At 36.0% G+C, this 57,671-nt stretch carries 60 protein-coding genes (2 of these 60 running past the window's edge); 18 read left to right on the plus strand and 42 right to left on the minus strand.

The features are described 5' to 3' along the window. The 6 genes from M1D73_RS24610 to M1D73_RS24635 form a co-directional block, all read right to left on the minus strand. Positions 1–454, minus strand: partial view of a sensor histidine kinase gene (locus M1D73_RS24610; protein WP_098212820.1) — the start only. 1,400 nt of this gene lie to the left of the window's left edge; the window shows 454 of its 1,854 coding nt (coding positions 1–454); its start codon is at positions 452–454; the stop codon falls past the left edge of the window. After that, positions 451–1,140: a response regulator transcription factor gene (locus tag M1D73_RS24615; RefSeq protein ID WP_000041848.1), complete on the minus strand. Its 690-nt coding sequence runs from the start codon at positions 1,138–1,140 to the stop codon at positions 451–453. The genes M1D73_RS24610 and M1D73_RS24615 overlap by 4 nt, the downstream gene beginning before the upstream one ends. Positions 1,141–1,179: 39 nt before the next feature. Then, positions 1,180–1,800 (minus strand): class D sortase, encoded by a 621-nt coding sequence (locus M1D73_RS24620; protein WP_000771595.1) that lies wholly within the window; start codon positions 1,798–1,800, stop codon positions 1,180–1,182. 89 nt (positions 1,801–1,889) lie between these two features. Further along, the gene (locus M1D73_RS24625; protein WP_000746708.1) at positions 1,890–2,378 is read right to left on the minus strand and encodes an LPXTG cell wall anchor domain-containing protein; all 489 of its coding nucleotides are present in this window, start codon (positions 2,376–2,378) and stop codon (positions 1,890–1,892) included. A gap of 179 nt (positions 2,379–2,557) precedes the next feature. Next, positions 2,558–2,890, minus strand: coding sequence for a hypothetical protein (locus M1D73_RS24630; protein WP_000415613.1), 333 nt, complete (start codon positions 2,888–2,890; stop codon positions 2,558–2,560). 183 nt (positions 2,891–3,073) lie between these two features. Then, the gene (locus M1D73_RS24635; protein ID WP_002001286.1) at positions 3,074–3,289 is read right to left on the minus strand and encodes a hypothetical protein; all 216 of its coding nucleotides are present in this window, start codon (positions 3,287–3,289) and stop codon (positions 3,074–3,076) included. A 161-nt stretch (positions 3,290–3,450) separates the two neighbouring features. On the opposite strand from M1D73_RS24635, the gene hpt reads away from it, so the two are divergent. Beyond that, on the plus strand, positions 3,451–3,978 hold the full coding sequence (gene hpt, locus M1D73_RS24640; RefSeq protein WP_001019295.1) for a hypoxanthine phosphoribosyltransferase: 528 nt from the start codon (positions 3,451–3,453) through the stop codon (positions 3,976–3,978). A gap of 83 nt (positions 3,979–4,061) precedes the next feature. Further along, positions 4,062–4,964, plus strand: a complete 903-nt coding sequence (locus tag M1D73_RS24645; protein ID WP_000167902.1) for a diacylglycerol/lipid kinase family protein — start codon at positions 4,062–4,064, stop codon at positions 4,962–4,964. Between the two features lie 41 nt (positions 4,965–5,005). On the opposite strand, the gene M1D73_RS24650 is transcribed toward M1D73_RS24645, so the two are convergent. Then, the gene (locus M1D73_RS24650; RefSeq protein WP_000830215.1) at positions 5,006–5,515 is read right to left on the minus strand and encodes a DUF2199 domain-containing protein; all 510 of its coding nucleotides are present in this window, start codon (positions 5,513–5,515) and stop codon (positions 5,006–5,008) included. 24 nt (positions 5,516–5,539) lie between these two features. Continuing rightward, positions 5,540–6,211, minus strand: coding sequence for a DUF7003 family protein (locus M1D73_RS24655; RefSeq protein WP_001168101.1), 672 nt, complete (start codon positions 6,209–6,211; stop codon positions 5,540–5,542). Between the two features lie 190 nt (positions 6,212–6,401). Here M1D73_RS24655 and M1D73_RS24660 point away from each other — a divergent pair, with 190 nt between their 5' ends. Further along, on the plus strand, positions 6,402–7,397 hold the full coding sequence (locus M1D73_RS24660; RefSeq protein ID WP_208755757.1) for an Rpn family recombination-promoting nuclease/putative transposase: 996 nt from the start codon (positions 6,402–6,404) through the stop codon (positions 7,395–7,397). 459 nt (positions 7,398–7,856) lie between these two features. On the opposite strand, the gene M1D73_RS24665 is transcribed toward M1D73_RS24660, so the two are convergent. The 8 genes from M1D73_RS24665 to M1D73_RS24700 form a co-directional block, all read right to left on the minus strand. Further along, complete coding sequence (locus tag M1D73_RS24665) at positions 7,857–9,761, minus strand: ABC transporter permease (protein WP_000059440.1); 1,905 nt, start codon at positions 9,759–9,761, stop codon at positions 7,857–7,859. After that, positions 9,748–10,518 (minus strand): ABC transporter ATP-binding protein, encoded by a 771-nt coding sequence (locus M1D73_RS24670; protein ID WP_000855633.1) that lies wholly within the window; start codon positions 10,516–10,518, stop codon positions 9,748–9,750. Before M1D73_RS24670 ends, M1D73_RS24665 begins: the two co-directional genes overlap by 14 nt. A 154-nt stretch (positions 10,519–10,672) precedes the next feature. Then, positions 10,673–10,852 carry a hypothetical protein gene (locus tag M1D73_RS24675; protein ID WP_000924676.1) on the minus strand — a complete coding sequence of 60 codons (180 nt, stop codon included), beginning with the start codon at positions 10,850–10,852 and terminating at the stop codon, positions 10,673–10,675. Positions 10,853–10,928: 76 nt separating this feature from the next. After that, positions 10,929–11,276, minus strand: coding sequence for a YxeA family protein (locus tag M1D73_RS24680; protein ID WP_000819386.1), 348 nt, complete (start codon positions 11,274–11,276; stop codon positions 10,929–10,931). A 170-nt stretch (positions 11,277–11,446) separates the two neighbouring features. After that, positions 11,447–12,046: a DedA family protein gene (locus M1D73_RS24685; protein WP_000418943.1), complete on the minus strand. Its 600-nt coding sequence runs from the start codon at positions 12,044–12,046 to the stop codon at positions 11,447–11,449. After that, positions 12,046–12,624: a class I SAM-dependent methyltransferase gene (locus tag M1D73_RS24690; protein WP_001176066.1), complete on the minus strand. Its 579-nt coding sequence runs from the start codon at positions 12,622–12,624 to the stop codon at positions 12,046–12,048. The genes M1D73_RS24685 and M1D73_RS24690 overlap by 1 nt, the downstream gene beginning before the upstream one ends. A gap of 143 nt (positions 12,625–12,767) precedes the next feature. Beyond that, positions 12,768–14,717: an ABC transporter permease gene (locus M1D73_RS24695; protein WP_000176152.1), complete on the minus strand. Its 1,950-nt coding sequence runs from the start codon at positions 14,715–14,717 to the stop codon at positions 12,768–12,770. Beyond that, positions 14,704–15,474 (minus strand): ABC transporter ATP-binding protein, encoded by a 771-nt coding sequence (locus tag M1D73_RS24700; RefSeq protein ID WP_000859655.1) that lies wholly within the window; start codon positions 15,472–15,474, stop codon positions 14,704–14,706. Before M1D73_RS24700 ends, M1D73_RS24695 begins: the two co-directional genes overlap by 14 nt. Positions 15,475–15,780: 306 nt before the next feature. Here M1D73_RS24700 and M1D73_RS24705 point away from each other — a divergent pair, with 306 nt between their 5' ends. Beyond that, positions 15,781–16,653 carry an AraC family transcriptional regulator gene (locus M1D73_RS24705; protein WP_098212819.1) on the plus strand — a complete coding sequence of 291 codons (873 nt, stop codon included), beginning with the start codon at positions 15,781–15,783 and terminating at the stop codon, positions 16,651–16,653. 46 nt (positions 16,654–16,699) lie between these two features. Here the strand turns inward: M1D73_RS24705 and M1D73_RS24710 are convergent, their stop codons facing one another. From M1D73_RS24710 to M1D73_RS24720, 3 genes are read right to left on the minus strand one after another with little or no spacing between them, the layout of a single operon-like run. Then, the gene (locus tag M1D73_RS24710) at positions 16,700–17,329 is read right to left on the minus strand and encodes an SdpI family protein (protein ID WP_000820685.1); all 630 of its coding nucleotides are present in this window, start codon (positions 17,327–17,329) and stop codon (positions 16,700–16,702) included. A 23-nt stretch (positions 17,330–17,352) separates the two neighbouring features. Then, entirely contained in the window at positions 17,353–17,988 is a 636-nt protein-coding gene (locus M1D73_RS24715; protein ID WP_121868474.1) for an SdpI family protein, read from the minus strand. Continuing rightward, complete coding sequence (locus M1D73_RS24720; RefSeq protein ID WP_001070523.1) at positions 17,985–18,257, minus strand: autorepressor SdpR family transcription factor; 273 nt, start codon at positions 18,255–18,257, stop codon at positions 17,985–17,987. Before M1D73_RS24720 ends, M1D73_RS24715 begins: the two co-directional genes overlap by 4 nt. A gap of 209 nt (positions 18,258–18,466) precedes the next feature. On the opposite strand from M1D73_RS24720, the gene M1D73_RS24725 reads away from it, so the two are divergent. The 6 genes from M1D73_RS24725 (at position 18,467) to M1D73_RS24750 (ending at position 27,033) form a co-directional block, all read left to right on the plus strand. Beyond that, positions 18,467–19,162, plus strand: coding sequence for a response regulator transcription factor (locus M1D73_RS24725; RefSeq protein ID WP_000276738.1), 696 nt, complete (start codon positions 18,467–18,469; stop codon positions 19,160–19,162). Positions 19,163–19,164: 2 nt separating this feature from the next. Beyond that, positions 19,165–20,187, plus strand: a complete 1,023-nt coding sequence (locus M1D73_RS24730) for a sensor histidine kinase (protein ID WP_121868473.1) — start codon at positions 19,165–19,167, stop codon at positions 20,185–20,187. A 94-nt stretch (positions 20,188–20,281) separates the two neighbouring features. Then, positions 20,282–22,252, plus strand: coding sequence for an FtsX-like permease family protein (locus tag M1D73_RS24735; RefSeq protein WP_000145047.1), 1,971 nt, complete (start codon positions 20,282–20,284; stop codon positions 22,250–22,252). Positions 22,253–22,331: 79 nt separating this feature from the next. Further along, complete coding sequence (locus M1D73_RS24740; protein WP_000145009.1) at positions 22,332–24,287, plus strand: ABC transporter permease; 1,956 nt, start codon at positions 22,332–22,334, stop codon at positions 24,285–24,287. A 20-nt stretch (positions 24,288–24,307) separates the two neighbouring features. Further along, positions 24,308–25,060, plus strand: a complete 753-nt coding sequence (locus tag M1D73_RS24745) for an ABC transporter ATP-binding protein (RefSeq protein WP_000393250.1) — start codon at positions 24,308–24,310, stop codon at positions 25,058–25,060. Then, on the plus strand, positions 25,057–27,033 hold the full coding sequence (locus tag M1D73_RS24750) for an FtsX-like permease family protein (protein WP_000144951.1): 1,977 nt from the start codon (positions 25,057–25,059) through the stop codon (positions 27,031–27,033). Before M1D73_RS24745 ends, M1D73_RS24750 begins: the two co-directional genes overlap by 4 nt. A 53-nt stretch (positions 27,034–27,086) precedes the next feature. Here the strand turns inward: M1D73_RS24750 and M1D73_RS24755 are convergent, their stop codons facing one another. Continuing rightward, the gene (locus M1D73_RS24755; protein ID WP_001290392.1) at positions 27,087–27,278 is read right to left on the minus strand and encodes a YjcZ family sporulation protein; all 192 of its coding nucleotides are present in this window, start codon (positions 27,276–27,278) and stop codon (positions 27,087–27,089) included. A 277-nt stretch (positions 27,279–27,555) separates the two neighbouring features. On the opposite strand from M1D73_RS24755, the gene M1D73_RS24760 reads away from it, so the two are divergent. After that, positions 27,556–28,149 carry a TetR/AcrR family transcriptional regulator gene (locus M1D73_RS24760; protein WP_098212817.1) on the plus strand — a complete coding sequence of 198 codons (594 nt, stop codon included), beginning with the start codon at positions 27,556–27,558 and terminating at the stop codon, positions 28,147–28,149. Between the two features lie 45 nt (positions 28,150–28,194). Continuing rightward, a complete protein-coding gene (locus M1D73_RS24765) occupies positions 28,195–28,866 on the plus strand; it encodes a YqeB family protein (RefSeq protein ID WP_121868472.1) in 672 nt (223 codons plus the stop codon). Between the two features lie 84 nt (positions 28,867–28,950). Here M1D73_RS24765 and gntP read toward each other — a convergent pair whose 3' ends face one another. From gntP to M1D73_RS24850, 17 genes are all read right to left on the minus strand, one after another. After that, positions 28,951–30,276 carry a gluconate permease GntP gene (gene gntP / locus M1D73_RS24770; RefSeq protein WP_000356166.1) on the minus strand — a complete coding sequence of 442 codons (1,326 nt, stop codon included), beginning with the start codon at positions 30,274–30,276 and terminating at the stop codon, positions 28,951–28,953. Between the two features lie 48 nt (positions 30,277–30,324). Beyond that, positions 30,325–31,050 (minus strand): GntR family transcriptional regulator, encoded by a 726-nt coding sequence (locus M1D73_RS24775; RefSeq protein WP_000539278.1) that lies wholly within the window; start codon positions 31,048–31,050, stop codon positions 30,325–30,327. Further along, positions 31,050–32,066: a sugar kinase gene (locus M1D73_RS24780; protein WP_121868471.1), complete on the minus strand. Its 1,017-nt coding sequence runs from the start codon at positions 32,064–32,066 to the stop codon at positions 31,050–31,052. Before M1D73_RS24780 ends, M1D73_RS24775 begins: the two co-directional genes overlap by 1 nt. After that, positions 32,059–32,814 carry a 2-dehydro-3-deoxy-phosphogluconate aldolase gene (dagF, locus tag M1D73_RS24785; protein ID WP_121868470.1) on the minus strand — a complete coding sequence of 252 codons (756 nt, stop codon included), beginning with the start codon at positions 32,812–32,814 and terminating at the stop codon, positions 32,059–32,061. The genes M1D73_RS24780 and dagF overlap by 8 nt, the downstream gene beginning before the upstream one ends. Position 32,815: 1 nt before the next feature. Then, positions 32,816–33,919: a DgaE family pyridoxal phosphate-dependent ammonia lyase gene (locus tag M1D73_RS24790; protein ID WP_023523247.1), complete on the minus strand. Its 1,104-nt coding sequence runs from the start codon at positions 33,917–33,919 to the stop codon at positions 32,816–32,818. Beyond that, positions 33,897–34,997, minus strand: a complete 1,101-nt coding sequence (locus M1D73_RS24795) for an amidohydrolase/deacetylase family metallohydrolase (RefSeq protein WP_000139930.1) — start codon at positions 34,995–34,997, stop codon at positions 33,897–33,899. The genes M1D73_RS24790 and M1D73_RS24795 overlap by 23 nt, the downstream gene beginning before the upstream one ends. A gap of 334 nt (positions 34,998–35,331) precedes the next feature. Continuing rightward, the gene (locus M1D73_RS24800; RefSeq protein ID WP_121868469.1) at positions 35,332–35,622 is read right to left on the minus strand and encodes a DUF3986 family protein; all 291 of its coding nucleotides are present in this window, start codon (positions 35,620–35,622) and stop codon (positions 35,332–35,334) included. 20 nt (positions 35,623–35,642) lie between these two features. Then, positions 35,643–36,245, minus strand: a complete 603-nt coding sequence (locus tag M1D73_RS24805; RefSeq protein ID WP_000726217.1) for a hypothetical protein — start codon at positions 36,243–36,245, stop codon at positions 35,643–35,645. Positions 36,246–36,778: 533 nt separating this feature from the next. After that, positions 36,779–37,639 (minus strand): D-Ala-D-Ala carboxypeptidase VanY, encoded by an 861-nt coding sequence (locus M1D73_RS24810; RefSeq protein WP_000759406.1) that lies wholly within the window; start codon positions 37,637–37,639, stop codon positions 36,779–36,781. 82 nt (positions 37,640–37,721) lie between these two features. Beyond that, positions 37,722–38,828 carry a sensor histidine kinase gene (locus M1D73_RS24815; protein WP_000002598.1) on the minus strand — a complete coding sequence of 369 codons (1,107 nt, stop codon included), beginning with the start codon at positions 38,826–38,828 and terminating at the stop codon, positions 37,722–37,724. Then, positions 38,821–39,519: a response regulator transcription factor gene (locus M1D73_RS24820; RefSeq protein WP_000822489.1), complete on the minus strand. Its 699-nt coding sequence runs from the start codon at positions 39,517–39,519 to the stop codon at positions 38,821–38,823. The genes M1D73_RS24815 and M1D73_RS24820 overlap by 8 nt, the downstream gene beginning before the upstream one ends. A 240-nt stretch (positions 39,520–39,759) precedes the next feature. After that, positions 39,760–40,866 carry an o-succinylbenzoate synthase gene (menC, locus tag M1D73_RS24825; RefSeq protein WP_000403308.1) on the minus strand — a complete coding sequence of 369 codons (1,107 nt, stop codon included), beginning with the start codon at positions 40,864–40,866 and terminating at the stop codon, positions 39,760–39,762. Next, on the minus strand, positions 40,867–42,312 hold the full coding sequence (locus M1D73_RS24830) for an o-succinylbenzoate--CoA ligase (RefSeq protein WP_121868468.1): 1,446 nt from the start codon (positions 42,310–42,312) through the stop codon (positions 40,867–40,869). Between the two features lie 324 nt (positions 42,313–42,636). Further along, positions 42,637–43,455: a 1,4-dihydroxy-2-naphthoyl-CoA synthase gene (gene menB, locus M1D73_RS24835; RefSeq protein WP_000963881.1), complete on the minus strand. Its 819-nt coding sequence runs from the start codon at positions 43,453–43,455 to the stop codon at positions 42,637–42,639. 69 nt (positions 43,456–43,524) lie between these two features. Next, positions 43,525–44,337: a 2-succinyl-6-hydroxy-2,4-cyclohexadiene-1-carboxylate synthase gene (gene menH / locus M1D73_RS24840; protein ID WP_001103345.1), complete on the minus strand. Its 813-nt coding sequence runs from the start codon at positions 44,335–44,337 to the stop codon at positions 43,525–43,527. Next, on the minus strand, positions 44,334–46,088 hold the full coding sequence (menD, locus tag M1D73_RS24845; RefSeq protein WP_001059195.1) for a 2-succinyl-5-enolpyruvyl-6-hydroxy-3-cyclohexene-1-carboxylic-acid synthase: 1,755 nt from the start codon (positions 46,086–46,088) through the stop codon (positions 44,334–44,336). The genes menH and menD overlap by 4 nt, the downstream gene beginning before the upstream one ends. Then, entirely contained in the window at positions 46,085–47,479 is a 1,395-nt protein-coding gene (locus M1D73_RS24850; protein ID WP_000616739.1) for an isochorismate synthase, read from the minus strand. The genes menD and M1D73_RS24850 overlap by 4 nt, the downstream gene beginning before the upstream one ends. A 194-nt stretch (positions 47,480–47,673) precedes the next feature. Here M1D73_RS24850 and M1D73_RS24855 point away from each other — a divergent pair, with 194 nt between their 5' ends. Together M1D73_RS24855 and M1D73_RS24860 are read left to right on the plus strand one after the other, a co-directional pair. Continuing rightward, entirely contained in the window at positions 47,674–48,627 is a 954-nt protein-coding gene (locus M1D73_RS24855) for a 1,4-dihydroxy-2-naphthoate polyprenyltransferase (protein ID WP_000425770.1), read from the plus strand. A 109-nt stretch (positions 48,628–48,736) separates the two neighbouring features. After that, positions 48,737–49,468 carry a yteA family sporulation protein gene (locus M1D73_RS24860; protein ID WP_071740500.1) on the plus strand — a complete coding sequence of 244 codons (732 nt, stop codon included), beginning with the start codon at positions 48,737–48,739 and terminating at the stop codon, positions 49,466–49,468. A 44-nt stretch (positions 49,469–49,512) separates the two neighbouring features. Here the strand turns inward: M1D73_RS24860 and cspD are convergent, their stop codons facing one another. Beyond that, on the minus strand, positions 49,513–49,713 hold the full coding sequence (gene cspD, locus M1D73_RS24865) for a cold-shock protein CspD (protein WP_001193054.1): 201 nt from the start codon (positions 49,711–49,713) through the stop codon (positions 49,513–49,515). A gap of 391 nt (positions 49,714–50,104) precedes the next feature. Here cspD and M1D73_RS24870 point away from each other — a divergent pair, with 391 nt between their 5' ends. The 4 genes from M1D73_RS24870 to M1D73_RS24885 all read left to right on the plus strand — a co-directional run bounded on the left by M1D73_RS24870 (position 50,105) and on the right by M1D73_RS24885 (position 52,522). Then, positions 50,105–50,887, plus strand: a complete 783-nt coding sequence (locus M1D73_RS24870; protein WP_001201257.1) for a TIGR00266 family protein — start codon at positions 50,105–50,107, stop codon at positions 50,885–50,887. Between the two features lie 214 nt (positions 50,888–51,101). After that, complete coding sequence (locus M1D73_RS24875) at positions 51,102–51,251, plus strand: hypothetical protein (RefSeq protein WP_000521639.1); 150 nt, start codon at positions 51,102–51,104, stop codon at positions 51,249–51,251. A gap of 337 nt (positions 51,252–51,588) precedes the next feature. Then, positions 51,589–52,311 (plus strand): lipase family protein, encoded by a 723-nt coding sequence (locus M1D73_RS24880; RefSeq protein ID WP_001260111.1) that lies wholly within the window; start codon positions 51,589–51,591, stop codon positions 52,309–52,311. 76 nt (positions 52,312–52,387) lie between these two features. Then, a complete protein-coding gene (locus tag M1D73_RS24885; protein ID WP_000911075.1) occupies positions 52,388–52,522 on the plus strand; it encodes a hypothetical protein in 135 nt (44 codons plus the stop codon). Positions 52,523–52,625: 103 nt separating this feature from the next. Here the strand turns inward: M1D73_RS24885 and glgP are convergent, their stop codons facing one another. The 4 genes from glgP to glgC all read right to left on the minus strand — a co-directional run. Continuing rightward, on the minus strand, positions 52,626–55,034 hold the full coding sequence (gene glgP / locus M1D73_RS24890; RefSeq protein ID WP_000494106.1) for a glycogen phosphorylase: 2,409 nt from the start codon (positions 55,032–55,034) through the stop codon (positions 52,626–52,628). 18 nt (positions 55,035–55,052) lie between these two features. After that, positions 55,053–56,483, minus strand: coding sequence for a glycogen synthase GlgA (gene glgA / locus M1D73_RS24895; RefSeq protein WP_023901191.1), 1,431 nt, complete (start codon positions 56,481–56,483; stop codon positions 55,053–55,055). A gap of 113 nt (positions 56,484–56,596) precedes the next feature. Then, positions 56,597–57,631 (minus strand): glucose-1-phosphate adenylyltransferase subunit GlgD, encoded by a 1,035-nt coding sequence (gene glgD / locus M1D73_RS24900; RefSeq protein ID WP_000504171.1) that lies wholly within the window; start codon positions 57,629–57,631, stop codon positions 56,597–56,599. Between the two features lie 18 nt (positions 57,632–57,649). Then, positions 57,650–57,671 carry the final stretch of a glucose-1-phosphate adenylyltransferase gene (gene glgC / locus M1D73_RS24905; RefSeq protein ID WP_000057619.1) on the minus strand. 1,109 nt of this gene lie beyond the right edge of the window, so the window shows 22 of its 1,131 coding nt (coding positions 1,110–1,131); its start codon lies off the right edge, out of view; the stop codon is at positions 57,650–57,652.

A 57,671-nucleotide genomic window follows, 5' to 3' on the forward strand; every position in this document is an offset into this window, starting at 1 on the left:
TAAAACTATCTTCTTTTCTCACTCCAGAAAAATAAATTTCTTGCCCTAAAAAATGCTCCGATAATTTATTATCAATCTCCTCTATATTGACGAGATTGCCTAAAGGAATTTTAAATATTTGTTGTCCAAAGCTCTTTTGTTGCCTACGATCTATCGTTACCTCAAAATAAAAATCATCTGCATGTTTTAAATTCCCGTTCTTATCTAATGTCGTAATCCACGTATTATTTTCTCTTAAAAAGTCTTGCTCTAGTTTCTGAATTTCTTCTGTATTTCCTGCATGATTTAAATAGTTCTTCTCAAAGGAATTTAAATTCACTTTAATATCTTCCACTTTTCGATTCGCATAATATTGTTTAAAAAATATCGTTTGTCCAATAAATATCGTCGCTAAAATTAACATGCATAATGCTGTTGTAAGAGTAAATAATTTTAGTACAATTCCATTCCTCATACATTGCCCTCAAATTTATAACCTGTGCGTACTACAGTTGTAATATACTTTGCTTTCTCTCCTAATTTATTTCTTAAATTACGAATATGGCTATTCACCGTTCGATCATCGCCAGCAAATTCATATCCCCAAATTCTTGAAATGAGTTGCTCTCGCGTTAAAACGATTCCTTGATTTTTCATGAAATACACCAATATTTCAAACTCCGTATGCGTTAAACTAACATCTGCCTCATCAACAGTAACAGTACGCGACGGAAAATGGACATGGATGCCATGAATCGATAACGTATCATCTTCGTTCTCTAAAGGTTTCTTCGATGCTTTTCTACTTTCTAATAATCGTTTCGCTCTTGCTAATAAAATTGGCGGACTATACGGCTTCGTCACATAGTCATCTGCCCCAAGTTCAAAACCGAGTAACGTATCGTCTTCATCTACGCGCGCCGTCAGCATAATAATAGGCACCTCGGACGTCTTTCGAATTCTTCGGCAAACAGACCATCCATCGAGTTCTGGCAACATAATATCTAAAATAACTAAATCAACCTCTTCTTCTTCAAATACAACTAAAGCCTCTTTCCCGTCCCTCGCTTCAAACACTACATATTGCTCACTTAAAAAATAATCTTTTAATATTTCACGTAATATGTCTTCATCTTCAACAATTAAAATATTTTTTGACATAATTTATATATCCCCCTCCCGCTTTCAGAAACTATAATTTCACTTTGAATAACTGCCAGTTAACTTCGCCTCGATAATATATCTATCTGGTGCATTCCCTATATAATTAAATGGGTAACAAGTTGTCAGTGTTAATATCGGTTCTTCTTTTTTTATAATAACAGTACGATCATCCGCATGAGTAATCCATGTCTTTTGAATTTCATATGTGTACGTTTTATTATCATACTCTAAAACAAGGGTATCCTTTTCTTTCAACTCTCCTAAATCTGTAAATACAGTATCTCGATGTCCACTTAGTACAGTATGTCCCCCTCCAGATGGAGTTGTCGTTAAATCACTAACGAACATACCCACTCCTTTTTTCAAAGTCGTATCATCCGCTCCCCAATATATAGAAAACTTCTTCTTTATTTTTGGTATGTTTAACATCGCTACCTTTTCTCCTTCTTTATGTTCTGTTTGAGAAGAAGGCACTTGAGAAGTTACAGGTGTTTCACGAGAAAGTTGAGTATCTTGTATATTTTTAAGACTCTTTATTTCTTCTGCAGTTAATTGCCCGGCAGAGCTTCTTCCTTTATACCATTCCACAGCATAATAGGATCCCATGAATAGCCCTATAGCCATCAATATGATACCGATATAATTGAGTAACTTCATTCTTCATTCCTCCATGCCAAAAATGGTAGGAGTAACCTACCATTTTTAATATATGAAATTATCCCATTCTTTATAGGAAAATATTTTATTTACGCTTTAATCTTATTGCGACGATTCAAACCAAATAATGTACCTACCGCTACAAGACATGCACTTAATCCCATCATTGCTACATTATTTGATGCTGTATTTGGTAATTTTTCACCTTGTACAACTGGCTTTGCTACTTCTTTTTTAGCTACTTCATTCTTTTGCTCGGCTTTTATCGCTGCTTCTTTTTTTGCCATATCGTTTTTTAACTGTTCTTGCGCTATTCTCTTTTTCTCTTCTTCACTTTTTTTCTCAGCTTTTATTGCTTCCTCTTTTTTAGCCATATCACTTTTTTCTTGTACTTGCGCTGCTTGCTTTTTCTCCTCATCACTCTTTTGCTGTTCCTTAATTGCTTCTTCTTTTTTAGCTTTATCTTGTTGCACTTGCGCTTCTTCCTTTGTTACTGTTCCAGTATCTGCACTCGCTACTGAAGAATATCCTACTGTTAAAAGTGCCATTGCACAAATTGGTAATAGTCTCTTTTTCATTTTCATTCTCTCCTTATATTTTATTCACATCAACTCGCACCGGATGTATTACTAGAATAAGCAAGAGATATAAATATAAGATGCAGATGAAATATATTTCATTTAAAGATTTCATTGTAGAAAAAGAAAAAAACATCGCAATATGTACGATGTTTTTTTCGGGTGTGTGTCTCAATTATTTACATGTTACTTTCGCGTGATTTGGAAGTAGAACGGGCTGGAGCGATAACTAATTGTCTCGGCTCAGTTTTCTTGAAGTGATTTTTGACGTTACACTTACGACGTTGAACAACCCACGCTTTAATAGGGTTTGTTAAAATAATCTTTTGCTCTTCGTTAGGGGCCTCTTCTTCAAACCTACAACTCTCGCTCCATTTATTCCATTTCATTGTAAATTTAGAAGAAGAATGATCATCTTCACGATCAAACAAGTGCAAAAAATCCATTTTTCCATCTAGCATTACGGTGTTACTAGTCGCTAAAAAAGAAAAGGTCGTCCAACGTTTCTCCATGCCCTCCTACTCCTTTTTCACATATAGAGTGCCTAAAACTTAATTTACCTAAAATATGCTTGCCTTTTACCTTACACCCATAGTTTATCCAAAATGCTATTATGCAACTATCGATTTGCCTTACAACTACCTTACATTTTTGTAAGAAACAAAAAAACCTTCACTCTATATAATGAAGGTTTCTTACTTTTTATCTATATGATCTCTCATATCATCAAGTCCAGCTTCTTTTAGCTGCGACATCATACCGTGCGAAATTGCTCCTAACACTAAAGTCATTCCAATTAATGAAATACGAATCGCAGGTACATCAATTACGTAAGCCAACAGGCCAAGAACAATTGTTAAAAGTAATGCTTTTATAAATGTTACACTTGTGTACTGTTTCTTCTTCATCATATTCACCCTTTATGGAAGCGTTTTCTCAATATACTTAGTATATCATATCATCAGATGATTTTGTCGTTGTCTTTGTAAAAAATTACTATCTTCTTTGACTTTTTCTATTCTATCCTTTACAGTCGAAATGTTCGCAAGTTTTACACTGTAGGAGGATTACAATGAATATTGAAATAAAAGACACTTTAATTTCTGAAGAACAATTACAAGCAAAAGTGAAAGAATTAGCACTTCAAATCGAACGTGACTTTGAAGGAGAAGAAATCGTAGTTATCGCCGTATTAAAAGGTTCATTCGTATTTGCTGCTGATTTAATTCGTCACATCAAAAACGATGTAACAATTGACTTCATTTCTGCATCTAGTTACGGAAATCAAACAGAAACGACAGGAAAAGTGAAACTACTAAAAGATATCGACGTAAACATTACTGGAAAAAACGTAATTGTTGTAGAAGATATTATCGATTCTGGTTTAACACTTCATTTCTTAAAAGACCACTTCTTTATGCATAAACCAAAGGCACTTAAGTTCTGTACGCTACTTGATAAACCAGAACGCCGTAAAGTGGACTTAACAGCTGAATATGTTGGCTTCCAAATTCCAGACGAATTCATCGTTGGATACGGTATCGACTGTGCTGAGAAATATCGTAACTTACCATTTATCGCTTCAGTTGTAACGGAGTAATATAATAAAATAAGCTTCCATTAATTACTGATGGAAGTTTATTTTCTATCACGATTCGTAAAAGACAAAGGGAGAGAATAAAAATGACAAAGACAAAATTTGAAAAAGTACTCCTCATCGTAAATCCGAAAGCTGGTCAAGGTGACTTACATACAAATTTAACAAAAATCGTACCACCTCTTGCCGCAGCTTTTCCTGATCTACATATCCTTCATACGAAAAAACAAGGTGATGCAACAAAATATTGCCAAGAGTTTGCTAGTAAAGTAGATTTAATTATCGTCTTTGGTGGTGATGGAACAGTATTTGAATGCACAAATGGCTTAGCACCTCTCGAAACTAGACCTACACTTGCAATCATTCCAGGTGGAACTTGCAATGACTTCTCTCGCACACTTGGTGTTCCGCAAAACATTGCAGAAGCAGCAAAACTTATCACAAAGGAACACGTAAAACCAGTTGACGTTGCAAAAGCAAATGAACAACATTTCTTAAACTTCTGGGGCATTGGACTCGTATCTGAAGTATCAAACAATATCGATGCAGAAGAAAAAGCAAAGCTTGGTAAAATCGGTTACTATTTAAGCACAATTCGAACTGTCAAAAATGCTGAAACATTCCCGGTAAAAATTACTTATGACGGACAAGTATATGAAGACGAAGCTGTCCTTGTCATGGTTGGAAATGGTGAATATCTTGGTGGTATTCCATCCTTTATTCCGAACGTAAAATGTGATGACGGAACACTTGATATTTTCGTAGTCAAATCAACAGGTATTCAAGCATTTAAAGATTACATCGGAAAGAAACTATTCGAGGATTCAAATGAAAATGACATCTTCCACGTAAAAGCAAAATCCATTCATATTGAAACGAAAGAAGAAAAAGAAGTAGATACAGATGGAGAAAGTTCGCTTCATACACCTTGTCACATTGAATTATTACCAGGACACTTTACGATGATTTATAATCCTGCGGTTGTGTAAAGAAAAAAACGAGTGCTAGCACTCGTTTTTTCTCTTCTAATCTAGCTATGTCGTTGAATCATTTCTTGTATTTCTTTAACTCTCTCTAAAGTAATTCCATTTCTTTGTTCGATTGCTAAAGGATGCTCGGTTGGCTCTAATTCAACATACGGTGCCGTTCCAACTTCTCTTATATGTACATTTGTTTTTAAATTTAATGTTTCTGGATAAAATGGTATTTCTACAGATAACCAACCAAAATAAGGATCACTATTTTCTCGGCCTCTCTCATCCCACTTTTTTAATACTTCATCATAACTTTCTTTACTAAGTGATACCCACACAGTCCATATGAAGTTTTCGTGGTAGTCAATGATAGGAATCTCTAAACAACCTCTAATAAAGTAATGCTCATCGTCCATTACGCAAAGTTCTGATGTTAAATGGAAGCGTTCCTCTCTTTCATGGGGCGCTACCTCGTAATAATAATATGGTGCTTCACTTCCGTAGCATAGAGGTAGTGCAAAACGATGCATTTGTACTTTTTCTCCGGATTTTCTTCTTCTTTTCATTTATTATTCTTTCTCCTATCCTTTTCAGTCACAATCAAACGCTACCCAATTTCTCCAATGCGTGTTAGAATCCTTCTTCACAATAATACGTGGATCTTTCTTCTCTATTGCAGCTGCTACTGATTGGAAGAATTCATTTTCACTTACTTTTTCGTCTTCAACATGTTTCCATTCTTCCGTTTCATACGCTAGTTCCCAATTACCTTCTAAACCGAACTCTTCTAAAATCTCTTCTTTACTCCACCATAATAATGTTCTAACTTCTTCATTAGTAGCAAGCATACGCATAAAGTATGTTGGATAATGCTCTGTCGTTTGTACTTCTATTCCATTATTTATATAATCCTCTTCTGTAAATTCATATTCAAAATGCTGCTCACGAATTTTTAAACTGCCGTTATAAATATTCGGCATAAATTCACCTTCATCATTAAATAACTCATAATTGCCATCATTTAATTGTAAAATGCAATCATCACCCATTGAATGAGTAATTCTATCTCCATATACTTGAATATCATTACATACACCTAATGAACCTACACCAACAAGTTGAAACACCATTAACCAATCCTTAGTATCTTTAAAGAAAAGAGAGAATTTCACTTGCGAAATATCCATATATTCATTATCAAAGGCAGGAAATTCATAGTTACTTTGCTTTTTATCTAATAGTTTTAAAATATCTTTTTGCATATGTATCATCTTCACCCCGATATAAACAAAAATATTTTTTTAATTTCACTAGAGTATAACATAACCATACTTACCTGTGACATTCTAATAAAACTACTAAAAAATAGAAGAATGGCTTGTTTGCATACTCTAGTTCTTTTTATGTACAATGAAGGAAAGAAGCACCTTCATATAAGGGAGAGGACAAACTTTGTTCAACCAACAGTTAGTTAATTTACGCATTGATTTTGCATTTAAACAATTGTTTGGTACGAATGGTAGCGAAGATATTCTAATTGCATTTTTAAATGCTATGTTACAAGAGTCTTTAGAGTCGCCCATTGCTTCTCTACAACTAGAAGATCCACATTTACACAGGGAATATGAAGAGGATAAGTTATCTATTTTAGACATTTCAGCGACATTAGACACAGGAACAAAAGTCAATGTAGAAATACAACTCAATAATAATCACGATATGGTTAAACGCAGTTTATATTATTGGGGAAGACTATACACATCTCAACTACAAAAAGGGATGCCCTACAGTGCACTTCACAAAACCATCACCATAAACTTACTAAACTTCGTAATGTTTTCGGAACACCCAGCCTTCCATACAACGAGCATATTATGGAATACACAACAAAAAAAAATCCTGAGTGAAGACATAGAAATCCGCATTATAGAAATTCCAAAGTTAACTGAACAATGGCATGAAGAAAAAGTAAATCCGTGGAAAGATCCATTTGTTCGTTGGCTTTTATTGCTTTCAGCAAATGAGGATGAGCACTTAACTAAACTATTGGAGGATATTGCTATGAACCAAGACCCTATTTTACAAAAAGCAATAAATAAATGGGAACGTATGAGTCAGGATTCTTCTTTCCGACAAGCCTATGACGCAAGGGAGAAAGTTTTAATGGATGAAGCAGCAAAATTCGCCCATGCAGAGACAGAAGGAATTAAAAGAGGAATGGAACAAGGAATTAAAAAAGGGCTTGAAAAGAGTATTGAAAAAGGCATTCAACAGGGCATTCAACAGGGCATTCAACAGGGCATTGAAAAAGGTCGAAAAGAGGGAGTCCAACAGGGGCAATTTCAAATGATTAAGAATATGTATGATCTTGGTATACCACTTGAAACGATTGCTAAGGCAAGTAAATTAAGTTTGCATGAGATTGAGCATATTTTAGGACATAAATAGTGATAAAAAAAGAGCTTGAATAGTTTCAAGCTCTTTTTTATCAACTCTCCTCGATATCATCCAATTGAGTCTTATAACATTTATCACACTCTGGACTCGTAGGAAGAATCCCTCTTTCATCAGGTAATAAAACCCTCAAAACTTCTCGATCCATCTCTGCGAAAGACTTCATAATAATGGGATATCTTTCTCTAAAAAGGTTAACATCCATACAGTTTTTCCTTTATCGTTCATCAGTAGCACTTTATGGTTTAACTTCCAAGCCACTTCACTAACATGATGAAACATCTTTGTTAATACGCCTTAATCAATTTCAAGCCAACCCATTCCCATAGAAAGAAATAACACTCCATTTAAATACCATTTTCATGCACACCTCATTTTAACTAAAAAAAGCGAAAGAGAACATAATTTTCACTACGCTCTCTTTCGCTTTTTCAAAAACTGTATACCTTATTTTCATTTACTAACAATCCTGAAATAAGAACGAACTGTTAAGCAATAATAACCAATATAAATAACACTATACACCCCGATGCTAATTAGTAACGGAACTGCAATTTCATACGGAATAACTGTCGCTAATCCTTTGAGCGCAAATAAAGTGTGTAATATACCAACTACTAAAGGAATAAAGAAGATAAATCTCATTTGCTTCGCAATGGCTTTTTTCATTTCTTTTTTCGTGACACCGAGTTTTCGAAGAACGATGTAACGTTCACGATCTGCATGTGCTTCTGTTAATTGTTTGAAATAAATAATAGAGCCTGTTGCAAGTAAAAATACAAGTCCTAAGAATATACCACTAAACATCATTAACCCTGACGTTTCAATACCGCTGCGGAATATTGTATAGAAGTCACTGAATTGCTCTCTTCCTTCTGCATCTTCTTCCGATATTACTTTCTTTAATTTCTCCGTTAACACTTTACTATTTCTTTCGTCTTTCACATCAATATTTTTCACAGTATGAGAGCCAATTGTCTTCTTTGCTTGCTCATACACTTCATCCGGAACGACAACTAGAAGTTCATATAAGTTTGTAATGTTTTTTGCTTGTACATCTTTCACTTGTACTGGTGCTACTTCTTCAATTGGGAATGTAGCTTTTCGATTTTTATATACGCCACTATCTCTCTTACCTTCACTGTACATGCCATCAAATGCATACAATTCGTTCTTCTTTAAATCTAGAGTTTCTTCATTTAAATATTTTGCGATTGTATTAAATGATGATTGCGCGATAAGTTCTGTTGTTCTTGATTGTAATGAAGTGCCATCACCGTATTCTCCTACTACTTTTACCGTCTCTAATTCATATTGATGAATGACTTCATTCTGTCCTTCTTTTAAAATCTCATTTACTTTACGATCTAATTCCATATCTTTCTTTTCATAAGAATAACTAACTGGATGATATTTCTTCGCCTGCATATATGTGTTGTAATACATCGTTACAGAAGTTCCAACCGCCGTTAACGTTACTGCGCTTAATACGGCAATTGTTGCTAACGATTTTGCATTTCCTTTAATGCGGTATAGTAACTGAGACGTCGTAACCATTTTCATTCCGTTATAAAATGCGGATTTTTTATTTCGCACTCTTTTTAATACAAAAACGGTAAAGAACATAAATAATAAATACGTTCCAAGTACTGTCGCTAATAAAATGTAAAGTGCAAGGGGCATAAAGTTATCACCGCTCACATTTTTAATAGCCGTTACTGACAAGAAATAACCTGATCCAATTAATAATAAAGAAATGAAAGCCATTATTTTCGAACCTTTTGGCATGACTTCGCCTTCGTTATCTGCACGGAATAGCTCGATTAACTTAAATTGATAAATAACGCGGTATCCTTTAAACGATGTGTATAAAATGATGAGACAAAAAATAACTGTTGTATCTATAACCGCTCCAACTGGTACTTCAAAATGAACATTTACATGTAGCTCTAACATATTTAAAAGTAGCTTTAGGAATCCTTTTGAAAGTAAACTACCAATTACAATTCCGATTACTAATGATAATAAACCCATTAACATATTTTCATAAAACAGCATTTTACCTATTTCTTTTTTTCGAATACCGAGTAAAGAATAAAGACCTATTTCTTTCTTACGCTTTCGTGTAAAGAAACCATTCGAATATATAATAAATATTGCAACGAAAATAATGAGCATTACGCTCGCAAGCTGGAATCCTCGTCCAATGTTATCTCCAGCTTCACTTATTTGTGAATTGTATTGCAACGCCTTAAACGTAAAATAAATGACGATGCTAAAAATCATGGAAGCAAAGTATATAAAATAATCTTTAAAATTTCGTTTTATATTACGAAGGGCGATGCTAGATAAGCTCATTTGCCGCACCCCCAGAGATTGAAGACATCATATCAATAATTTGTTGGAAGAACTGTTTTCTTGTCATCTCTTTGCGATGTAATTCTTTATATAACTTTCCATCTTTAATAAATACAACTCGTTTACAATAACTTGCCGCAAACGCATCATGCGTTACCATTAAAATCGTTACAAGATCTTTTTCATTTAATGTCTTCATACTTTCTAATAAATCCGTCGCTGACTTCGAATCAAGCGCACCAGTTGGCTCATCTCCAAAAATCATACTTGGATTTGTTACAATCGCTCTTGATGCCGCGCAGCGTTGTTTTTGTCCGCCTGAAGCTTCATACGGATACTGATTTAAAATATGATCTATCCCAAACTTCTTTGCAATCTCCTCAACGCGAGATTCTACTTCTCTCGCCTTCACCTTTGATAAAGCAAGTGGCAATGCAATATTTTCTCGCACTGTTAACGTATCTAATAAGTTATAATCTTGAAAAATAAATCCTAGATGATTACGGCGAAAAAGTGCCAATTCATCATCATTCATCTTCACAATATCTTTTCCATCAATTAAAATCTCACCTTTTGAAGCCGTATCAATAGTAGAAAGAACATTCAAAAGTGTCGTCTTACCAGAACCAGACGGTCCCATAATACCGACAAACTCTCCTTCTTTCACTTGCAGTTGAATATCTTTCAACGCTTCAAACGTATTCCCGCCTGTATCATATATTTTCGAAATCCCTTTCGCTTCTAACATTGTTTTCATCTATTTGTACCTCCTGTTATAATTCGTGATGTTCTCTTTAAGCAACAGAATTCAGTATAGATACATTTTCTTAACAAATAGTAATGGGGTTTCTTAATATTTTCTTAAAAAGAAAAATCCAAAATCATAAGAATTGATTTTGGATTTAATATAGTTAAAATATTAAATTACATTTCGAACAAAAAGGAGCCGAATTCCCTTTTCTAATTTTCGCATCACATTTTGGGCAATATACATATCGCTCTTCTATCATTTGTCGCTCTATCATATGTAAGGATACTATTCTCATACTGCACATAATCCCAATTAATATAAGGCTAACAATGAGTAGCATACCTCTCGCCCTCCCCCTTTATCATTTTACCATAAAATAACAAACCCGATTCTCTCATCTAGAACCGGGTTTATACTTACAATCCTAACTTCACCTTCGCGCCATCAGGAATTATTTCTTCATCTATTTGTACCTTATCGTGCACAGACTTTCCTCTCGTAATTACATGCCAGTAGGAACCTTTTTGTAATGTATCCACTCCATCAATTGTTATCTCTTTTTCGTTTCCATCCTTATCATATGTGTTCACTGTGTATGCACGGCCTTTATTTCCACCTAAATCTTTTCCATCGTTATCAATTACCGCATAACGATATTCTAATTTAAGAAACGGATTCATGGAATCTACTGTAGCACTCCCATTTAACAAATATGCCGCTCCTGCTATGATGACAAGTAATGATCCTAAAATAAATCTTTTCATCTATATTCCGCCTTTCATTATGTTTTTCTATAAGACCTTTCTAAGTATAGAGAGCATTTCTTAATAAAAACTCGTGCGGTTTCTTAACTTTTTCTTAATGTCACAGGGCTTTGCATCAGCACTTCGATAAATAAAGCCATATTAATAATAAAAGGAGGCTGCCGCCTCCTTTATTTACTCATCACTGTATTTCTTTTTTGTCTGTAAAAATAAAACACACTCACAATCAATGCAATACTCCCGCCAAAATACAAACCATACTCTATCGCAGCTGCTACAATCCTTTCAATATGTTGTCCAAATAAAGAACCGAGCACAAAATAAACGAGTGTCCAAACAAATCCTGTCGTATAGGAATACAAAGCATATATCCGAAATGACATGTTATTCATCCCAACTAAATACGGTACGATATGTCTTACAACTGGTATGAAATAGCTTGTAACTAACGCGTACTGTCCGTATTTATCAACCATTTCTTGTGATTTCATCAAATACTTCGCTTTTTTCTTTTTCATTAATTTATGGAGTACCTTCGTTCCAAAAACCTTCCCTAATATATATCCTAAAGAAAGCCCTGATACAACACCTAAATATGTTAATACGAATGAAGGAACAACACTTAATATACCTACTGAAGATACGAAACCACCACTCATAACAATCATTTCATCTGGAATTGGCATACCGATAATCCCTAACCATAAACAGAAAAATAAAGCCCAATAACCGTATTGTTCAATATAAGATAATAATTCATGTAATTCCATTATGCATATGCTCTCCTTAGTTCTTTTTTGCAACTAAAGACGTAGGCTGGCGGGAAATTAAGCCATACTTTTTCTAGTGTAATTTCAGGGAAGAAATGCTGTATAAACCCTTTTTTCACAAGTGAATATTGAAATGTAATGAACTCACCATTCTCATGTATCGCTTCCATCGCATTATTTAAAATGCGCTTTGAAACTTCTTCTGGTAAAGAAGTGAAAGGCAACCCTGATAAAACGTAATCAATGCATTCTATATTGTGCTCCCCCATATACTTCTTTATATTTTCAGCTGAACCGTGTACAACAATGACATTCTGCTCATCTTTAAACTTTCTTTTTAATTCTTTGAAAAATACTTCATTAATTTCAATAAGAAGAAATATCGTTTCCTTCTTTTTTCTCTTCATAATCTCTTTCGTAAAAACCCCTGTGCCAGGCCCTAACTCTACAATACATTTCGCTTTATTAAAATCAATTACATCAACCATTTTCTTTGCTAATATTTTTGAACTTGGCGCAATTGCACCAGTATGTTTTGGATGCTTTATAAATTCATGTAAAAATGTAATGAGCTGCATGTAAACCTCTCCTCATTCGTTCGATAGTTTTTAACTTGTGTCTAAGTATAACTATCGTTTCTTAATAAAAATTGAGGAAGTTTCTTAAGATTTTATGAAGAATAAAAAAAACAGCTATCGCGTGTAGCGATAGCTGCCCCTTATTACTTCGCACTCACGATCTTATAATAAGAACGAACCGTTAAGAAGTAATATCCAATATAGATGACACCGTATACTCCAATACTAATGAGAAGCGGAATCATAATTTCAAATGGTAATATATTTGATAAACCTTTTAGTGCAAATAAACTGTGTAAAATACCGATTACTAACGGAATAGCGAAGATAAAGCTTACTTGTTTTGCGATAGCTTTCTTCATTTCTTGCTTCGTTACACCAACTTTATGAAGGACAATGTAACGATCACGGTCAGCACTTGCTTCTGTTAATTGTTTAAAGTAAATGATTGAGCCTGTTGCTAATAGGAATACTAATCCTAAGAATAACCCAATAAACATCATTAAGCCTGTCGTTTCAAGCCCCATTTGGAATCCTGTATAGAAATCGTTAAATGGTTTTAAAACTTCTGATTCTCCAGCTGGCATAATGCTTGCTAATTTTGCTGTTAACTCTTTACTATTTCGCTCACCTTTTACATCAATATTTTTTACAGTACGCGTTTCGTTTACTTGTTTCACTTGCTCATATGTTTTATCAGGAACGACTACAAATAGTTCATTTAAATTTGTAAGGCTTCTATTATTTACACCTTTAATTTTTAATTCTTTTGACTCATTTCCAACAGGGAATACAGCTGTATTTCCTGTATAAAGAGGACCAAAATCAAGTTTCTCAATATATAAGCTATCATATACGAAAGCTTCATTCGCACTCAAATTTACAGGTTCTACATCTAAATGTTTCACATGTTTATTAAAGCTTGATTGAGAAATAAGCTGGTACTGATTCGTAACATTATAGTGTGTGTTCAGAACTTGATCAGCTCTTTCACCTTTAAATGTTCCTTTCACAGGAATCATTTCAACTTCTGATTCATATGTGACTGGGTGATTATTCTTCTCTCCAGCAAGTATTTCATTTACTTTTTTATCTAATGCTGCATCTTTTTTCTCATAGGAATAACTATACGGCGCAGCAACTTTTGATTGCGTAAATGTATTGTAATACATCGTAACTGACGTACCAACCGCTGTTAATGTAACTGCACTTAAAATAGCGATTGTCGCCAATGATTTCGCATTTCCTTTAATACGATATAGTAACTGCGATGTCGTTACCATATTCATACCATTATAAAATGCTGACTTATTATTTCTTGCACGTTTCAATACAAATACTGTGAAGAACATGAACAGTAAATAAGTCCCTGCTACTGTCGCTAATAAAATATATAATGCAACGACCATAAAGTCTGCATACATAACTGCTTTCATGTACATTAGCGCTAAAAAATAACCTGAACCGATTAAGAAAACTGAAATTAATGCCATGATGACAGATCCTTTTGGCATTGCTTCTCCTTCACGTTCTGCACGGAAAAGTTCAATTAACTTAAAGCGATAAATTAAACGATATCCTTGAAGTGATGTATATAAAATAATCACAAAGAAAATAATTGCTGTATCAATAATAGCAGCCATCGGTACTTCAAAATGAACATTTAAATTTAATCCCATCATATTTACTAATAACTCAAGGAATAATTTCGAAAGGACACTACCAATCGCAATCCCGATTACTAATGACATTAATCCCATTAACATATTTTCATAAAAGAGCATTTTACCAATTTGTCTTTTACGAATACCTAATAACGAATATAAGCCAACTTCTTTTTTACGTTTACGTGTAAAGAATCCGTTCGAATATATAATGAACACTGCTACGAAAATGATAAGCATCACACTGGAAACTTGGAACGCTCCGCTAATCTTTTTAGAAGCTTCTGCTGCTTTTTCCATTTGTGAATTATATTGCAGTGCTTTAAATGTAAAATAAATAACGATACTAAAAATCATAGATGCGAAATATACAAAGTAGTCTTTAAAGTTCCGCTGTATGTTGCGGAGGGCAATGCTAGATAAGGTCATCAGCCATACCTCCAGAAATAGAAGACATTACGTCAACAATTTTTTGGAAGAACTGTTTACGCGTTGATTCACCACGGTGCAATTCTTTATATAGTTCACCATCTTTAATGAAAATAACTCGTTTACAATAACTTGCTGCAAATGCATCATGCGTTACCATTAAAATTGTTGAGTTATCATATTCATTTAATGACTTCATACTTTCAAGTAAATCTGTTGCAGATTTAGAATCAAGCGCTCCAGTTGGCTCGTCCCCGAAAATCATACTTGGATTCGTAACGATTGCACGTGATGCTGCGCAGCGCTGCTTCTGTCCACCAGATACTTGATATGGGAACTGACTTAAAATATGATCAATGCCAAATTTCTTTGAGATTTCAAGAACGCGGCGATCAATCTCACTCGCTTTCACCTTTGATAACGCAAGTGGTAAAGCAATATTCTCTTTCACTGTTAACGTATCTAATAAGTTATAATCTTGGAAAATGAAGCCTAAATGATCGCGGCGGAATAATGCTAACTTATCATCATTCATTTTCACAATATCTTTTCCATCAATTAAAATTTCACCGTTCGTCGCATTATCAATTGTAGAAAGAACATTTAGTAAAGTCGTCTTACCAGAACCAGAAGGTCCCATAATTCCAACGAACTCACCTTCTTTTACTTGTAAGTTAATACCTTTTAACGCTGCAAATTTATTACCACCCGTGTCATATACTTTTTCAATATTTTTTGCTTCTAATACTGTTTTCATCTCGACATCCCTCATTTCTTCTATTCTCTATTTTCAACTATATACACTCTCTACTCTTGCCACTATCGATGTTTCTTACACAAACATGACAGTTATGTAAGGCACATAAGTAAAGAAATCAAAAAGTTAACGTAATGAATTAAAGTACTTTGTTACTATAACATTGGGATATCATACCATCCATTCATTCTCCTTACAGGAACATTACAATTTTGTAAGGTAAAAAATGCACCTACAAAGTTGTGCACGAAATGTCGGATGGAGCTATTTCGTTCCTGCTATTCTATGTACAGAGGAGGTCATAATATGGATTCACTTAAAAATATGAATGCTGCAATGCGCTATATTGAAGATAACCTTACGAATGAAATTGATTTTAAAGAAGTTGCGAGGCTAGCTCTTTGTTCTGAGTATCACTTTAAAAGAATGTTTTCGTTTTTAGCAGGTATATCACTATCTGATTATATTCGCTGTAGACGTCTTACTCTCGCTGCCTTTGAACTAAAAAACAGCAATGTAAAAGTCATTGATATCGCTATAAAATATGGATACAACTCACCAGATTCATTCGCTCGTGCATTTCAAAACTTGCACGGTATAACACCTTCAGAAGCCCGAAATAGTAGCCATTCTTTGAAGGCTTATTCACCAATGACCTTCCAATTATCCATTCAAGGAGGAAATGAAATGAATTATCGAATTGAAGAAAAAGAGCCATTTCGAATTATAGGTATTACAAAACGAGTACCAATCGTTTTTAACGGTGTAAATAAAGAAATTGCTTCTATGTGGAAAAGTTTAAACCCAGAGTCTATTCAAACATTAAAGTCCCTTTCGAACATTGAACCTACTGGAATTATTAGTGCTTCTACTAATTTTTCTGAAGGAAGAATGGAGGAAAAAGGAGAACTTGATTACTATATTGGAGTAGCCACAACAAAGGATTGTCCAGAGCAATTCGCGCAACTTGAAGTCGCAGCTTCAACATGGGCTATATTTGAAGCTGTCGGTCTATTTCCTGATGCATTACAAAATGTGTGGGGACGTATTTATTCTGAATGGTTCCCTTCTTCGAACTATGAACTAGCGGAAGGACCGGAAATATTGTGGAATGAACAGAAAGATATATCTTCTCCAAACTTTAAAAGTGAAATTTGGATACCGGTTTTGAAGAAGTGATAAAAAAAACAAAGCTGCTCTTCCCTAAAAGGAAAAGCAGCTTTATTTACATTTTCAACTCTTCTTTATAAATACTATATGACTTTATTGTTGATACGATAATACATATTAATATGATTCCAATCCCCATAAAAATATTAAATGGATCTGGAAGCAAAGCCCCGGCATATATACAAAGTGAACCTATTACAAATACCCTCGAAGCAAATCTATGTGTTTTTCTCCAAACTACAGGATTTTCTAATGTCCAGTCCATTCGAATGCCTACTAACCCGTTCGGCTTCGTTTGTTGCATGTAATTACCTAGTACAAGAAACAATGTTCCAAGTCCAAAATTAAATGCAATTGAGCCCGATGCAATATAATTAGACGCTGCTAATAGTGCAAATATGTTACATCCAAATCCGATAAAAAGAATGGCATAATTAATCGCTGAAAGAACTTTGGATTGCTGTGTAGACTTATCTTTTATGAATCCAAAAACTAGCCATATCATATAGAGCACTACCATACTACCTATCGAGAATGAACTTGCTTCTATTTTAGAAAAATATCCATCTACTACTCCTGCTGCATTATAATGGCGTGGAATTTGTTCTGGTAAATATGTCCATACAATATACCATCCAATTGCAATGCCAATAATTAAACTCCATGGTACTACGTGTCTTTTCATCCTCTCTCCCCCATAATTTTTTATTAGGCCCCTATTTCTTTTTTATAAGCAATATATGAATATCCCATCGTTAATCCTACTGCACCAATAATAATTCCAACCATTACGAAAGATTTCCACGCCACTGGTGCAAAAACACTTAAAATCATAATGATCCCCAATGCAACAAACACCTTTCCGCTAAAACGGTGCGTTTTTCTCCACACTTCTTCGTTACTTAATGTCCACGGTGTTTTTATACCTACAAAGTATTTTGGTTTACATTGTGGTAAATAGTTTCCGATGACTATAAATAAAATACCCACTAATAATTCCGGCACGCGATTAATGAATAAATTGTATCCTAATCCACTTGTAATAATATCTATATTCCCTACAAATAGTAGCAGTAGTATCCCGTTATTCATCATCATAAAAGCTTTAGAAAACTTCTCGTAGTTCGCTTTCTTTGGATCAATCTTTGGTAACACGTTTAGAAAAATATATAAAACAATCATAATTCCAACCATAGAAAGCATTCCATACAATTTAGAAGAATATCCATCTACTTTACCGCCGCTCCAATGCGTTGCAATTGTATCCGGTAAATGTGGCCAAGCAAACGCCCAAGCTAAACAAGTTATAACAATTAATAAGATTGCAAAAAGATGCTTTTTCATTTCCCCTCTTCCCCCTTATTCGTAAATGTAAACACCCAAGTCAATAAATCTTGAAAGACCGTTGTGTTTAAAGAGTACATAACGAATTGCCCTTTCTTTTCATCTTGAATAAGTTCAGCATTTTTAAGTGCATTTAAGTGGTGTGAAATACTTGGTTTTGTCATATTGAAATGTTCAGCAATCTCACCAGCGGTTAGATCGCCTTCTTTTAATAAGTCTAAAATTTTTCGCCTTGTTGGATCTGCTAATGCTTTGAATGCTTGATTCAATGTCTTTCTTCCTTTCGATAATTAGACATTTAGATATTTATCTAAATATTAAACCAATTACCGTTATTTGTCAATTTCATCCAGCGCCCTTTTTACTTTTCTCACTTTTAACCTATACTGTTTACTAGCTTATCTTTCAACATAATGAAAAGACTTGAAACACATGATACACTATAGCTACAATTGTTTTTTTGAGGAGGAATATACATATGTATAAAATTTTAATCGTTGAAGACGATCCAAATATTTCATCATTACTGCAATCTCACATTCAGAAGTACGGTTATGAGGCTGTGGTAGCGGAGAATTTCGATGATATTATGGAATCGTTTAACGCAGTGAAACCACATCTTGTTTTACTTGATGTAAACTTACCGAAATTCGATGGTTTCTACTGGTGCCGTCAAATTCGTCATGAATCTACTTGTCCAATTATTTTCATTTCAGCGCGTGCTGGTGAGATGGAACAAATTATGGCAATTGAAAGCGGTGCGGATGATTACATTACAAAACCATTCCACTACGACGTTGTAATGGCAAAAATTAAAGGACAATTACGCCGTATTTACGGTGATTATGCACCAAATATTTCTGAACGTATCGTTGAAGTAGAAGGTTTAAAACTATTCCCTGAACGTCCAGAAATTCATTTTGGATCTGAACAAGTTCTTTTAACGAAGAAAGAGGCAATTTTAGCAGAAATGTTATTATCTAAATTCCCTCGTACAGCGAGCCGTGAAGATTTATTAGCTGCGCTTTGGGATGACGAAAGTTTCGTTGAGGAAAATACATTAAACGTAAACATTACACGTCTTCGTAAAAAGTTTAATGAGCTTGGCATTGAGAACTCTATTGAAACAGTACGTGGACTTGGATATCGCTTTAACGCAACTTGGAGTGAATAAGCATGAAGCTATTTTTACGTGATCATTTTGCATTTTTTCTACTGTACGTATTAAACTTCGGTATCATTTTCGTTCTTTATGATGCAGTAGACGGATTTCAAAATAATAAATTTTACTTCGTCGTTTTAAGCCTATACTTATTTATTTGTTTCCTCGCTTATCGTTACGTTCGCAATCGTAGAATGTACCATAGATTAAGTGAGCAACCAGAAAAAATGGAAGATGCGTTTATTGAAAGAGCAACTGCTCCGATGCCTCACGGTGTCAATGAACTCGTACGTACGCAGTACCGTTTATTCCAAAAAGAACTACAATCGTATGAAGTAAAACAACAAGAACATCAATTATTCATTAACCATTGGGTACATCAAATGAAGACACCTGTTTCTGTTATGCAGCTTATGGTGCTAGAAATGGAAGACGAGCATTTAATTCCAAAGTTTAAAAAAGAATTAGAGCGTCTAAACCAAGGGCTTGATATGGCTTTATACATGGCTAGGTTAAATAACTTCCATGAAGATTTCCATGTCGAGACGATTTCATTAAAAGATACGGTAACAAAAAATATTAACGGATTAAAAGAACTATTCATTCGTAATGGTGTCTTCCCTGTTTTAGAAGTCCATTCTGATTTAAAAGTTGCTTCTGATGCGAAATGGCTAAAATTTATCATCTATCAGTTAATGACAAATGCTGTTCGTTACTCTGGGGAACGCGGAAAGAAAGTATTCTTATCTGCTTACCGAAACGGAAAAGATATTATTTTAGAAGTTCGCGATGAAGGTGTTGGTATTCCGCAAGAAGATATTCGAAGAGTATTTGAACCATTTTACACTGGGAAAAACGGTCGCGCGTTCGGAGAATCTACTGGTATGGGACTTTATATTGTAAGTAAAATTTGTGATTATTTAGGTCACTCTGCCAAACTAGATTCTGAAGTTGGTAAAGGAACGACGATTAAAATCATCTTCCACAACGCTGCAAATAATCAAGCAGAACATACGGAGAAGGTGACCGAAGCATGATCGTAACATATGCAAGCAAAATGTATGAGAACTCACTCTCATACATTTTTTGCAATACAACTACTTCTATATCTTCTAGCCGGAGGTATAATCTATGACATTTTGGCAATTTGCATTTAAAAACGTCACGCGCAACTCAAGAGCTTATTTTGCTTACTTTGTAAGTAGCTCCTTTTCCATTGCTGTGTTCTTTTCGTTTGCTGTTTACTTATTCCATCCGAAATTACAAAACTTTGACATGACCTCTGAAATTTCAGGATTAATGATATTTTCAGAAGTTATCATTGTCTTGTTCTCGTTCTTCTTTCTACTTTATTCAATCGGATCGTTTTTAAAAGTTCGGAAAAAGCAATTTGGTGTGTTAACCGTTTTAGGTATATCAAAAAAGCAATTACATCGGCTCATTTTCACTGAAAATATGTTAATTGGTATTTTATCTATCTTTTTCGGCATGCAGTTTGGACTTGTCTTCTCGCAGTTTTTCTTATTAGTAACAGCGAAAATTACACATCTACCAGGGATATATTTATATATCCCTACAAATGCTTTCATTTTAACAATGATTGTGTTTCTTGGTCTCTTTATCGTTGTATCTTCATTTACACCCATGCTAATTCGTACGAAAAAGACAGTAAACCTTTTAAAAACTAATGGTAGGAAACAAAAGGAAAGAAAACCATCCATATTTATCTCTCTATTTGGTGCTATCTGTTTATTAGGTGGTTATATTTTAGCTGGAAACCCTAAATATTTCTTCTCAATAAACTCGCAAGTAGGCGTTATATATATGGTTTCAAGTATTTTCGTCATTCCAACGCTCGTTACAATCGGAACATATTTTTTCTTTTCTCAAATTAGTTTCTTACTTATTTATATTTTAAAGAAAAGAAGAAAGTTTTATATGAAACGGATTAATATGCTGTGGATTTCGGATTTAGCAAGCCGCATCCGAACGAATATTAATATGCTGTTTATTGTAGCGATGCTATCTACAATTGCTTTCACAATGATTACGTTTCTATATGGAGTCGGAAAGTTTACAAAGCTAGAGGTTACGCGAAGTTCACCTTTTCCATTCTCTTATTTTTCTTATGACGCAAATCCTTTTGTGAATGATCATTTAAATTGGCTTGAACAACAATTACGAAAAGAGAATTTCTCTTATAAAAAAATAAAAGCTGATTTATATGAAACACCACTGAAAGAAGATGAAGGCATAACAGCTTATAATGACATATACGCAATAAAACAAAGTGACTATAATAAACTCGCAGCTTCCCTGCAAATGAAACAACTATTCATGAAAGATAATGAAGCATATGTCTTAACAGGTAGCGCTTATGTAACCTTATTCAGCGAATTTGAGCCAAGCTACAATAGAAAGTCTATTACACTTTCTAGTACAAATACGCAATTACAAGTAAAGGGCTATGAACAAGTAGGGGCCATTCCATCTAACTTTTCATACCAAACTTTAATTTTACCTGACGCTGTTGTAAACAACTTACCAAATACAACAAAACACGTAACAGCGTACAATTATAACGTACAAAATTGGGAAAAGACTTATGAAATTGCTGATGATTTTATGAAAAAAATACAAAGAGATCGACAGAAATTCCAATACGAAGGCCCTCTTATTCGCTCCTATGAATCAGCAGGTTCATTATACAGAATCACATCTGGTAGTGCCGCGTACTTCCTAATCGGGACATTCTTAGGTGTCATTTTCTTTATTGGAGCAGGGAGCGTTCTTTACTTCCGAATGTATACAGATTTAACGAACGAACAAGAAAAGTATGTAGCAATTTCAAAAATTGGGGTAACAGGTGCAGAGATGAAAAGATCTGCAACCATTCAACTTAGCATTTTATTTTTCGTTCCGTACGTTATGGCGTCCATTCATACAATGTTCGCAACAAAAATGCTTCAAGACGTAATTGCCTTATCACTATTCAAGGAAATTTCAGCTGTTCTTATTATTTTTGGCGTAGTTGAAATCGTCTTTTTCTTATTCATTCGTTCCTTTTACATGCAAAAGTTATCAGAGTATACAAATGGTTAAATTTTATGCATGTATTTAGTAGGGGGAAAGGGTATTTCTTATATCCTTTTCCTCTTCATCCTACTAGGAGGCTAGGCAAATGACATTTTGGCAGTTTGCATTTAAAAACGTGACGCGGAACGCCAGAGCTTATTTCGCCTATTTTGTAAGCAGTGCGTTCTCCATCGCAATCTTTTTCTCATTTGCAGTTTATTTATTTCATCCTAAATTGCATATGACAGACGTAAATTATTCTCTGAACATATTAATGACAATTTCAGAAGTTGTCATTGTGTTCTTTTCATTTTTCTTTTTACTGTATTCAATCGGGACGTTTTTAAAAGTACGAAAAAAACAGTTCGGGATTTTAACAGTACTTGGCATATCTCAAAAACAATTAAAGCGACTCATATTTATAGAAAATATGTTAATTGGTGCTCTTTCTATATTTTTTGGCATTCAACTTGGAGTTGTCTTTTCACAGTTCTTTTTATTAGTTACCGCCAAAATTACACACGTACCTGGTTTATATTTATATCCGCCTACAAGTGCTATCGTTTTAACTATCATCATCTTTCTTGGGCTCTTCATTCTCGTATCATCTTTTACACCGATGCTCATTCGTACGAGAAAAGCCGTACGTCTTTTAAAAGAAGGAACACAACAAAAAGAAAGAAAAGCATCCGTGCTCATCTCTCTATTTGGTGCGACGTGTTTAATATGTGGATATGCGTTAGCCGCAAATCCGTTGTATTTTATGTCGCTAGGTGACATCATTGGGCTTTTATATGCCGTCTCTAGTATATTTGTCATCCCATCGCTTATTGCAGCTGGAACATACTTTTTCTTTTCACAAATTAGTTTTTTACTTATTCGTATTTTAAAAACGCGAAGAACGTTTTATATGAAACGAATTAATATGCTTTGGATTTCGGATTTAGCAGCGCGCATTCGGACAAACATTAACATGCTCTTTATTGTAGCGATGCTATCAACACTCGCTTTTACAATGATTACATTCTTATACGGTTTTGGGAAATTTACAAAGTTTGATGCAATTAGACAAAACCCTTTCCCGTTTACGTATTTATCGCATACTGAAAATACATTAGCTGATGAACATTTAAACTGGTTAGAGCAGAAATTTAATGAAGGGCACTTTACTTATACAAAATTTAAAACGGATATATATGAGGTATCTTCAGCTGAAGATAACACGCAGCTCTATTACGCAATTAAACAAAGTGACTATAATGTACTTGCTAAAGCATTAAATTTGGAAAAACTCACGGTAAATAAGAATGAATCTTATATTCTTATGAAAGACTTAGATGATCAAGTTATTGGAACACTTCACAATGAAGAAAAGAAAAATACTCTTACACTTACTCAAAACAATTTACAACTACAAGTGAAAGAATATAAAAGTTATAGCCCATTCCCAAACAGCTTAATATACCAATTACTCATACTATCTGATGAAAATGTAGAAGCCTTATCCACAGTTTCCAAACAAATGAGTGTATATAACTTCAAAGTTACAGATTGGGAAAAAGCACATAATATCGGTTCATCGTTTATAACAAAAATCCATAACGATAATGCAGCAATTCAAGCAGAGCACCCACCTTTCCATGCAAGTGAAGCGAGCGATTCTCTATATAAGAAAAAACTAAATGTTGCCTCATTCTTCTTAATTGGTACTTTCTTAGGTGTTATTTTCTTTATCGGTGCTGGTAGTGTTCTTTACTTCCGAATGTATACAGATTTAACAAATGAGCAAGAAAAATATATAACGATTACGAAAATTGGCTTAACTGAGACTGAAATGAAACGTTCAGCGACAATTCAGCTTGCGATTCTTTTCTTCGTGCCTTACATTATGGCATCAATCCATACGATGTTTGCGACAAAGATGCTACAAGAAATATTACATCTCTCGTTCTTCGCTGAAATTACAGTCGTACTTATGATTTTTGGAACAGTTGAAATTTTATTTTTCCTTTTAATTCGTTCCTTTTATATGCAAAAATTATCACAACACATTAAGTTTTAAAAAGTAGAAAGGTGATTACTATGGAAGAAGTATTACACATAAAAAACGTCTCAAAAGTATATGAGGGAAAAGTCCCTCATACTGCTTTAAAAAATATAAATTTACACGTGGATAAAGGTGAATTCGTTGCCATTATGGGACCATCTGGTAGCGGGAAATCTACATTTTTAAACGTTATCTCTACAATCGATTCTCCGACTTCTGGTGATGTCGTGATTAACGGAAAAAAACCGCACACATTTCGTAGAGAGAAGTTAGCTATTTTCCGCCGCCAAGAGTTAGGATTTGTTTTCCAAAACTTTAACCTACTAGATACACTAACAATCGGTGAAAATATCGTACTACCTTTAACATTAGATAATGTTCCATTAAAAGAAATGGATGAAAAGCTTGATAACATTTCAAAAAAGCTTGGAATTGATCATATTTTGGACAAGCGTATTTTTGAAGTTTCCGGGGGACAAGCACAGCGTACCGCAGTAGCACGTGCTGTCATTCATCATCCTTCACTTCTACTTGCCGATGAACCGACAGGAAACTTAGATTCAAAAGCGGCAATTGACGTAATGGAGCTATTTACGAAATTAAATAAAGAAGAAGATGCAACGATTTTAATGGTTACCCATGATCCGTTTGCAGCAAGTTATTGTAACCGTGTTATTTTCATTAAAGATGGAGAGCTATACAATGAACTACACCGCGGATTGTACCGTGAGAAATTTTATCAAGAAATATTAGATGTTTTAGCATTATTAGGAGGAAGACGTGGATGACATTTTGGCAATTCGCATTTAAAAATGTCTCACGTAATTCGAAAGCATATTTCGCCTACTTTGTAAGTAGTGCGTTTTCTATCATGGTTTTCTTTTCATTTACTGTATACGCGTATCACCCGCGGTTACAAAGTGTACAAAGTTTCCAAGAACGTGATCCTCTAATGAACTTAGCTAGTACAGCACAGCTTGTGATTGTTATGTTCTCGTTCTTCTTTCTCTTATATTCAATTGGAACATTTTTAAATGTACGGAAGCAGCAATTCGGGATACTCACCATTCTCGGTATCTCACAGAGACAATTAAAGAGACTGTTATTTACTGAAAATATGATAATCGGGATATTGTCTATCTTTATCGGCATTCAAGGTGGACTTGTATTTTCTAACTTTTTCTTATTAGTCACTTCGAAATTAACAAACGCGAAAGGTCTCTATTTATATTGGCCAACAGAAGCGATTATCGTTACAACCGTAACGTTTATCATCTTATTTTTAATCGTTTCTACATTTACACCAATGTTTATTCGTACTCGAAAAACAACGAAGCTTATTAAGGGCGTTAACAAAGAGAAGAGCGAAAAAAAACCATCTATACTGATTTCACTATTTGCTTTAACTTGTTTAGGACTATGCTATTATATTGCTGGTTATCCGCAAGGCTACATAACGGAAAAAAATGCACAAAATGGATCTGTATTCTTAATTATGCTATCTATTTTACCGCTTGTAGTAGTTGGGACGTATTTATTTTTTTCACAAACATTTCTTCTCTTTATCTATATTTTAAAGAAACGAAGAAAGTTTTATTTAAAACAAATAAATATGTTATGGATTTCAGATTTAGTTTCTCGTACACGCAGTAATATTAATGTACTCTTTATTGTTTCTATGCTATCTGCACTTGCATTTACAATTATTATCGGGTTATTTGCTGCAAACAATAATACGAAAGCACCCATACTAGAACGATATCCAATACCATTCACCTATACATCAGAAGGTGTTAATGCATTTGAACAAAAGCATATTACTACGATTGAAACTGAACTTACAAATGCTAATTTTCAATATGACAAATATAAGTTTACCGTTTTAAAAGATACAGCTTCAAAAGAATCAATTGCCATTATGAAAATGAGTGATTATAACGCAATAGCACAGCAATTAAACAGACCAAAAATCACTCTCGATTCTTCACAAGTTTATAATATTTCTCGCTATTCACCAGTGTTATTAAATCTCGTGTCTAACCCATTTGCGAAGCAGAACACGATTACACTTGGCTCTAATAAAAAGGAATTTCAAATTAAAGGTTTTATTAATAGAGGAATTGAGCCTCCCTTTGCATTACCTCACTTAATTGTGATGCAAGATGAAGTAATTGAAAATATGATTCCTCATATTGAAACAATTACAGTCTATAACTACTTCGTGGAAAATTGGGAAAATGCAATTGTCCCAACAAAAAATATATTAAAAAGCTTAAATCATGATGCAGAAACCTTGTATGAAGCACATAAAAATGAAGAAGATTTCATTAAACCATTTTATATTTATACAGCTACGGATGAACTCGTTCATAGTAAAGGAAATGCAGTCGCTCAATTCTTTATTTGGGCATTTCTCGGCTTTATTTTCTTTATCGGAGCAGCTAGTGTTTTATATTTCCGTATGTATAATGACTTAACAACTGAAAGACAAAAGTATATTACGATTACAAAGCTTGGCTTAACTGAATCAGAAATGTTTCGCTCTGCAACGATTCAATTAGGAATTTTATTTTTCGTTCCTTATGTCGTTGCTGGTGTTCACACATTATTTGCAGTTAAGTTTTTACAAAGCATGTTTTCTTTCTCCTTATTAAAAGAGACATGTATCGTACTCACCTTTTTCGGGATTATCGAGATCATTTTCTTCTTCTTAATCCGTTCTCTTTACATTAATAAATTATCACAGCATATAAAAATATGAATAAAATAGCCTTGTGCAATATGCACAAGGCTATTTTCAATAGTTTTTAATAATTAGCAGCAATATCCGCCGTAGCCGCCAGCATAACCGCCATAACCACCATAGCCACAACCGCCGCCTCCGCCGAAGCAGCTAGCACCGATGATAATTAATAAAATAAACAATACAATTAGAAGCGCAAAACCGCCTCCGCAACCATGTCTGCGGTTACAATCATCATGTCTGTGTTCACACTTTTCGCTCATTACCCTATTCCTCCTTTAGTATCATTCATAACAAGTTCACCTTGCTCTAAATGAGGGGATTCCATTTATATTATGTTTTCAGGGCGAATAGGAAGCTTGGCTTACCTAAAAACGGGCTTGTTTTAGGAATTGGGCTTTATTAAAAAGCGAATGAGCCTTATCCAGATGTAAGCATAAAACATTTGACATACTCTTAATTCCTTACTAATATTTAATTGAACGACCAATCAATTTTTTGATTATACATTTAAATCATATAAATTAGGAGTTGAATAGCGTGACTGATTCTTTTATTGCAGAGGCTAGGCGTGAACAAATTATTCTTGCATGTATTGATACATTAGAAGAGGTTGGATATAACAACTTAAGCTTAACGAAGGTGGCAAAAAAGGCTAAGATTAGTACCGGACTTATTTCTTATCATTTTAATGATAAGCTTTACCTTATGAATCGCACATTACAATTTTTAGTTGCCAAGCAACATGAATTTATTAGTACTCGAGTGCTATTAGCTCAATCTGAAATAAATAAACTAGAGGCTTTTATTGAAGCGCATTTGGCTTATCAAGAAACTCATTACAAAAATAATATTGCCTTAATTGAGATTGTCTTTAATGCAAGAAATGAAGAGAACGTTCCTTATTACAGAATCGAAGACAACGAAGAGGAGGATGCCCTTAGAACGATGTTATTAGATATTTTGAAGACTGGTCAACAAAATGGCGTGTTTTCCGATTCTTTCCAAACCGACACATTAGCTTCATTTATTTTAGGAGCAATCGAAGAAAGAATGCTGAAGGCAAATTCATCTATATCCATAGAAAATTACTCAGATGAGCTCATAAAAATGGTGAAGAAACTCACTGTTTAAAACATGCCTTGATTAAAAAAATATATATGAAAGGATGAACTACACATGAAAAAGGCATCTGTCATTGGATTAGGTTTTTTAGAAAAATTACTTGCTATAGTAAGTCCAATCCTTTTAGGCGTTATTGGATATTTTTCACCTAAATTAATAGAGATTATAAAAAAGATTCCTCTCTTTTCTGATTCAAAAATTATAGAACTTTTAAATTTTATTAATCCCTTCTGGCTTCCTATTATCCTCATGCTAATTGGTGTTATTGCAGGAATTTTATTTTCTTTAATTATTTATAGTGAAGCTTTAAAAATGAACATTACTTCGGAAAGCATTCACGTGAATAAGGACGATCAAAAGAAACAAATCACCAGATTAAATGTAAAAGCCGTTTTTGTAGATAATCGTCAAGTGGTTATCATTGATCAAGAAGACCGAGAATGGTTACGTGAAACATCTGACATTACCCCAAGCAAAATTAAAGATACTTTCTTAATGCACGGCTTCCCCTGGGTGGAACAAGATCCTTATAAACATGAGTATAGCTTATGGAAATTAGAGGATGAGCGATTTAATAAAAGCATAAATACTATTTTGTATGAAAGACGCAATGCCCTTCGAGAAGGAAACTCTAAAAAAAAGAAGCATTTACGCAAAGATTTGAATGAGCTAGGAGTCTTTGTCAAAGACGATGGAGAAGATCAGTATGTCCGTTCCATTAAGTAATAGAAAGCACAAAAAACGAATAAAACCTACAGAGAAATTACATTTCCTCTGTAGGTTTTATTCGTTTAAATCTGATCTCCTCTCCTAAAGAAACATATTCAACAAAAGAGCAAAACCAAATGCAATAAATGATAACAATGTCTCGAGTACCGTCCACGTTTTAAACGTTTCCTTCACCGTCAAACCTAAATACTCTTTTACAAGCCAGAACCCTGCATCATTTACGTGAGAAAACATTAATGAACCTGCACCGGTTGCAATAACGAGAAGCTCTAAATTCACACCAGACATGTGCTGAATAACTGGTGAAACAATCCCTGCTGCTGTCGTTAATGCTACTGTCGCTGAACCTGTTGCAATTCGAATTAAACCAGCTACCATGAAAGCTAATACGATTGGTGATAACGAAATATGTTCTGCCATTTGTGCAATAGCTGTTCCAACGCCGCTTTCAATTAATATTTGTTTAAATCCACCGCCTGCACCAATTATCAAAATAATAGAACCGACAGGCAATAAACTTTCATCTGTTAATTTTTTAATCATCTTTTTATTAATACCTTGTTTGATACCAAGTAAATAAAATGCTGCGAAACATGAAATAAGTAAGGCGATTACTGGACTTCCTATAAACACGAAAAATTCAGTCAATTTTTTCGGTAATGAAATATATGGTGCAACTACTGATAAAATCATCAATACAACTGGTAGTAAAATAATAAAGAATGAAACTTTACGACTTGGCAAATCAGTTGAGACAGTCGTAACCCGAATAAGCTCTGGTTCATTTTCAGGTATAACCCTTTTATGTACCCACTTTGCAAATATCGGTCCTGCGATAATGGCTGTTGGTAACGCGATAATTAATGAATATAAAAGTACCTTTCCTAAGTTCGCGTTATAAATACCGATTGCTGTCATCGCCCCTGGATGCGGAGGCACGAGCCCGTGAACAATAGATAATCCTGCAATGACAGGTAACGCAATTAATAATATATTTTGCTTCGTCGTTTTTCGAATGGAAATAACAAGTGGTAATAAAATGACGATCCCCACTTCAAAAAACACTGGAATCCCTATAACAAATCCTGCAAATAACATAGCCCAAGGTAGTTTCTTTACACCGAAAAATCGAATAAAGAAATCTGCCACTTGCATGCCGGCCCCTGAATCGGACATCATTTTCCCTAAAATTGTTCCGAGAGCTAAAATACCAACTAAATGCCCTAGTACACTACCAACACCAGTTTCATAGGCAGTCACTATTTTCGTTAAGTTCAGTCCAGACATGATAGCTAAAAACAAACTCGCAACTGTTAAACTAATAAATGCATGCCATTTCCACCATGATACCCCTAAAATAACAATCGCAATTGCAAGTAACGTGACGATTAATAAGTATATATCCATCTCCCATTCTCCTTACTTTATAAAAAAAGAGGGAAAATCCCCTCTTTTTTATACGTCATAATTCACTACATAATGCTGCATTTCTGTATTGTAGTAGCCTTCGCTATATTCAATTACTTCGCCAACTTCATCGTAAGAATAACGCATGCGTTTTAATAGCGCTGTCCCCTCTTTTTCACCTAGCGCTTCTGCAACGAAACTAGGCGCGAGTCCAACAGCGAATTCATCTCTGAAGTTTTCTAAATGAATACCTCGGTCTTCAACTAAATCATAAAGCGATTGCAAGTCAAAATCCGATAAATCTGAACTTGCCATTCCTGCTGAGAAATAGTGCGTATAATGAATGTACGGTGCATCATTTAACGTATATAAACGTTCAATACGAAAACTCTCCTTACCGAATAATCGAAATGGCACTGTTCCTTCTTCATTCTGCACAATTTCTGCTTTTAGCAATTTCTTCTGTACTTTATATCCTTCTTCCACTAACACTTCAGTAAATTTCTTACCCTTTGACAGTTTTGTCGCAGAAGTATTGCGGATGACTTTCGTTCCTTTACCGCTTTTCTTTTCCAAATATCCTTCTTGAGCGAGTTCTTTAATCGCATTTCGCACTGTAATTTTACTCACTTTGAACTCTTCTTCTAACTGCGGTTCGGAAGGGATATTCGTATGAATCGCATATACACCATGCAATATTCGATCACGAATAATATTTTTTATTTGCAAATATAATGGTCCTTTTTTTCTCGTTACGTTCACCGTTACACCCACTACCTTTCTACATCACCTACTGATGCCGTCATTGCCCGAAGTATATCCTTCTCTGATGACATTGGCGTATCACCGACGATTGTATGTGCTAGCATTCCAGCTGCTGACGCAAATGAAACAGCTTTCTCTGGTGCGAACTCCTTTATCTCGCCATGAATAATTCCGCTCGTATAAGCATCTCCAGCACCTATTCTATCATATACAGAAAACGTAAGTGTTTTTGCAAAAGTGAACGTTCCATCTTTACATATAAACCCGCGAAGCGAATGTGTATTATCACTGTTAATAGAGCGATGAGTACCAGCGATTGTAGCGATATGATACGTTTCAGCTACCTTTGGAATAAGATCAACAAGTTGCGCCTCTCGCTCCGTTTCTTCGGTTTTTATTCCTAAAACAAACATTGCATCTTTTTCGTTCATCATAACGATATCAGCAAGTCCCAGCATTTCTTCATAATGCGGTTTTGCCTGTTCATATCCGTCTTCTCCCCAAAGTGCTGGACGATAATTACAATCAAAAACGACGGTTCCTCCGTTTTCTTTAACTGCTCTCGCTAAAGACTTCATATGATGGCGCACCGTATCATTCATCGCAAGTGTAATACCGCAAAAATGAACGATATCAATTTCCTTAGCAATTTCTTCAAATTGGTATATCTCTTCAGACGCCGTATTGAAGCTACTTTCTAGTCGATTCGAATACGTAACGCGGCTTGCACGTGCACCGAATCCATTTTCTAAAAAATACATACCTACATATTTACCACCTCTTGAAACAAGAGAAGTTTGAATTCCTAACTTTTGAATGTAAGATACAGCTGCATCTCCAACCGAATTTTCCGGTAAAGTTGAAATAAGAAGCCCTTCATGCCCTAAGTGAGAAAGTGCCGCTACAACGTTCACACCTGTACCTGAAAATGAGTAATTTAACGTGTTAGCTTGCGACAACAATTCATATCCAGGTACTTGCAGGCGCATCATTACTTCGCCGAACGCTGCAATTTTCTTACGCATATTGATCAACTAGCTTCTTCACGACTGCTAATAATTCACGCACATCTTCTACTTTCGTGTTACCAGTTTCTTTATCAATAATAGAAGAGTACACGTGCGGGATAACTTGCTCTACATTTGCCTCAAGCGCAATACGTACAATTGTTTCGAAGTTTTCTTTATCAATTCCGCCTGTTGGCTCTAATGCGAATCCTTCTTCCGCACAAGCTTTCGCAACTGCGCGATATTCTTCTTCATGGGCTAGCCCTTTCATCGGGAAGTACTTCAATGAATTTCCGCCCATATCACGTACAAGTGCAATCGCTGTTTTAATTGGAACGATTGCTTTTTCTTCTCCAGCCGCACTAATTGGGCCAGTAGAAATATTTACGTAACCTACTTTTCCTGTTGGCGATACTAAACTATTAATCCAGCTATCTTTTTCGCCAAAATTTGCACGTGTCGCTCCAACTGAAGGAAACACTTGGTTAATATGGCTACCAGGATAATGCTTCGCAATTTCAGCCACAACTGCCGCTTGGCGATTATCTCCTGCGCCTAGTCCAATTGATACAGCGTCATCAATTTCTTTTCCATATGCTTTCATAGCTGTAACAGCTTCTTCTACTGTTGGATAGTCTTTTGATAACACTCCCACTACTACATAACCTTCTGCTGCTTCAAAAATATCTTTCGCATTTTCTATATTGTTTGCCAATACATTTAATGCTACGCGACCTTTATAAAAACGTTTTTGAATGTTTGTCATTTTAGTTTCCCCCTACAATTTCTCTCATTTTTTCTTCAATTACATGTATGTCATCACCTTGAAGTGGACGTGGATCGATATCAAAGAACCCTTGTCTTACTCCGTAATCACGTGTGTAAATTGCAATTTCCCCGTCGCGTAATGCAGCCACAACGTCTTTTGCCGATTTATTTAACTCTTTTTCGTTAATATGAATACGTGCTCTAAAGATTGCTCTTCCAGCTTCATCTTGAACGATCGTTACATTTACACCATTTAATTCTTTTAGCGGCATAAGTACTTGTAGCAATTCTTTTTCTTGCTCGCTCTTATCTTCTTTTACTCCGTACTCATCAAGTGCTTGAAGTAAACCAAAAGTTGTTTCTTTCCCAACTTTCATGCTTCTTCCGATACAATGTAATTGCACTTTCAGCCATTCAATATACTTTCTTTTACCGCCCACAATACCAGAAGTAGGTCCTTCAATTGCCTTTGAACCGCTATAAATAGCAAGATCTGAATACTTCACATATTTTTGAATGTCTTCTTCAGCTGCTGCATCCACGATAAGCGGTACGTTATTTCGCTGCGCAACTTCCCATGCTTCTTCAACAGAAATCATATTTTTTTGCACTGCATGATGTGATTTCACATACAGAATCGCTGCTGTATTTTCACCAATTGCATCTTCAATATGCTCTGCTTTCCCTTCATTTGCATAGCCAACTTCTACAAGTTTACCGCCGCCTAAGTAAATCATCGTTTCAACAGGAGCACCGTATTGAACGTTATGACCTTTTAACATAATCACTTCGTTTTTCGCGATTACTTCTTGATGAAGTCTTTCACTTTTACGGCGATTTCCTTCTGTAACGATACCAGCGATAGAAAGCGCAATTCCGCTCGATGCTGAATTCACAACGACCGCTGCCTCTGAATCTAGAATTCTCGCAATATGGTCTCCTGCTTTATCTACTAAATCAGCAATTTCCACATAATTTTGTCCACCATGTTTCATCGCATCCATTACTGTATCTGTAGGAGCAGATACACCTAAAATACTCATTCTACCGCTCGCATTAATTACTCTTTTTAATCCGTACTTAGCATTCAATGAATGACCCATTAATTACAACCCCTTTCGTATCAATCCTTCTTTCAGCAATGCGCTGATCCCCTTCTGAATCAATTAACGTAACCTTCTCATCTTTAACCGTAAATAAAGTTAAGTTTGCAATATCTCCTTCTTGAATACGGCCAAGCTCTGGTTTCTTAAGCCACTCTGCCGCATTTTTCGTAACCGCATCAATCACTTCTTCTAGCGGATAACCTAAGTAAAGGAATTTCGAAAGAACGTGAGCCATACTATACACTGGACCGTGTATACGGTTCTTTCGGTAAATATCTGTACTAATTGTATGAAAGGCAATACCGTGACGCTTCGCTGCTTCTGCTACTTTAAAAGAAAAACTAGCATTACCGTGACCAACATCTAAATGTACGCCGCGATTCACTGCATCTAGTAACACAGGTAGCGGTTTGCCTTCTTCATCAAATAAATTATTTTCTTTCCCGTTTAAGTAATGTGTAATAACATCATCTTTTTCTAAAAGAGGTACAACTTCCTCAATGCGAGGAGGCGCTGAACCGATATGTACCATAATCGGTAATGATGTTTCACGGGATAAAGAGCGCGCTACATGCAGCGGTTCAATTCCACTATCACAAACGACGCTTTTACTCATTCTCGCCTTTAACCCAACGATTACATCTTTATACTTTTCTACTGCTTCTATCACTTTCTCTTTATCTATCCATTCCATATTGGATAATTCATCAATTCGTTTCAAACCGATGCGAGAAATATTTAAAAAGGCAAATAAATTTGTCTTTGCCTGTTCTCTACTTTTTACTAAATCTGCAATGCGATCAGCTCCGCAGCTACCCGCATCAACAATTGTCGTTACCCCTTGCTTAACGCCAATTTCATCCACTTCATCGCCATACGGATCAAACTCTGGAAAAGCATGAACGTGTAAATCAATCCAGCCACTCGATACGTAAGTACCAGAGCAATCAAGAACCTTTCCACCCTCACCAGCACCAGCTTTCGTCACCTGTGCGATTTTATTATTTTCAATTACAATGTCAATCTCTTCCCCGTTCACACGTTTCACATTACGTAGTACGAATCGTTCTGTCATTGTACTTCCACCCTTTTCTATAAGAAGCCATAAGAATACGCTTACATTAAAGTTTCATTTTTATATCTCTTTCACACATTTAGCGTAACACAAAAAAAGGGAGAAGTAAATATAACGTTATAATGTTTAAGTGCCGATAATGGAGGCCATTAGCATTTCGTAAATTTTATATGTTAAGACATTTCTCCGTCATAAATAAAAAACCAAAAAGCACTTAAATTGATAGGCTTTTTGGTGATAGATAAATTTATAAAATGAAACTTTAATCAGTGTGGATTAGCCTTCACCAACTTTTGAGGTGGAAGCCTTACTGCCCGCCAATAGCAGGCTAGAACTAAACAATTGAATTATTAATTAACCAATCAGTAAATAATTTATTTCCTTCACACTCATCTAGATCTTTTGTACGAACATGGAGAATTTCATATCCATATTTATCATAGAATGGATACTTAGAAAATTGATGAATTGATAAATCATTATAGTAAGAAATATCAAAATACACTACCCATAAATTTTCATTACATACTTTATAAGCTACAGCCTCATATGTAAAAACCTCTTCTATATCCCTGTAATAAAATAAATGCATATGAATCGAATCTTCAAAGTTATATTTTTTCATAGATATAAGCTCCTTAGACATTATCTAAAATATTTATGTGCACCGACATTAGGAGGACTATGATAATGTAAAATAGGACCTTTTCCATCAATATAATGATAATCTATGGCAAAAACTCGGTTACCAGTAGCTTTAGAACGTACTTGTATTATCATTCCACCCTTAGCTGCTTCTAAAATATATTGCTTCGGAGAATTGAGTGCCTTTTGTACATATGGACGCGCAACCGCCCAGGCTTTATCCGCAGCAGTTCTACCTACTTTTGAAACTAATACTCTTAATGCACCAAGAACAATAGCCGGCAATATTTCCTGCTTAACAACCAATTCGCCAGTAAAAGGATTTTTTTCAACAACAGATTCAACCCTTAGTTTACTTACTTCCTCCTCTAGTTGTAAAAAAACAGGGTCATTTACTAAAAAATCATACTCTTTTTCAAAATTTTCAAAATCGAAGTCAGAAGTGTCAACCTTTGATAAATCAATGCCTAGATTAATTTCAGGGATATACTCGGTTACAATACCATCATCTTCCGTTTCAATACTTGCATCAGCAATTGATGGTAAAGTAAAGCTCAGCAATAATGCAGCAGAAATCATCCCCTTGATAAATTTCTTTTTCATCTACCATTCTCCCTCCTAAATATATAACAGCAGAAAACAATAAAAATACACTTTTATTATCTCGCAATTTAAATAGTAAAACATTCAGAAAAATTAAACTAGTCTATTAATAACCATCAATATTTGTTACTATTAATTTGCATAAAACAATTATTTAATGACATTTAAAATAAATCTCATAACTAATTCATTCGGTGCAAATCTAGAGCAATTTATATAATTAATAATTCCTTTTCGTTCCTATTTCAAGCAAACGCCTTTATCAACTGCTTAAAAAGAATGTTCTTAAATCTCATCGATATAAGAAGGTGACCATTTTTATAATCCGATATTGTGTATAAAACAACGATAAAGCATAGACAAGTACCTAATAAAAAAATCGCACTTTAATAAACTTTTTTAGCACTCCTACTTTTACTTGCTAGTTTAAAAACAACTATATTTCGTATCCATTCATTTATTTCGCTAGCTTGATAGGCATATGACCGGGGCCAATCATGAAAAAAAGCTATCTACTTCAGATAGCTTTTTCTCTATTCCTGAACCGTCACAATAACCCCATCCATATTGTTCCCGGAAATTTCATACTGCTTGTTTGCTGGAACGTTCACTTTCATATTCTCAGAAACTTTATAATAAGAAACAGTATATTTCTTACCTTCGACTTCAGTTGAAATCTCTTTTTCCTCTTTTAAAAACTCTAAATATTCCTCTAGTGTGAAATTCTTTTTTTGCATAATTGCGCTATGAGGTAAGCCTACATAACGTATATGCCATGGCTCATATTGAATGCCTGTAATGTTACTTTTATTTTTCGGATAACGTAATACAAAGCCATGCTTCCATACGTTCTCTTCAATCCATTTTCCTTCAGGCGCTTTCTCCATTTTCTTTTGAGTAGACCCAATGTCCAGTGATAATCCTAAGTTATGTTCACTGTATCCTGCTGGAAGTGCATAATCAGATCCCATTTTTTCATATAGCTGTTTTTGCTCTTGGAAATCTCTATAGCCACTACTAATCAAAAAATGGTTAACACTTTCTTTTCCAGCCGCATCGACAACGTTCAAAAACTTTTTCACAACATCCTTTGATAAACGAAGATTTCTATCAAATATTACATAGCCTCTCACTAATTCACTATTATGATTTACATTTATAATATCAGACCTAATACTATCTTTTTTTACTGGGTAATCCCTGTTAACTAATAATAAATCGCCCTTATAAATTTGTTCCTTCGTAATCTCTTTCCCATCGGTGTTTGCCGCCTTTACTAGCTCATCTTTCCCGACAATTTTAACGTCGATTTCCTTTTGAAATAACGGTGATATATAAACGCCTACACATACTGTGCATACTATAAAAAAAGAAATAAATACCCACTTTTTCATTTCTAGTTCCTCCTTAACGTAACTTACGTATAGAATAGAAAAAACTATTAAAATAAAAAGTGGGGTAAAGTTTAAATTTTTATTAAATTGTTACATTCTCGTCTTTTGGCAATCGTACTTCAAATATCGTTCTAACTACATTGCTCTCAGCAGAAATCGTACCGTTATGTTGCTCGACAATATTTTTCGCAATAAATAGTCCAAGGCCTGTCCCGCCACGGTTCTCAGTTCTTGCTTTATCACCTGTATAGAACATATCAAAAAGATACGGTAAATCTTCTTCCGGGATGCTATCTCCGTAATTCATAATTTGTACGACAACTTCTCCATTATCAACATACCCATTCATATCAACAAATTGTCCATCATAGCCGTAACGAACGGCATTTGTTAACAAGTTTTCAAATACTCTAGCTAACAATTTTCCATCACCGTGCATCGGTAAATGAGGAGCCACATTCAATCTAGCTTCTAAATGATGTTTTTCTAATAACGGATACAATTCCTCCTCTAACTGTATAAGCAACTCACTTATATCAATCGGCTTTTTATCCAGCTTTAGCATGCCATAATTCATACGTGTAATTTCAAATAGCTCATCAATTAAACTTTCCAATCTTTGCGATTTTGTATATGCAATTGTGGAGAAATGTTTAATTTGTTCTTTTGTTAAATTTTCATCTTTAAGAATTAAATCTAAATATCCTAACACGGATGTTAATGGTGTTCTTAAATCATGAGCTAAATTCACAACAAGCTGATCTTTACTACTTTCAGCAAAGTCTCCTCTTTCAACAGCTTCTTTTAACTTTTCACTTGCAACATTTATTTCACGCGCGATATTTCCAAACTCATCATTTGATGAAACTTGAACTTTATTCGTAAAGTTACCGTTCGCAAGATGATGAATCCCATTAGAAATTTCATCAAAGTATTTTAAATACGGTTTTGTCAAAAAGAAGAAAAAGATAATAGATAACGGAATAAAGAAAATTAAAAAGAAATTAATGTCTCCAAATTCCCTTACCATTGACCTAAATTGTGCTAAAGGCTCTTCGTAGCGAACCATCGTTTTATAATACAGCTGCAATCCTTTATAAATTATATAAGTTACAGTTGCTGCAAGTACCATACTTAACGCAAATAAGGCAATCATTTTAAATCGAAAACTTTTCATCATATTAGCCATTAAAAGTATAACCTACTCCCCACACTGTTTTTATTAATTTATCCTTTCTTTTATCTTCTCCAAGTTTCTTCCGCAACGTACGAATATGTACCATTACTGTATTTCCACCTTCATAATAATCGTCTGCCCATACGTGCTGAAAAATATTTTCTACATTGTACACTTTCTTCGGATGACTCGCTAATAAATATAAAATATCAAACTCTTTCGGCGTTAATTCAATTTGCTCACCATATACATCAACCGTCCTACGCTCGGGATTAATTACGACTCCGCCTAATTCTAAAGCAGATTTACTCTCCGCTACTTTCGGTTGATTTAACGTAAAAAACCTACGCAGTTGTGCATTTACACGTGCAACTAATTCAATTGGTGTGAAAGGCTTCGTCATATAATCATCCGCGCCTAGTACAAGACCTGTCACCTTATCAAAGTCCGAAGTTTTCGCGCTTAAAAAAATAATCGGCATATGATGTTTCGTGCGAATTTGACGCGTCACCTCATACCCATCCATTTTCGGCATCATAATATCTAAAATTACCAAGTCGATTGGCTGCGTTTCAATAATATGAATTGCCTCTTCTCCATCAGCTGCTTTCACGACGTGGTACCCTTCTTTTTCTAAATGTATCTCAATTAAATCAGCAATTTCTGCCTCATCATCCGCTATTAAAATTGAAATGCGCTTCATTTTACTCCCCCTTTTTCATTCCATTTTTATACGCTCGATTGTAAACTAGTCTATCCAATTTGTACAATACAAAAAGGCTACTCGTTAGAGTAACCTTGGTAAATAAAATTATATCAGCGATTTTCCAATTATATCGACCGTAACTCAAATTATATCAGCAATTATTGAAATATATCGACTTACCGACAATGAACGACAAAATCCTCTCGCTATTTGCGGGCATCCTAATGAAACTTCCATTTACCGCTCAAACACAATCCGCTGCTTCGTAATTTCTTCCAATCTTCCGCGATCTACTTCATACTCAGCATCAACGCTTTGCGGCACCATCACTTTCCCGCCCTCAAGCATCACTTCCGGCCAAATAATATCCTGCTCCCAATGTCTACTAGAAGCAGATATATCTCCTGGAATCGTAAAGTTAGGCAATGACGCAAGAGCAACATTTTGCGCTCGTGAAATCCCCATCTCTACCATACCACCGCACCAAACGGGTACGTTATGTTCCATACAATAATTATGGATTTGGATTGATTCTGTTAATCCGCCCACTCGCCCTGGTTTAATGTTCACAATTTGGCAGCTGCCAAGCGTAATCGCAACGCGTGCATCTTCTAAACTATGAATACTTTCATCTAAACAAATCGGCGTTTCAATTTTCTTTTGCAATTCCGCGTGATCAAGAAAATCGTAATCCGCTAACGGTTGTTCAATCATCATTAATTGGAATTCATCTAGTCGTTTCAGCCTCTCCGTATCCCCTAATGTATATGCTGAGTTTGCATCAGCCATTAACGGGATACCTGGGAACTCTTTACGAATCTCTTTCAATAATTCGTAATCATGCTCTGGCTTTATTTTCACTTTAAAACGCTCGTATCCTTCTTCCGCGTACTTCTCGATTTGTTTTAACATAACTGGAATCGTATTAAGGCCAATTACAACGCCGACTTCAATTTCATGACTAGTTCCGCCAAGTACTGTCGCTAGCGATTTCTTTTGACGCTTCGCATATAAATCCCAAACAGCCCCCTCTATTCCGGCTTTTGCCATTCGGTTTCTTTTTATATGTTGAAATAGACCCGGTACCTCATTCGGATGAGAAATTTCAGCCTTTAATAAATCAGGTATTAAAAAGTCTTGCAGTACATGCAGCGCTGTCTTCACCGTTTCTTCCGTATACCACGGTTCAGAGAATGCAACGACTTCCCCAAATCCGATGTACCCGTCCGTATCCTCTAATTCAATAACGATACTCTCACGCTTTTCGTAAGTCCCGTAGCTTGCAGCAAACGGGATTACGAGTGGCATTTCCGTTATATACAGTGTCGCTTTTTTTATTTCCACCTACATCTCCTCCACTAATTGTCTTAACTCTCGTCTTAACAATTTTTTCGAAGCGTTACGTGGTAATTCCTTTAAGAAACATGCTTTCTTCGGCACTTTATATTTCGCTAACTTCTCCTCGCAAAAATGAAGAATTTCTTCTTCTGTTACCGCCCCGCTTTTCACAACAAAAGCAGCTGGTACTTGTCCCCATTTGTCGTCAGACATACCGACAACGCCAGCTTCCGCTACTGCCGGATGGGAGAGTAACACTTCTTCAATTTGAGCTGGGTATATATTCTCTCCGCCAGAAATAATTAAATCACTGCGGCGATCTAATACGTATAAAAACCCTTCTTCGTCTAAATAACCGAGGTCGCCAGTATGAAGCCATCCGTTTTGAATAGTCTCTCGCGTCGCATCTTCACGGTTAAAGTAACCGCCTGTTACGTTCGGTCCTTTTACTACAATCTCACCTTCCGCAAATGGTGGCACTACTACGCCATCTTTTTCAATACGAAGTTGGCACTGAAATAGTGGTTTTCCAGCTGATCCTACTTTCGTTAACATGTAATCTGCGGATAACGTACAAATTTGCGAAGATGTTTCTGTCATACCGTACGTTTGATATACAGGAATTCCTTTTTCTACACATGCTTCTAATAGTGGTTTTGGCGCTGGTCCTCCGCCAAGTAACATGCATCGTAAAGAAGATGGATATGTCTCTGCCCCAAGTCGCTCTAATAAATCAGTTAACATTTTAGAAACGACAGAAATAATTGTTACTCCTCTCGTTTGAAGTGCTTTATGAATAAAATCAGCATCATATTTCGGAACAAGTAAAATACGCATGCCATACATAATGTTTTTCATTAAAAGAGATAGCCCGCCAACATGGAACATCGGCATGCAGGCTAACCAACAATCATCATCACGAAGTCCTAAATTAAGCGACGAACCGACTGCGCTTGCCCAATGATTGCCGTACGTTAAAATAACGCCTTTCGGTTTGCCTGTCGTCCCAGACGTATAAATAATTGTCATCGCTTCTTCTAAAGAAAACTCTTCTTGTATAGAGGCTTCCTCTTTTGGTCCATTCATCACTTCGGCTAATGAATAAACAGGAACATCTTTAGCATCAAAATCTTGATCCGTTACTAAACAAACAACTTCAGCATCATCCATTTGCCAAAGTAGCTCTTCTCTTGAAAGACGCGTATTTAAAAGCACAGCTACTGCACCTACATAAGATAGGGCGTGAATAACTGTAATCATCTCCATACCATTTTTCATCAGAACAGCCACCTTTTGCCCTCGCTCCACTCCAACATGCGTGAGGTGTTCACAAACAGATACTACTTTTTCATGCAGCTCCATAAAAGTAACTTTCTCTTCCTCTATTTCAATTGCAGTGCGATCTGGTGTTAAAAATGCACGTTGCATTAACCAATTTGGCATCGTCTCCATCATTCATTCTCCTTTCATGAAAGAAAGAGACTTGATATGATATCAAGTCTCTTAGTTGTTTTGTTTCCGGTTTGGTCTTATCCAGCTACAGCAGCTAGAATGCTCGGTGGCTTCACTTCTTCCTACGAGGCAAAAAGCGCCTCTACGTCAGAAGCTCCATCCCCCTCACATTCTGAACGAGCTGCTTTCGCTTTTGGTTTCATCCAGCTACAGCGGCTAGAACAGTCGGTCGTTTCACGCCTTCCTACGAGGCAAAAAGCGCCTCTACGTCAGGAGTTCCAACGCCCTCTTGTTCTAAGCAAGCCGCTTCCGCTTTTGGTTTGATCAAGGGAAACGAGGGAATTGACCGAAGTCCGGACTGCGTTTTTCTTTGAATGCGTCACGACCTTCTTTTGCTTCGTCAGTTGTGTAGTACAATAACGTTGCATCTCCAGCTAGTTGTTGAATACCAGCTAGACCGTCTGTGTCTGCGTTGAATGCAGCTTTTAGGAAACGAAGTGCCATTGGGCTGTTTGCTAAAATTTCTTGTGCCCATTGTACTGTTTCTGCTTCAAGCTCTTCTAATGGTACTACAGTGTTTACTAAGCCCATATCAAGTGCTTCTTGAGCGTTGTATTGACGGCATAGGTACCAAATTTCGCGAGCTTTCTTGTGGCCTACCATACGAGCTAAGTAACCAGCTCCGTATCCACCGTCAAAGCTTCCTACTTTAGGACCTGTTTGTCCGAATACAGCGTTGTCTGCAGCGATTGTTAAGTCACATACGATATGAAGTACGTGTCCACCACCGATTGCATAACCTGCTACCATTGCGATAACTGGTTTAGGAATTGCGCGAATTAGACGTTGTAAGTCTAATACGTTTAAACGAGGGATTTGGTCGTCACCTACATATCCACCATGACCGCGAACTTTTTGGTCGCCGCCAGAACAGAATGCACGTCCACCTTCACCTGTTAAAATGATAACGCCAACATTTGCATCATCACGAGCTTGTGCAAAAGCGTCGATTAACTCCATTACCGTTTTAGGACGGAATGCATTATGTACTTCAGGGCGGTTAATCGAAATCTTTGCGATACCATTGTATGTTGAATAAATAATATCTTCGTAATTGCCTTCTTTTACCCATTCAATAGCCATTACAACTACCTCCTTGTATATTTCTGATCTCCTCTATAAGTGTAACTTCATTCTTAACTGAAAAAAGCATCACTGCATAGTTTTTAGAAATCCCTTTACTATTGTATCAAACTTTTCCGGTTGTTCCACATGAATTGCATGGCCAGCACCATCAATTTTGACAAATTTCGCGTCAGAGATGCATTTTTCAATATTTTTTAATATACGAAAGAACTTTTCATCATACTCTCCGTTCATTAAAAGAACAGGTATTTTTAAGTTTTTCAGCTCATCCCACCATGAAGGCTGAGCCCCCGTTCCCATGCCGCGCAAGCTATTTGCAAGTCCTTTTGGATTGTTAGCAAGTCGTTCTTTTCGCACCGCTTCTTGTACGTTTTTTGCTAAACGTTTTTGCGTTTCAAAAAGCGGAATATTTTCCCACATAGATACAAAACTTTCTATGTCTTCTCGCTCAATTTTATCGGCAAGTCGATCATCTTTTTCACGACGTTCTTTTCTATCTGCTTCGTTTTCGAGCCCAGCTGTACAATTTTCTAATAAAAGAGAGTGTACATAATCTGGATATAGACATGCCATCGTAATCGCCAGTCTTCCTCCCATTGAGTAGCCAAGTATATGTGCTTTTTCAATATGAAGGTAATCTAGTAGTTCTTTCATTTGCAATGCCACATTTCGGATATCATAATGCGCAACATTTTCAGGACTCTCAGTCTTTCCGTGTCCAACAAGATCCACTACAATAACTTGAAACTGCTCACTCCATGAAAAGATAAAAGAACGCCACGTTTCCATGCTTCCCGTAAAACCATGAAGAAGTAGAAGTGGTTCCCCGCTTCCGACTACTTCATATTCATACGATACACCTTGCAGCGTTACGTTCATTTTGATTCACCTTGCAACGATGTAGTAATTACGTCCTGTGTTTTTGCCCATAACGTACGGTGCAATGTTAAGTTTTCATCACGATTCGTACAAATTTCCACAACGTGTAAACCTTCTGTCGTCGTTCCTTTTCGAACTTCTTCTCGGAATTGCTCCCAACCATTTACACGGCTAAATGAACCGCCGTACATTTTGACAACGTGCTCATAATCAAGTCCAATTGGTGTTCCAAATAATGATTCAAAATGTTCCTTTTTCTCATACTGTGGTAAGAATGAGAAAATACCCCCACCATCATTATTTACAACGACAATTGTTATATTTAATTCATGTAATTTCGCTGCTAACAGTCCATTTAAATCGTGATAAAATGATAAATCACCAATTACTAATACAAGTGGGTCGCAAATAACGCTTGCTCCTAGAGCTGTCGAAATGATTCCATCAATACCATTTACACCACGGTTTGCCATCACATGGATGTTTTTATCCGATGTGAAGAAGAATGAGTCTGTATCACGAATTGGCATACTATTGCTCGCAAATAACGTTGCGTCTTCTGGTAATACGCGCACAATATCTGTAATAACCTTTCCTTCAAATGCAGTTTCATATGTTTCCATTTCACGAAGCGTTTCCTTCGTTTTTTCGTTTATATGTTGCCACATTAGGGACCAATCATTCTTTTTCATAACTGGCATTTTTTCTATTAATGCCTTGCAGAATTCAATGTCACTTGCTTGCACAACTTCTGTCGCAACAAGAGCTGGATCTCTCCATTGTCCTGATTCATCGACAACGATATGAACTGCTTTTGTTTGTTTTTTTATGAACTGCGTTAATGATTTAGAAACAGGCATACCACCAAAGCGAATTAAAACGTCCGGTTTCCATGTTTCTTTTAACTTTTCATTTCGTAAAAATGTATCATAACAGTCAATTACCATCGTTTTATCGTGGTGTCCGCTACGAATATTAGAAAGTGGGTCTGCTAATATAGGATAGCCAGTTTTTTCAGCTAGTTGCGTTGCAAACATTGCAATTTCTGCATGACTATCATCTCCACAAATAATAAGCCCCTTTTCCATATGTGAAAGGCGCCCTACAAGAGAATCTACATATTCACTCGGCATCACCGCGTTTCCTTGCTGAACTACTCCTGTATATTCACTACGTCCTTTATCCCATAAGCTTTCTAGTGAGAAATCAGGGATAAGTGGCTCGCGAACTGGAAAATTAAGATGAACAGGACCCTGCGGCGCTAAACAAGCATTTGCTACTATACGCTGCGTCGTCATACGAGCGTAATGATACATCGCTTCACTTGCTTCTGGCAGTGCCATCTCTGTAAATTGTTTCACAAAAGTACCGTATAAATTAAATTGATTCATTGCTTGTGGTGCACCAACATCTCTTAATTCATGCGGTCTATCCGCTGTTAAGACGATAAGTGGGACCCTTGAATGAAAAGCTTCACATACAGCTGGATAATAGTTCGCTGCTGCTGTTCCTGACGTACATAATAATGCTACTGGGCGTTTTTTTGCTTTCGCAATACCGAGCGCGAAAAATCCTGCTGATCTTTCATCCACATGTAAATATGTGTTCATTCCTTCGTGTTGTTCCATTAGTAAAGCAATCGGCGTTGACCGTGAGCCTGGACTAATGACAACATCACATACATCTAGACGCGTCAGTTCATCCACGAACGCGCCTAAATAATATGATAATGCTTCTATATGATTGTTCATTTCATTAATTCCTCCAAAGCACCAAGCATCGGTCTAAACTTCAAACTTGTTTCTTCATATTCAAGCTGCGGGATTGAATCAATTACAATACCACAACCGGCAAATAAGGATGCTTTCTCGCCGTTTAATAATCCGCAGCGCAGCGCAACCGCAAATTCACCATTTCCTTCATCATCTATCCAGCCAATCGGTGCACCATACAACCCTCTGTCTAACAATTCAACATCACGGATCAGTTTCATCGCTTCCAAACGAGGTGTCCCGCCAAGAGCTGGTGTTGGATGTAATTCTTCTACCATTGTTAAAAGACTCGCATCGCCTTTTGCTTCTACAGGCGTATATAAGTGAATTAAGTTTTTCGTTGTTAATAAACCTGGGCTTTCCGGAATATTAACGTATTCGCAATGTTCATTTAGTACCGAGCGGATCATGTTAACAACATACCCATGTTCAGCTAAATTCTTTTCATCATGAAGAAGCGCATTACTATTTCGCTTACTTTCTTCTATAGAATGACCATGACCGATTGAACCCGCAAGACACATCGATGTAAATTTCTCATCTTCTTTGCGAATTAATCTCTCAGGCGTCGCTCCTAAGAAGCATGCTCCTTTATAATCAAAAGAAAATACGTAACAATCCGGTTGACCAATGCGAAGTGCTTCTAAAACAAGAGCAGAATCAATCGACTGATTCATCTCTACTTTTAGTTCCCTCGCCAATACAACCTTCTGCACGTTACCCTGCTTCATCTCATCTTGTACTTTTTCAATTGCTTTCATCCAGCCTTTCGGATCCACTTCTACTTTAGAAATAACAGTCAATTTCGATCCGTTTAGCGCACATTTACTCTCTCCCAAAATCTTCTCTTCTAAAGAAATCATTTCGTTAGAAAGAGTTTCTGCACAATCTGTTGCTGAAACAAATGTATTCATCGTTAACCATGCTTTTTCATTTTTTACAGTTAATAAAAATGCTGGTAGTGAAAATGTCGTATCTTTAAATTCTTTCCATAGGTCCGTTTTCTCTTTTTCTGGATCAAATGAAAAACCACCAAATAAAAGCGGACCCGTTCCAAATTCATATTCATCTCTTTGGACAAATGCATTCTCTTTTACTTTCTCCCACTCGTCGCGAGCGGTTTGAAAGCGCTTATGAGAAGAATTTGCTATAGTGAAAACAGAGCCAATTCCTGCAAATATTACATGCTGAGCCGGGTCTGCAAAATAACATCTATTTTCGAATGAAATCCTTTTTCCTGCTGCATAGAACAGAAGCGGATCCACCCAGTCTATTTGTTTTACAAAACTAACCAATGTTTTTTCGTTAGTTGCACGCTTGATAGCTGCAATAAGAACTTCTTGCAAGCCTTTTTGTTTCGTTTGAATCACAATTGTCTCCCCCCTATGGGCGAAAAATAGTCATAATTACGCTTGATTTTAAGATACACCTCAAACGAAAGGCCTGTCAACGTTTAGCATTTCTGAGAAATTCACCTTCTCTTCCTAGAAAATAAACGTTGACACTAAATGATGCTTTTTCTACACTTAGTTGTGTACAATATGTGACCAAAGGAGGATTCAACATGGAAATGAACGTCAAAACGAATTCCTCTCCTACGGCGCCAAAGCCAAGTAAGCAAACCGGCTGGCGCATCTGGTGGAGTTTACTACGTCCCCATACATTAACAGCAGCTTTCGTGCCTGTTTTCATCGGAACAGCATATTCGATGCAGGTCGGAGGTATAAATCAAATACATCTTCCTCTTTTCCTTATGATGCTTCTTGCTTGTCTTCTCATTCAAGCAGCAACAAACATGTTTAATGAATACTTTGATTATAAAAGAGGACTCGATCACGAAGGTTCAGTTGGTATCGGCGGCGCTATCGTTCGCGATGGCATTCAGCCAAAAACAGTGCTTAACTTAGCATTTGGATTTTTCGGCATCGCAATACTATTAGGTGTTTATATTTGTATGAATTCTAGCTGGTGGCTTGCTGCAATCGGTCTTGTTTGTATGGCTGTTGCTTACCTTTATACAGGTGGCCCACTTCCAATTGCATATACACCATTTGGAGAGTTGACAGCCGGATTATTTATGGGTGTCATTATTATTGGGATTTCATTCTTTATTCAAACTGGAACTGTAACATCAGAAGTCATTTTACTATCTATTCCAAGCTCCATTTTAATTGGTGCCATTTTACTAGCGAATAATATCCGTGACTTGGATGGCGATAAAGAAAACGGTCGTAAAACGTTAGCAATTCTCGTCGGACGTGAGCGAGCTGTTGGTGTACTTGCTTCGATGTTCATCGTTTCCTACATTTGGACAATTGCTTTAATTATCGTGGGCATCGTATCACCATGGATGCTTATCGTATTTTTAAGTGCTCCGAAAGCATTTAAAGCGACGAAAGGCTTTATCGGCAAAAGCATTCCGATGGAAATGGTACCTGCGATGATTGCAACAGCAAAAACAAATACAATCTTCGGTTTCCTAATGGGAATCGGATTATTACTTGGATACTTTCTATAAAAGGAGCTGCTTATGCGGCTCCTTTTTCATATCTAAAATTCATCTCATAATTCCTACTCTCAACGCTCATACTATGTAAAGAAACTGAATTGTAGGAAGGTGGACGACTATGTTAACTCCACAACAAGTAGGTCAATTTAAATCCATTTTAGAAAAACAAAAACAAGAACTAGAGCAAACGATACAAACTCATGAAAATACAGATCGTGCTTCTGAACGTGACTCAGTAGGAGAACTGTCTAGCTATGATAACCATCCAGCTGATATGGCTACAGAGCTATATGAACGTGAAAAAGACTTCGGGCTTATTGAACTTTGGCATAAACAGCTTGATGACACGAAACACGCCTTGCAAAAAATAGAAGCGGGTACGTACGGCATTTGCGAAGTGTCTGGCGAAGAGATTCCATTCGAAAGATTAGAAGCAATGCCGACTGCTACAACATGCGTTCAGCACGCGACAAATAAATTAAACATGGATACGCGTCCAGTTGAAGAGGAAGTGTTATCCCCTTCTTTCCACAAGCATGATGAGGACCATTCTGTTGAGTACGATGCGGAAGATGCGTGGCAAGATGTCGCAAATTACGGAACATCTGAAACGCCGTCTGATTTAGAAAGACAAGATTCAAAAAACTATAATGGCATGTATGTAAATAGTGAAGAAAACGTAGGCTACGTGGAGGATTTTGAAAACTTTATCGGTACGGATATGTACGGGAAAAACCCACAAGTTTTCGCTACAGAAGAGCATGAAGAATATGAACAAATGCTTGATGATTTTGAAGAACGTACCTTCAAAGGTGAATTATCTTCAAATGAATCTAGTTCCAAAGAATAAAAAAAAGCATTCCGAAAATCGGAATGCTTTTTATCGCTAGCTAATTAGTTTTTTGTAACGTTAGCAGCTTGTGGTCCACGGTTACCTTCAACGATTTCGAAAGAAACTTCTTGACCTTCTTCTAAAGTTTTGAATCCGTCACCTTGGATAGCTGAGAAGTGAACGAATACATCGTCTCCACCTTCAACTTCGATGAAACCGAAACCTTTTTCGCTGTTGAACCATTTAACTTTACCTGTTTGCATGTCATGTACCTCCTAAATAAAAATGAAACTATGAATCCACATGAAAAGGTGGATATAAAGGACATGAATGTATAACAAGCTTACAGCCTTTAATTCAACGTGCTTTATTTCCGTACCACATTATGTAGCTCAATAGTGATTTCACTATATCACGCTATATCCAAAACGTCAAATGAGAACACTTTCATTCCACCATTTTTTTATAATTTTAATATAATGTTGAATTTCCATATTCATATATTATCCCGCCATTTGTGGACAGCTTGATTGGCGGGAGCTGATAATCAGTTTTGGCTGGTTCCACTTTATTTGAAAATTAACAAAACTAAAGTATTCTAATCCTATTAAATTCTGTACAATATAAGTATCTATTACATACGAGGTGAAAAAAATGAGAGCACACGAAATCGAGTATAAGTTATATGGCGATGATATGCAGTTTGTTGAAATTGAGTTAGATCCAGAAGAGAGCGTGATCGCAGAAGCTGGCGCAATGATGATGATGGAAGATTACATAGAAATGGAAACAATCTTCGGTGATGGTTCTGGCCCATCTGGAGGTTTATTCGGAAAATTAATGGGCGCTGGTAAACGTCTCGTTACAGGCGAAAGTATGTTTATGACTGTATTTACAAATACAGGTCACGGCAAGCGCCACGTCTCATTTGCTGCTCCTTATCCTGGTAAAATTATTCCTGTAGATTTAACAGAGTATCAAGGAAAAGTAGTTTGTCAAAAAGATGCCTTTCTTTGTGCCGCAAAAGGTGTTTCTATCGGAATTGAATTTACGAAAAAAATAGGAACTGGTTTCTTCGGTGGTGAAGGTTTCATCATGCAGAAACTTGAAGGTGATGGCCTTGCTTTCATGCACGCAGGTGGAACTGTATATAAACGTGAATTAAAACCTGGTGAGAAACTTCGCATTGATACAGGTTGTCTCGTTGCTATGACAAAAGACATTAACTATGATGTCGAGTTCGTTGGTAAAGTAAAAACAGCTCTATTTGGCGGCGAGGGTTTATTCTTCGCAACATTAGAAGGTCCTGGAACAGTTTGGATTCAGTCCTTAACACTTAGCCGCTTAGCAGCACGCCTTACAAGCCCAGCAGCGCAAAGTACTGGCGAAGGTAGTGTATTAGGTGGACTTGGTCGTTTATTAGATGGGAAAGAGTAAACTGTGCCCTTATGTAGGCATGGCCATCAACTAATAAAATAATAAAATTAAAACACCCTTGCTTGCAGTAATGCAGTGAAAGGGTGTTTTAATTTACGTCTACAAACGAGAAAAAGCAGTTAAAATAAAGTAATAAGGTTTACTTCAGGAAAATAAGGTATATTATATTTGTTGAATAGATTCTCTTTAGAGACAAGAAAAGTAGGTGAACAAAGTGGGAAAATATCAATTGGATTCCAAAAGTCAGGTAGCTGTGGCAAAGTTCCATGAAAAACAGAAACCTGCCAAATTTGATAAAAAGCAGCAACTTGAAAAATTGCGTACGGAGTATTTGAAAAAGAAGCAAAAACAAACAGATAAATAATACGTTTTGTTTTTCAAATTTTTCTGTATATAGTGTAAACAAACATAAGAAAATAGGTAAGTTATTCATCGTTCAAATATATACAGACTATTTTTTCAAACCTCTTACTTATGCAACTAACGTATGCGTCAGTTCATTAAGAATAACTAAAAAAGTCGATTCCTTGAGATGAAAAAGAGTAAACAGTGCCCTTATCAGGCACTGTTTTATTTTGACGTTATAATTTCCTCCACTGATTTAGATAAGCGATACAAGCTATTCCCCACCTCCAAAAGAATGAATCAAGTTCCTCACTGCATATATTAAACTATACTTTTTCTTAAGGAGGGCTTCCTTAATGCGTACTCCTTTATCCTTTGATAAAGACACTGCCATACTGTTAGCTTCTTGTTGTGAGTTAACGTATGAACAATATAAACAAAATGGCATTTTCGAAATACCAGATGGTTTTCAATATGTACAAGGGTTTCAAGGAAAGGCCATTCAAACAACAGAATGGTTCGGATTTATATTAGAATCTGAGGATACAATTATTGTTGCCTTCAGAGGCACTCAAACAGACCCCGATTGGATTATTGATTCTCTCGTCAATCAAAAACCTTATCCTTATGCTTTAAATGGCGGAAATGTCCATAACGGTTTTCTCTCTATTTATGAGTCTTGTCGTGATTCTATTATGGATATGCTCGTATCATTGCCAGCACATAAAAAACTGCTAGCTACTGGGCATAGTCTAGGTGGCGCGCTTGCCACATTACACATATTAGATGCACGTATAAATACTGCCTTCGCACAGTATGGACTTTATACATTCGCTTCTCCAAAAGTAGGAGATATCGCTTTTCGAAATTATTATAAACTACAAGTAGCTAGTAGCTTTCGTTTCGTCAACTTGTTCGATGTCGTCCCACTTCTCCCTCCCCGAAACATAAATTTTAATGATCATGATTGGGAGTATGCACACGTCCATCACAACATGACATTTACAAAAAACACAAAATCCATTACAAATAATCATTCCATTACAACATACAAAACATGTCTGACTTCTCATTTTTAACCAGTAAACAATTGGAAATAAAATATTCGTATACTATAATAATGTATGAAGTTATTTTTGGATGAGGGGACCTTACATGTTAAAATTTATCTTCGCACTTTTTCTTATTGTAATTTTTACGGTTACAGGTTTCTTTACATTTTCATACTTTGCGACAGGAGAGTATGATGGGGCAGGTATCATATATACCACTGTTCCATTTCTTTCTTAAGCAAAATAAATAAAACGAGCTTAATTTTATTAAGCCCGTTTTATTTATTAATATCCATTTCGGTTGGTAAATCGATAATATATCTCCCAATATAGCAACCTCTTTAAAACTGTTTAACTGCATTACCGATACCCCAAATTTCATTACTGTACTGCAAAATTGTTCGATCGCTCGCAAAATGACCAGACTGTGCAATATTTAAAATCGACATTTCTAGCCACTTCGTTCGGTTCTCATAAGCTCTACCGACAGCCTCTTGTCTTTCAGCATATGGACCAAAATCTCGCAGAACGAAATATTCATCGTTTTGAATAACGAGAGAATCGTAAATCGCTTCAAATTCAGCTCCCGATTGTGCAAAGAAACCATTTGTTAATTGATCAACTACTTTTTTAATGTGCCTATTGTGGTGATAATAATCACTTGCACGATACCCACCATTTTGATAGTAATGAAGAACCTCTTCGGCTGTTAAACCGAAAATAAAACAGTTATCCTCACCGACCCGGTCTTTTATTTCAACGTTAGCACCGTCTAGCGTTCCGAGTGTAATCGCACCATTCATCATAAATTTCATATTACCTGTTCCCGATGCTTCTTTACTCGCCGTTGAAATTTGTTCACTTACATCCGCTGCTGGGAATATATCTTCAGCTAAAGAAACTCGATAGTTTTCTAGAAAGATAACTTTCATATATTGACTGACATACGGGTCATTATTTACTTTTCTTGCGAGTTCATTTATTAATTTAATAATTTTTTTCGCGTAATAATAGCCAGGTGATGCTTTCGCTCCAAAAATAAAAGTACGCGGATAAAATGTAAAACTAGCATCCTCTTTCAAACGGTTATACAAATATAAAATATGAAGAACATTTAATAATTGTCGTTTATAAGCATGTAATCTTTTCACTTGCACATCAAAAATAGAATTTGGATCAATGGTAATCCCCATTGTATTATGAATACGCTCCGCTAAAATCTCTTTACGCTCTTGTTTTACCTCTGCAAATTTCTCTTGGAAACTCGCATCATATTGAACTAATTGTAGCTCTTGAAGCTTAATCGGTTCTTTCTTCCACTCCGTTCCAATCGCCTCTGAAATGAGATTTGTTAACTGTGGATTTGCTTTCATAAGCCAGCGCCTATGAGCAATTCCATTCGTCTTATTATTAAACTTATCTGGATAAAATTCATAAAACAATCGCATTTCCCGCTGCTTTAATATTTCCGTATGAATTTTTGCTACACCGTTTACGCTATGGCTACCGACAATCGCTAAATGAGCCATTTTCACAAGGTCATGTGCAATAATCGCCATTGCTTCAATACGATCCCACTCATGCGGATACTGTTCCCACAGTTCATGACAGAAACGTTCATTAATCTCTTCAATAATCATATAAATTCTCGGTAATAACGGTTTAAAAATGTGAATTGGCCACTTTTCGAGCGCTTCTGATAACGTCGTATGATTCGTATAAGAAATCGTCTGCGTCGTTATGTGCCAAGCTTCTTCCCATGCTAACTTTTCTTCGTCTAGTAAAATACGCATCAGTTCCGGAATTGCTAAAACCGGATGTGTATCGTTAATGTGGATCGCAATTTTTTCATGTAGTTGACGAAGGTCACCATATCTTTCTCTATGCATTCGAACGATATTTTGCAAACTTGCTGATACGAGGAAATACTGTTGTTTTAAACGAAGTATTTTTCCCTCATCATGCGTATCATCTGGATATAAAAACTCCGATACAGCCTCTGTTTCACGCTTATATTTCAAAATATCTTTGCAGTTTTGCGGGAAAGGAACTGGTTCAGCATTCCAAAGTCTAAGTGTATTTACAGTACTCGTCTCATAGCCAACTACAGGCACATCATATGGCACGGCCATAATGACTTCTGCATTTGTATGCCTAAACTCTAAACGCCCGTCAATTTCTAGCGGTTCAACACTGCCGAAATAACTTACTTCTACAGCTTGATCATACCTTCTTACTTCCCATACGTTTTCATGAAGAAGCCACTGTTCTGGAAATTCAACTTGATAACCATCAACAATTTTCTGATCAAACAAACCATGTTTATAACGAATTCCACAGCCGTGTCCTGGTAAGTTTAAAGATGCGAGTGAATCGAGAAAACAGGCTGCTAAGCGTCCAAGCCCACCATTACCAAGGCCTGCATCTGCTTCCACTTCTTCTAACTCTTGTAATGAAATCCCTAGTTCAGATAACCCCTGCTCGCATACATCTCGAATACCTAAATTCAAGATGTTACTTCCAAGCAAACGTCCAAGCAAAAACTCAATAGACAAGTAATACATTTGCTTTTGCTCTCCGGATCGATAACTCTCGTTCGTTGCAATCCATTGACTATTCATATACTCACGTACCATATGGCCAAGCGTATTATATTGATCACGAGTTGTAGAATCTTTAAAACTTTTACCATACATCGTCTCTAACTTTTCTAGAAAAGTTGATTTAAAACTTTCAACATGAGTAAACATTTTTTCACCACCTACATGTTATTCCATGAGACTTTTATACAATTCCTTATAAGCAAGAGCCGATTGCTCCCAGCTATAATCTTCAGTCATCGCTTGTTTTACAAGCTGCTCCCACACTGGTTTATCATGATAGAATTCAATTGCACGATGAATCGTATGCAGCATGTCATGTGCATTAAAATTCGTGAAACTGAAACCATTTCCTTCTCCAGTTTCTTCATCATAAGAATGTACCGTGTCGTTTAACCCACCTGTTTCTCTTACAATTGGAATCGTACCGTATGCTAATGCGATAAGTTGTCCAAGTCCACACGGTTCAAACAGCGATGGCATTAAAAACAAATCGCTTCCCGCATACACTTGGTGAGCTAATTCTTCATTAAATCCGATATAAACTTTTACCTTCTCCGGATACTCATATGCCATCCACTCAAAGAATTGCTCATATTCCGAATCACCTGAACCTAAAATAATACATTGTACATCTTCTTCCATTATTTCGCGGAATACAGTACGTACTAAATCAAGACCTTTTTGCTTCGTTAATCTCGTTACCATTGAAATAATTGGTGTATCCTCTTTTTCTGGCAAACCAAAATAACGCTGCAAGGCGCGTTTATTTTCACTCTTTTCATATAATGACTCTGCATCATACTGGGCCTTAATATACGAATCCGTTTCTGGATTATATACGCTCGTATCAATACCATTTACAATGCCGCTAAGCTTATCATTATATTTTCGCAGTAATCCATCTAACTTCTCACCGAAAAATTCATATTGAATTTCTTCTTTATACGTCGGGCTCACCGCTGTAATTTGATCCGAAGCAATAATACCACCTTTCATAAAGTTTACGTTTCCATAAAACTCTAGCTGCTCACTATGAAAATATTCATCACCAAGCTCTAACAAGTCGTACATCACTTCAGGAGGAAATACACCTTGGAACTGCAAGTTATGAATCGTATATACCGTTTTAATACGCTCATATAACGGGTTATCTTGATACTTTTCACGAAGTAAGAAATTAACCATAGCCGTATGCCAATCATGGCTATGAAGAACATCCACTTCAAAATCAAGGTGCGGAATACACTCTAACACTGCTTTTGAGAAATAAGAAAAACGCTCTCCGTCATCGTAATGACCATACAGAGAATCTCTCTTAAAATAATATTCATTATCTATTAAGTAATACGTAATTCCGTCTTGCTCACCTTTTAAAATTCCACAATATTGATTTCTCCACCCAAGAGGGACGTTAATTACTTTATGTAACGTACATCCATCTCTTAACTTTTGCGGAATGAGACTATAATTCGGAAGTATAATACGAACGTCCACTCCTAATTTTTTTAGCTCTTTTGGGAGCGCACCCGCTACATCAGCTAATCCTCCCGATTTCACAAACGGTACACATTCTGATACTGCAAATAAAATATTCACTTGTTGTCCCACTGCGCGAAAAGTTTTTATTACTCCTCTTGCAGCTTCCTCCCTTCGAGTTTTCATTTAAATTAAAACTTTAATCAGTGGAGGAAAAAGCCCCCACTGATTCTTTAGGAATAACTATTAATCGTACTGTTTTGTACGCTTCCTTTTTCTACAACATACGGCTCATCGGCGCTTCCTTTTAATACGACACCGTCGCCAATTTTCACGTCTTTATCAATAATAACACCGTCTATTATACAGTTATCTCCAATTTGGCTCTTTTGCATAATAATACTGTTACGAATAATTGAACCTTTTCCAATTTTAACCGAACGGGAAACAACACTGTTTTCGACTTCCCCTTCAATAATACTGCCATTTGCAATCATTGTATTTTTCACGACTGCACCCTTTAAATAACGAGTTGGTGGCTCATCTTTTACTTTCGTAAAGATCGGTGCTTCTTTCTTAAATAATTGCTTCCAAATAGCAGGTTGCAAAATTTCTAAGCTATGTTTATAGTAACTTTCAATCGAGTCAATAATTGCTACATATCCAGTATGTTCATATGTAGCAATGTGTAATGATTTCCCGCGCTTTTCTCTCACTACATCAAATAAACTGTATTGTTCCACACCTTTATATGACTCAAATAAGTCTAACAATAATTGTTTCTTTAACACGTATGTTTGAAGCGAAACCCCTTTATGGCAAACTTCTGTAATATCAGCTGCCGTATGTATATGTCGCTCTAACACCGCTTGAAAATTTAATGCTGTTACGAGATGGCTATTCGTAATAACAACGTACTCTTCTCTGCTTCTTAGAAAATAATCAATATGTCTTCTAAAGTGTGCAAAAGACCCAAATTCATCTTGGTCACATTGGCAGTTTGGCGGGAATAAAAATAGTCCGTCTCGTTTTCTATCTAAATCCCACTGTTTTCCTGAACCAACATGGTCCATTAACGAACGATTTTTATGGCTTGTAAAAACTGCCACACTATGAATACTAGAATTCACCATATTTGAAAGCATGAAATCAATGAGTCGATAACGGCCCCCAAACGGTAACGCCGCTAGTGAACGATGCCCTGTTACTTTCTTTAAGGAAGGAAAACTTCCCGTTGCATTAATAATTCCTAACATTTTTTCTCCCATTCATTTCATCCCCCTTTTCTATTTCCCTTCAGCAATTAAT

This window comes from Bacillus sp. PK3-067, assembly GCF_056738645.1.

Coding starts and splice junctions, on each gene's coding strand:
- M1D73_RS24730 (WP_121868473.1), top strand. CDS start 19,165: ATGAAGCTATTTTTACGTGATCATTTTGCATTTTTTCTACTGTACGTA.
- M1D73_RS24680 (WP_000819386.1), bottom strand. CDS start 11,276: ATGAAAAGATTTATTTTAGGATCATTACTTGTCATCATAGCAGGAGCG.
- M1D73_RS24735 (WP_000145047.1), top strand. CDS start 20,282: ATGACATTTTGGCAATTTGCATTTAAAAACGTCACGCGCAACTCAAGA.
- dagF (WP_121868470.1), bottom strand. CDS start 32,814: ATGACAAACATTCAAAAACGTTTTTATAAAGGTCGCGTAGCATTAAAT.
- M1D73_RS24855 (WP_000425770.1), top strand. CDS start 47,674: ATGGAAATGAACGTCAAAACGAATTCCTCTCCTACGGCGCCAAAGCCA.
- M1D73_RS24750 (WP_000144951.1), top strand. CDS start 25,057: ATGACATTTTGGCAATTCGCATTTAAAAATGTCTCACGTAATTCGAAA.
- M1D73_RS24800 (WP_121868469.1), bottom strand. CDS start 35,622: ATGAAAAAATATAACTTTGAAGATTCGATTCATATGCATTTATTTTAT.
- M1D73_RS24885 (WP_000911075.1), top strand. CDS start 52,388: ATGTTAAAATTTATCTTCGCACTTTTTCTTATTGTAATTTTTACGGTT.
- M1D73_RS24765 (WP_121868472.1), top strand. CDS start 28,195: ATGAAAAAGGCATCTGTCATTGGATTAGGTTTTTTAGAAAAATTACTT.
- M1D73_RS24700 (WP_000859655.1), bottom strand. CDS start 15,474: ATGAAAACAGTATTAGAAGCAAAAAATATTGAAAAAGTATATGACACG.
- glgP (WP_000494106.1), bottom strand. CDS start 55,034: ATGTTTACTCATGTTGAAAGTTTTAAATCAACTTTTCTAGAAAAGTTA.
- M1D73_RS24740 (WP_000145009.1), top strand. CDS start 22,332: ATGACATTTTGGCAGTTTGCATTTAAAAACGTGACGCGGAACGCCAGA.
- M1D73_RS24820 (WP_000822489.1), bottom strand. CDS start 39,519: ATGAAGCGCATTTCAATTTTAATAGCGGATGATGAGGCAGAAATTGCT.
- M1D73_RS24795 (WP_000139930.1), bottom strand. CDS start 34,997: ATGACAGAACGATTCGTACTACGTAATGTGAAACGTGTGAACGGGGAA.
- M1D73_RS24670 (WP_000855633.1), bottom strand. CDS start 10,518: ATGAAAACAATGTTAGAAGCGAAAGGGATTTCGAAAATATATGATACA.
- M1D73_RS24870 (WP_001201257.1), top strand. CDS start 50,105: ATGAGAGCACACGAAATCGAGTATAAGTTATATGGCGATGATATGCAG.
- M1D73_RS24625 (WP_000746708.1), bottom strand. CDS start 2,378: ATGAAAAAGAGACTATTACCAATTTGTGCAATGGCACTTTTAACAGTA.
- M1D73_RS24745 (WP_000393250.1), top strand. CDS start 24,308: ATGGAAGAAGTATTACACATAAAAAACGTCTCAAAAGTATATGAGGGA.
- M1D73_RS24635 (WP_002001286.1), bottom strand. CDS start 3,289: ATGATGAAGAAGAAACAGTACACAAGTGTAACATTTATAAAAGCATTA.
- M1D73_RS24710 (WP_000820685.1), bottom strand. CDS start 17,329: ATGAAAAGACACGTAGTACCATGGAGTTTAATTATTGGCATTGCAATT.
- M1D73_RS24695 (WP_000176152.1), bottom strand. CDS start 14,717: ATGACCTTATCTAGCATTGCCCTCCGCAACATACAGCGGAACTTTAAA.
- menB (WP_000963881.1), bottom strand. CDS start 43,455: ATGGCTATTGAATGGGTAAAAGAAGGCAATTACGAAGATATTATTTAT.
- hpt (WP_001019295.1), top strand. CDS start 3,451: ATGAATATTGAAATAAAAGACACTTTAATTTCTGAAGAACAATTACAA.
- M1D73_RS24755 (WP_001290392.1), bottom strand. CDS start 27,278: ATGAGCGAAAAGTGTGAACACAGACATGATGATTGTAACCGCAGACAT.
- M1D73_RS24805 (WP_000726217.1), bottom strand. CDS start 36,245: ATGAAAAAGAAATTTATCAAGGGGATGATTTCTGCTGCATTATTGCTG.
- M1D73_RS24650 (WP_000830215.1), bottom strand. CDS start 5,515: ATGAAAAGAAGAAGAAAATCCGGAGAAAAAGTACAAATGCATCGTTTT.
- M1D73_RS24780 (WP_121868471.1), bottom strand. CDS start 32,066: ATGCGTAAGAAAATTGCAGCGTTCGGCGAAGTAATGATGCGCCTGCAA.
- M1D73_RS24645 (WP_000167902.1), top strand. CDS start 4,062: ATGACAAAGACAAAATTTGAAAAAGTACTCCTCATCGTAAATCCGAAA.
- M1D73_RS24665 (WP_000059440.1), bottom strand. CDS start 9,761: ATGAGCTTATCTAGCATCGCCCTTCGTAATATAAAACGAAATTTTAAA.
- M1D73_RS24685 (WP_000418943.1), bottom strand. CDS start 12,046: ATGGAATTACATGAATTATTATCTTATATTGAACAATACGGTTATTGG.
- M1D73_RS24620 (WP_000771595.1), bottom strand. CDS start 1,800: ATGAAGTTACTCAATTATATCGGTATCATATTGATGGCTATAGGGCTA.
- M1D73_RS24860 (WP_071740500.1), top strand. CDS start 48,737: ATGTTAACTCCACAACAAGTAGGTCAATTTAAATCCATTTTAGAAAAA.
- M1D73_RS24655 (WP_001168101.1), bottom strand. CDS start 6,211: ATGCAAAAAGATATTTTAAAACTATTAGATAAAAAGCAAAGTAACTAT.
- M1D73_RS24810 (WP_000759406.1), bottom strand. CDS start 37,639: ATGAAAAAGTGGGTATTTATTTCTTTTTTTATAGTATGCACAGTATGT.
- M1D73_RS24630 (WP_000415613.1), bottom strand. CDS start 2,890: ATGGAGAAACGTTGGACGACCTTTTCTTTTTTAGCGACTAGTAACACC.
- menD (WP_001059195.1), bottom strand. CDS start 46,088: ATGAACAATCATATAGAAGCATTATCATATTATTTAGGCGCGTTCGTG.
- M1D73_RS24830 (WP_121868468.1), bottom strand. CDS start 42,312: ATGGAGACGATGCCAAATTGGTTAATGCAACGTGCATTTTTAACACCA.
- M1D73_RS24715 (WP_121868474.1), bottom strand. CDS start 17,988: ATGAAAAAGCATCTTTTTGCAATCTTATTAATTGTTATAACTTGTTTA.
- menH (WP_001103345.1), bottom strand. CDS start 44,337: ATGAACGTAACGCTGCAAGGTGTATCGTATGAATATGAAGTAGTCGGA.
- M1D73_RS24615 (WP_000041848.1), bottom strand. CDS start 1,140: ATGTCAAAAAATATTTTAATTGTTGAAGATGAAGACATATTACGTGAA.
- glgD (WP_000504171.1), bottom strand. CDS start 57,631: ATGGGAGAAAAAATGTTAGGAATTATTAATGCAACGGGAAGTTTTCCT.
- M1D73_RS24690 (WP_001176066.1), bottom strand. CDS start 12,624: ATGCAGCTCATTACATTTTTACATGAATTTATAAAGCATCCAAAACAT.
- gntP (WP_000356166.1), bottom strand. CDS start 30,276: ATGGATATATACTTATTAATCGTCACGTTACTTGCAATTGCGATTGTT.
- M1D73_RS24675 (WP_000924676.1), bottom strand. CDS start 10,852: ATGCTACTCATTGTTAGCCTTATATTAATTGGGATTATGTGCAGTATG.
- M1D73_RS24880 (WP_001260111.1), top strand. CDS start 51,589: ATGCGTACTCCTTTATCCTTTGATAAAGACACTGCCATACTGTTAGCT.
- M1D73_RS24725 (WP_000276738.1), top strand. CDS start 18,467: ATGTATAAAATTTTAATCGTTGAAGACGATCCAAATATTTCATCATTA.
- M1D73_RS24790 (WP_023523247.1), bottom strand. CDS start 33,919: ATGGGTCATTCATTGAATGCTAAGTACGGATTAAAAAGAGTAATTAAT.
- M1D73_RS24705 (WP_098212819.1), top strand. CDS start 15,781: ATGGATTCACTTAAAAATATGAATGCTGCAATGCGCTATATTGAAGAT.
- cspD (WP_001193054.1), bottom strand. CDS start 49,713: ATGCAAACAGGTAAAGTTAAATGGTTCAACAGCGAAAAAGGTTTCGGT.
- M1D73_RS24815 (WP_000002598.1), bottom strand. CDS start 38,828: ATGGCTAATATGATGAAAAGTTTTCGATTTAAAATGATTGCCTTATTT.